Consider the following 57,671-nt stretch of genomic DNA (forward strand, 5'->3'; position numbering starts at 1 on the left):
GTTTTGTTCAAAAATAGGAGCCCACATAGCTGGTGAACTTTTTGCTAGACGTACGGTAGAGGCAAAACCACTTCCTGCCATGTCGAAAATATCACGTTCGTTTTTCTCCTTTTCGATGACTGTTTTTCCTAGCATAAAAGAACTTATATGTGATAAATGCGAAACATATGCAATGTGTTTATCATGAGATTTTGGATCCATATAACGAATGCGCATTCCTAGTTTAGAAAAAATAGCCAAGGCTTTTTCTTGTAGCTTAAAAGCTGTTTTTTCTACTTCACAAATAATATTTGTTTTTCCGTTAAATAAATTATGAAGTGCAGCAGAAGGTCCAGAAAACTCTGTTCCCGCAATAGGATGTGTTGCTAAAAAATTTCTTCTGTTTGGATGCTCTTTAATAATATCACAAATCTGTTCTTTCGTAGATCCAACATCTATAACTAAACAGTTATCTGATATTTCATCTAAAACTTTTGGTATGACTGTTAATGAAACATCTACAGGGATTGAAACAATTACAATATCAGCATTATTCAAATCAGAAAAAATAGCTTTTTCTTGAATGATTTCCGCTTCAATAGCTTCCTTAATGTGGTCTTCATTAATATCTATACCATATACAGTAGTGCCTTTATATTCTCGTTGAATATCTAAAGCCATACTCCCTCCAATTAATCCTAATCCAATTATAAATACATTCATTACACTCTACTAATTGCTTCTTTAATTTTTTCTTCAGATACACATAGTGAAAAACGAATATATCCTTCTCCTTGCGTTCCAAAAACGGTTCCTGGTGCTACAAAAAGATGTTTGTTGTATAATAAGTCGTTAATCATTTCTTCTGATTTTTTTTCATTTTGAAGTTTTGCCCAAACAAACATTCCTGAGGTATTTCTGTCGAAACTACATTCTAACCTTTCAGCTAGTTCAAAAACTAGTTGTTGACGTGCTTCGTAAATTTTGTTTTGAGTTTCAAACCAGTCATTTTCTAATTCTAACGCTTTTATGGCTCCTTTTTGAATTCCGTAAAACATTCCAGAATCCATTTGCGTTTTTACCTTGAGTACTTCATTTAAAAATGTTGGATTTCCAATGAGTTTACCAACTCTCCAACCCGCCATGTTAAATGACTTACTCAATGAGTTTAATTCTAAAGCAATGTCTTTAGCACCATCTACCTGTAAAATACTTTTAGGTTCATTGTTGAGGATAAAACTATATGGATTATCATTTACAATAATAATTTTATGTTTTTTACCAAAAGCTATTAATTGCTCATAGGTATCTTTTAAAGCTTTTGTACCAGTAGGCATATGTGGATAGTTTACCCACATTAATTTCACTTTACTTAAATCTCGTTGTGCTAATTCTTCAAAATTGGGTTGCCATTGATTTAATGCATCTAACTCATAGTATACCGATTTGGCTCCAATTAAATTGGTTACCGAACTATAGGTTGGATATCCAGGATTTGGAATTAATACTTCATCTCCTTCATTTAACAAGGCTAAAGAAATATGCATAATTCCTTCTTTACTTCCCATGAGAGGAAGTACTTCGTTTTCTGGATTTATCGAAACCTGATATTTTTCTTGGTAGAATTTAGATACAGCGTTTCTAAATTCAGGTAGTCCTTGGTAGCTTTGGTATTTGTGTGCTCCTTCTTCAAATAAACTATCTTGTATTGCCTTAATAACGGGTTGTGGAGGTTGTAAATCTGGACTTCCAATCCCTAAATTAATAATAGGTTTCCCTTCTGAAATTAATTGACGTACTTCTTTTAGTTTCTTTGAAAAATAGTACTCCTGTACTGTATTTAAACGGTTAGCAAACTGTATCATATTCTTCCGTTTTTGTATTCACCTAATACTTTAAAATCTTCTGCCATAATTTCAATAATAGATTTTGCTTTGGCATAATCTTCATATTTATTAAAAGTTACATCAACGAAAAAAGCGTACTTCCAAGGAGTTTCGATTTTCGGTAATGATTGAATTTTAGTGAGATTTAACTTACAATCGCTCATCATATTTAAAATTGCAGCTAAGCTTCCTCTTTTATGATCTAATTCAAATTTTAAAGAAGCTTTGTTAATCTCACTTTTTCCGTTTTTTGGAGGTTGTGTTTGTAAAATAACAAAGCGAGTAGCATTGTTTTTAATCGTTTGAATCTCGTCTTCAATTACTTCAAGATTAAAGATGTCTGCAGCCATTTTTGGTGCGATAGCTGCTACTCCTTTTAGATTGTTTTTGGCAATTCTCTCAGCAACAGCAGAGGTATCAACATCTTCAACTAATTTAATATGCTTGTGTTGTTTGAAAAACTCTTTACATTGTAACAATGCCATTGGGTGCGAACAAACTTCTTTTAAGTCTTCTATGGTTTGATTTGGTAATGCCATTAAGTGATGGTGAATAGGCAAATAATACTCTCCTGAAATATGAAGGTTGTTTTTGTCTATTAATGCATAATTCGGAATTATAGAACCGGCGATCGTATTTTCTATGGCCATAATTCCTTGTTCACTTTTATCTGAAAGTAAACTATCAACCAAACTATCAAAAGACAAGCATTCATCTATTTGAATGTTGCTGTCATAGTAGTTGTTTGCCACAATATGGTGGTTGCTTCCTTGTATTCCTTGAATGGCTATTTTTTTCATTTTGGCGTAAAAAAAAAGCCTCGATACTATCGAGACTTTATATTGTTTATATTTTTTATGCTATTTAAAAATATGGTATAAAGTCTCTCCTCTTACTAAAATAGTAAAAGTAAAAATAGAAACCTTGCCATACATTTTGTAACATAACTTATCTTCTTGTTTTTGTACGGAACAAATCTTAGAAATAATTTTTATTAAACCAAATTTTTATTCAAAAAAATAAAACTTCTTTTTAAAAGTAACATTAATTGATAAAACTTCGTAGTTGATTTGCAGCAATTTCTGCCGTGATATCCCGTTGTGGCATACCAAACATTTCATAGCCCACCATAAATTTTTTTACCGTTGCACTTCTTAATAATGGAGGGTAAAAACTCATGTGCCAGTGCCAATGTTCATTGTTTTTATCATTCACTGGAGCTTGATGAATACCGCTAGAGTAGGGGAATGAACAGTTAAAAATACAATCGTATGCTTTGGTTACTTTTGAAATAGTTTCTGCAAAAGATTGAGATTCCAATTCGTTAAGCTCAGAGATATTTTGCTGTCTTTTTTTTGGAATTATAATTGTTTCGTATGGCCATACTGCCCAAAAAGGAACTAGTGCAACGAAATGTTTATTTTCAAATAGGATACGTTCTTTTTTTAAAATTTCTTGTTGTACATAATCTTCCAATAAGGAGTTTTTATGTGAGAAAAAATACTCTTTTTGCTGTAAATCTTTCTTTAAAACTTCGTTTGGAATGCTAGATTGTGCCCAAATTTGTCCATGTGGATGGGGGTTGCTACAGCCCATTACCGCTCCCTTGTTTTCAAATATTTGAATGTAATTGATAAAATCATTTTGAGCTAATTCAGAGAACTCATGACACCATGTATGAACTACTTTAGTGATTTCTGAAATAGACATATCAGCTAAAGTTTTGGAATGATCTGCACTAAAACAAATCACCTTACAAATACCTTTTTCTGAGGTTGCTTTTAACAATCCTTCCTCAAAGGTAAAATCGGGACTGTTGTTTTGCAATGCAGCAAAATCATTTGTAAAGACAAAGGTGTCTTTATAATTTGGATTATTTTCTCCATTAGCTCTACTGTTTCCTGCACATAAATAGCAGTTTTCATCATAGCGATGTTTTTTTTTAACGACAACTGTTTCTTCTTGTCCTTGCCAGGGCCTTTTGGCTCTATGTGGTGATACTAGTACCCACTCTCCTGTGAGTATATTGTATCTTTTATGTGAATAATTACTAAGGTTAGTATTCATAGTTAACAAGAGGTATCAGCAATAATTTTCCATGTACCTTTAATTTTTTTAAAGATGATCATAAATACACCATTAGCATTTCCAACAGAACGGGTTAAATGATATTCTCCCATGACAAAATAGGCTCCTTCATTTATTTTGCTAATGTCATTAATTTTAAAGTTTAGGGTTCCGCTATGTTCTTTTGTTGGGTACCCTTTTTTATAATTGGCTAAAGTTTTATTCCAACCATATGTAATACCACTACTTCCGTAAAATTTTAAAGAGTCACTTTTCCAATATCCTTCCATAAAACCTTCCAAATCATGATTAGACCAAGCTTTTTCTTGTGCTTTCATAATAGCTAGAATTTCTTTTTTGTCGATTTCTTCAGATGATTGACTGATTGATTGTTGACATGAAAAGAAAAGTAAAACAGTTGCTATAAAAATGAATGTTCTCATATGTTATATAATTTGCGTTCCGTTGGCTGTTGTAACCTCATAAACAGAACATTGTTTGTTGAATTTTAATTTGTATTGTTGTTGAATAGTTTTTATAAAATCGTTTTTCTCCGAAGATCTTATAAGGTTGAGTGTACAACCTCCAAAACCACCACCCATCATTCTAGCTCCTATAACAGCTGAAGATTCTTTGGTTTTTTCAACTAAGAAATCTAGCTCTTTACAACTGACCTGGTATTGGTTAGATAGCCCTTGGTGTGTTTCATATAACAAATTCCCTAGTGTTTGAATGTCACCTGTTTCTAAAGCTTCGCTAGCTAATAGAACACGTTGGTTTTCTTCAATAACATATTGTGCTTTTTTGTAGTCTCCTGGAGAAACGTATTCTTTTATATTTTCTAATTGTTTCCAAGAAACTTCCCTTAAAGAGTTTACTTTGAGTAAAGAAGCAATATGTTCACAGGTGGAGCGTCTTTCGTTATAGGCACTTTCAGCTAGAGAATGTTTTACATTTGAATTGATAAGTACGATTTCTACATCGCTTAATTGAATTGGGAATTCTTTATAATTTAAATTTACGCAATCCAATAGAAGTGCTTTGTTTTCTTTACCAAACATGGAAGCAAATTGATCCATGATTCCGCATTGTACCCCAACAAAATTATGCTCCGCTTTTTGAGAAATATATATCATTTCTTTTTTGGTAAAGTTTAAATTAAACAATTCATTTAAACCAAAAGTAATAGCATTTTCTAGTGCTGCTGAAGAAGATAATCCTGCTCCACTTGGAATATCTCCACTAAAAATAATATTGAAATTGGAAAGCTGTTTGCCTGTTTTTTGGATTTCACCAACTACTCCTAAAACATAATTTTTCCAACTGCTTTCAAGTGTGGGAGAAACATTGTCTAATTGAATTTGAAAGCTTTCTCCAGCATCTAAGGCATAAACTGTTGATACATAATCGTTGGTTTTGGAAATAGCAGCATAGATTCCTTTGCTAATAGCAGCAGGAAACACAAAACCTTGATTGTAATCGGTATGTTCTCCGATTAAATTAATACGTCCAGGAGAGAATATTAATAATGGCTCATTTTTAAAATCAGCGATGAATTTATTCTTGATATGTTCCTTAATTGTTAGGTTCATTATTTATGAGAAATAGATGTATGAAAAAATTACGATGACACAAATAATAACTCCGGTTATTGTAACATATTTCCAAGGGGTAATGTTTACCTGTTTGGTGTAAGGTAAAGCAAATGCTTCTTTTCTTGGGTGTAACTTTCCTATTATTAACATAATCAAAGCGTTTAATACAAATAAAATAGCCATTACATGTAAGAAATGCGGATAGTTTTCTTCTCCAAAAACCAAAGGTTTTAAGATAAACTGACTAATAATATATAGTATAGATCCTGATATGATTCCGATTTTAGCAGCAATTGCAGGAACGTACTTGGTAAAATATCCAACAATAATAATGGTTAAAATTGGAATAGAATAAATTCCGTTAGCTTCTTGTAAATAGCTGAAAATACTACCTGCATACATTAGTAAAGGAGCGACAAACATGGCAAGTATCGCTAAGAATACTCCAAAGGTTTTACCTGCTTTTACCACTTGTTGTTCGCTTGCTTCTTTATTAAAATGTGATTTGTAAATGTCTAAACCAAATAAAGTAACTGAAGAGTTTAAAGCTGAATTAAAAGAAGATAATATGGCTCCAAATAACACAGCGGCAAAGAAACCTACAAGTTCTACTGGTAGTACTTTCTTCACCAATTCTGGATAGGCTTCATCTGGATTTTCCAAAGAGGTTCCAAAAAGATAGAAAGCAATAATTCCAGGTAATACCACAATTAGAGGACCTAATATTTTAATAAAGGCGGCATAAATCAATCCTTTTTGCCCTTCTTCTAGGTTTTTGGCTCCCAAAGCTCTTTGAATGATTGCTTGATTGGTTCCCCAATAAAACAACTGTACCAACATCATTCCTGTAAAAATAGTCCCGAACGGAATGGAAGACTGACTATCTCCAATAACATTGAATTTTTCAGGAGCTTTTTCCATTAAAGTAGAAATTCCTGTGGTTAAACTTCCATCACCAACCAATAATAATCCGAAAATAGGAATTAATAATCCACCTATTAATAAACCAATGGCATTAATAGTGTCAGAAATAGCGACAGCTTTTAATCCACCAAAAATTGCATAAATCGATCCAATAATTCCAATTCCCCAAACGGTAATCCATAGTGCAGTTGTTTTACTAACTCCTAATATAGTAGGGATATTAAACATACTGTTGAGAGCCAAAGCCCCTGTGTATAACACAATTGGTAACAATACAATTACGTAACCCGATAGGAATAAACCAGAAGTAATAGTTTTGGTCATTTTATCATATCTAGTTTCTAAAAATTGAGGCACGGTAGTAATTCCTTCTTTTAAATATTTGGGTAACAATACAACTGCTGTAACCACCATAGCAATAGCAGCTAAGGTTTCCCAAGCCATTACTAAGATTCCTTCTTTAAAAGCGGCTCCATTTAATCCGACAATTTGCTCTGTAGATAAATTGGTAAGGAGTAAAGAACCTGCAATAACCCATCCTGTTAAACTACGTCCTCCTAAGAAGTAACCATCAGAGGTTTTTTCATTGGTGTTTTTGCTTTTTACATAGGAAATAATGGCAACGAGTAGGGTAAAAGCTAAAAATGTAATAAACTGCATGATTATATTTTTTTAGGGTGAATTGTAAATGAATATGTATATCTTTTGTTAGCAGGAATGGTATACTCTGGATGTACTAAACGTCCCCAAGAAGTATCGCCACCAACGCCCATTTGTAGATAATCAATATTCCATTGTATGGTATTTCCAATTTTAATATCTGCACCATGTTTTTTAGTCACAGGAACTAATCCTGATGCTGATTTTCCAGCTTCATCACTCGTAAAGTCAAGTTCTTTCATATGAAATGGCCATGCACTACTATTCAATAATTGGTTTCCCGTAACTTTTAATTTTAATGTGTTAGAAGATAGTTCTGCCCAACGAATATTTGTTTTGTTTCCTGTTTCTTGTGGACGAGAATATCTATGAAATTGTTCTTGAATTTTGCCAGTGTAGATTCCTGTTTTTTGTCCGGTTTTTCTATCCCAATAAGACTCTTCAGGACCTTTTCCGTACCAAGACACTTCGCTGAAAGTATTTGGTAAGGTTAGGTACATTCCTAATCGAGGAATGTTAGGAAGTTTATCTTTTAATGTAGCGAAACCGTAGTCAATATGAAGTGTACCATCATGTCCAATGATATAAACTATTTTTATTCTTCCGATATTTTCCGGTAAATCGTATTCTACTCCATAAAAAACTCCTGAGTTGGTAACAACGGGGGTTTTTACTAGTTTAGGATCGTTGTTATAAGAAGCGTTTTGCCAAATTTTTGCCCATTTGTCCATTCCATTTCCTAAATCATTATCTGTAGGAGGACGCCAAAAATTAGGTTTAATAGGATGGTTTGTAACAACCTCTCCTTTATGTTTCCATGAAATGACTTCTCCAGTTATAGCATCAACATTAAGATCGGTTTTATTATTTTTTATTTGAAAGAATTTATCCGTTTTAGTAATTTTTAGTTTTTCTTTTGAAGATATGCTTGGAGTGTTTGATTGTCCTTTTTGAAGTATAAATTCATCCCAAGCAACTTCATGACCCTCTGGAAGTCCGTTTTTTTCTTCTTTTTGATGTAAACTGATTTGTAGCATATATTCTTTGGTAGGATCAAATTTTTGAGGCAATTTTTCTAATTGCCAAGTAAAACTTTGTTGAGGTGCCACATTAATTCGGATTCCTGAAGCTTTTATGGTGGGATTTCCATCTTCTAAAAGTTTCCAACTAATAGTTTTATCAGAGAAGTCAGTAAAAAAGTTCTTGTTGGTAAGTTTAATTTTACCATTGCCCAAATATTCAAAATGTGCAGGTTCGTATACTTTTTTTACTTCTGATAAATGTGGGTGTGGATTTCTATACGGGTCTACTAATCCGTTGTTTAAAAAATTACCATCTGTTGGTAAGTCTGGATGATAATCGTGCCCATAAGCTAAGTAAGGCTTTCCGTTTTCATCTTTGTACTCTAAACTTTGATCCACCCAATCCCAAATATAACCCCCTTGAAGGTTTGGGTACTTTTCTATGATATTCCAATAATCTTGTAGGTTTCCTACAGAATTTCCCATGGCATGGCAGTATTCAATCATTACCGAAGGTTTATCGGAATCAGATTTTCCATGGTTGATTAAATATTCAGGTTTTGGATACATCGGACAGTAAATGTCTGTGTAGTCTTCCTTTCCAGCGGGTTCATATTGAACAATGCGATTATCGTCTTGTTCTTTTAACCATTTATAAGTAGCTCTAAATACATTTCCTTCCCCGGCTTCATTTCCTAAAGACCAAGAGTAAATTGAAGGATGGTTACGATCTCTATAGTACATTCGTTTGGTACGCGCCATATGAGCAGGTAACCAACTCATTTCATTTCCTATTTGTGTTTCTTCTGAAATAGCTAAGGGATGACTTTCTATATTGGCTTCATCAATAACATATAAACCATAAGTGTCGCATAAATCTAACCAATAAGGATCGTTAGGGTAATGTGAAGAACGAACGGCGTTGATGTTATTTTGCTTCATTAGCAAAATATCTTTTAGCATCGATTCTTTCGAAACTACATGTCCTGTGTGTGGATCGGTTTCATGTCGGTCTACTCCTTTAAAATAAATGGCTTTTCCGTTGATAAGTACTTGTGCATTTTTAATTTCTACTCGTTTAAAACCGATATTCTTTTTAATAAATTGGTTGTTGTTTAAGGAAATGTTGAGTTGATACAAATTAGGAACTTCTGCTGACCATGCTTTTACATTCTCTATTGTTTTATTTGTATTGAATTCAATAGTTGTATTGGCTGGAATACGAATGTTTTCAGAAGCTATGGTTTCATTTTCTAAAGAAACATCAAGTTTTTGAGTAACCTCTTTTGACGTATCATTTGTAATTGATATCGTTCCGTTTAAAACTCCATTGGCATAAGAGTCATCCAACGTAGTTTTTGCATGATAATCTGAAATATAAACCTTAGGTCTACTATATAGATATACGTCTCTTTCAATACCACTCATGCGCAGCATATCTTGGCTTTCAACATAACTAGCATCCGACCAACGGAACATTTGTAGAGCGATAAGGTTTGATCCTTCTTTCAAATATGAGGTGATGTTAAATTCTGCAGGAGTTTTACTTCCTTGTGAATATCCAACATATTGCCCGTTGATATATACATACATCGCCGATTTGGCTCCAGCAAAATGCAAGACAATGTCTTGAGATAAGAACTCTTTTGTTATGGAGAATTGTTTTCGATAAGTGCCTACAGGATTGTAATCTTTCGGAGCTTCTGGCCATTGTGTAGTAAATGGATAGCGCTCGTCTAAATAAATAGGTTTTCCAAAACCTTCAACTTCCCAATTTGCAGGAACCGGAATGGTAGTCCATTGAGAGTCATCAAAATGTATGTTATGAAATGTAGTAGGACGTTGTTTAGGGTCTTTTACCCAATTAAATTTCCATTCTCCGTTTAAGTTTAAGAATCGATTGGAATTTTCTTTTTTTGAAATATCATCTGTTTCAAAAGCAAAAAAAGAAGTTCGTGGAGGAAGTTTGTTTTCTTCAAACACTTGATGGTTAAAGTGGTTTTTTTGCTCACTTACTTTTTCTAAAGGTTGATTTTGACAACTTAGAATAAGAAAGGATAGCAGTATATAGAGAGCCTTAGATTTCATAATTAAGCATATAGTCTTCGTTAAAAATATTGGTTAGATATTGTATTAATTCCTCTGCATTGGTTTTTGAGAATACGATTGGAGGTTTTATTTTTAAAACATTGTTGTCCTTTCCGTCTGTACTCATCAGAATTTTATGGTCTTTCATTCTGTTAGCTAAGTAAGAAGCTTGTTGTGTAAGTGGATTTTTGTTTTTGTCAACCAATTCAAATCCTAAGAAAAGTCCTTGACCACGTACATCTCCAATAATTGGAAACTTACTAGCTAATTGTTGAAGCTGGGTTTTTAGAAATTCTCCTACATGAAGTGCATTTTCTTGAAGTTTTTCTCTTTTTACGGTTTGTATTACTGCTGTACCAATAGCACAAGAAACAGGGTTGCCACCAAAGGTGTTAAAATACTCCATACCATTAGCAAAAGAGTTGGCAACTTCTTGAGTGCAGGCTACAGCTGCTAATGGGTGGCCATTTCCTAAAGGTTTTCCTATAGTTACAATATCAGGAATTACATTGTACAACTGAAATCCCCAGAAATGTTTACCTACACGTCCACAGCCCACTTGAACTTCATCAGAGATACAAACTCCACCGGCGTTTCGTATATGTTTGTATACTTTTGGCAAAAATCCTTCTGGTAGTTCTACCTGTCCACCACAAGAAATAATAGGTTCTAAAATCATTCCGCCAACATTTCTTCCTTTCTGTTGAATGTTTTCGATGAGTTTATGTACCTCGTCAGCGTATTTGTCTGCGGCATCTTCTTCCGTATATTTTCCTCTAAAGATGTCAGGAAGTGGAAAGATATGTGTGTGTTCTGGTGCTCCGGTACCTCCTTTACCGTCAAATTTATAAGAAGAAATATCAATACACATATTTGAGTTTCCGTGATAACCAACTTCAGAAGCTATTATATCACGTTGTTTGGTATGTGCTTTTACCATTCGAATAGCTAGTTCATTGGCTTCACTACCAGAGTTTACAAAGTGTAATACATTAAGTTCAGGAGGGAGGGTTTCTAATAGTTCTTTAGCAAGTTGATTGATGTTTTCGTGTAAATACCTTGAATTGGTATTTAACAAACTCATTTGTTGCTGACCTGCTTTTACTACAGTCGAATGTTCATGTCCTACATGTGCTACATTGTTTACAGTATCTAAATATTTGTTACCATATTGATCGATCAAATACACGCCCTCTCCTCGAACCATTTTGATTGGGATTTTGTATTGAAGACTTAGGCTTTTTCCTAAATGTTGTTTTCGGTAATCAATAAGTTCTGTGTTGTTGGAAGTGTTTGAAGTATTTAATCCATTCGTTTTGAAAAGTAGATTCGGATTCGGACATAAACTTTTCCAAACTTCTTTTTCTGAATAATAAGCTACTCCTGGAAAATCATTTTTAAAATTGAGCATAGAAAAATGCAGTTGAAAATGTAAATGAGAAGCCCAACTTCCATTCTCTTCTGGTGTTCCTAAATTTCCTATTTGAGTTCCCTTTGAAACAAAATCACCGACTTTTTTGTTTTCTAGACTTTCTAAAGTAAGGTGTCCGTATAAAGAATAGAACTCAAAATGAGTTGTTTGATGTTTTAATATAATTAGTCCCCCATATTCTTTGAATTTATTATTGTCAGTAACCACCGCAATTTCTCCATCCATAAAAGCATGAACAGGAGTATGTGCAGGTAGCCAAAAATCGACACCTAAATGAACCGTTCTGTTTTCTCTCCCTGAATTTCCAATACGATCATATTCTGATGAGATATATAACGGACGAATTTCATCATAACCGCCAGCAATAATTTTAGAAGGATGTTCTTTTTGAAGTTGGTTTATTTTGAATTGGAAAACATCAAGATTGTTGAAATCGGAAGAGTGTCCAAGCCATGAGCTTTCTACACTTAGATCGAGTGGAGTAACTTCTTTTTTCTGAATAGAGGGAAATAAATCCTCTAAAGTAAACGATTGATTAGATGCCCAAGTTTCAAAGTTTTTTTGTTGTGGATGAGGAGTGTATTTACAAGCTTTTCTAAATGAAAAATACGCAAAGTCCGCATCTATGGTATACCATTTTTTTAATACTTCCCACGCTGGTTTTTCAGAGATTAGAAGGTATTTGTTATCAGGTTCCTTTTGTTTGTTTATGGCAGATTTGGTCACAGAAATGACCAAGCGCATGGCAATAGAAATATATAAATATTGTAATTCCTCTTCTAGTAGAGGGAAGGTGGTGTGATATCCTTTTATAATTGGTAATGACGCTTCCAGAGGATTGTTATGATGCATAATAGCATAGGCACAAGTAATGGCAACGTCATTAATTATTTGAGTATGAATGGCGTCTCCATAATCTATAGCGGCTTCAACCTTAGGAGATAACAAATCATTAGAAACAATAACATTATTATCGTTAGCATCATTATGAACTACTGCTTTTCTCAGTGAAGTGTATTCTTTTTGAACACTTTTAAATTGTTGCTGAAAATATGCTAGAATATCTTTTTCTTCAGAAGAAAATAAGTGTAAATGTTCTGATGTCCATAAAGCTTGTGCGACATCCCATTCAAAAGTACGATGCGCTTCTTTGTGGTCAAATCCTTGCAGTGCTTGGGTTAATAATCCACATTGTGTTCCTAAACTAAAACGCAAATCGTCTAGCTGTGGATTCACACTGCTCCATACTCTTCCAGAAACCCAAGTTAACAAACGTACTTTTCGTTTGCGACCATGATTGTCTATAATTTCAGAGATACTATTTCCTTCAAGATCTTTAATAACCTTAGGACTCACCGATGTTTCGTTTTTCTGCTCAATAAACTGTAATAGTTTTTGCTGAAAATCTAAATACCCCTCGTTTTCTTCAGGTCGAGATACTTTTAAAATGTACTGGTAATTCCCTTCAACTTTAATTCTAAAATTAAAATCTAATTCTCCAGGTAGTTCTTTAGCAGCTCCTTTAATGTTGAATAATTTTAAAAGTATAGCTTCTGCTTGGGTAGTAGTTATTTTTATGGTGTTGTAGTTCATGAAAATAAGTCTATAGTAGTTTTTCAAAAGCCAATCTAGTGGCTCCATTTCTTACTTTGATAATACCGCAATAGGTATACTTAAGTTTTTTAAGAATGTGTTGCATTCCTAAATTATCAGGGTGGGTATCAATACGCATTGATTCTATGTTTTGCTGTTTTAATTGCTCTTCGCAATAACTAATTAAAGTTGTTCCCATTCCTTTTTGAGTACAGTTTTCTCCAACGGCTATACGGTGAATTACTCCATAAACAGCATCAGTACTTGTAATCCAATTTCCATTTATTTTATTATATGTTGGTTCATTGGAAGTGGTAAGCATATAAGTAGCAATAATTTCATCTTCATTGTTTTCTACCACGTAGCTTTCCTTATTTTGTATGTCATTAAGTATTTGTGCCTCATTTGGATAGCCATCTTGCCATTGATCGATGTTTAAAGATGCTAAAAATCGTTGGGCGTAATGAAATATCTCCATTAGCTTTTGTAAATCATTTGTGGTTGACTTTCTTATGTGCATAGTTCTACTAATTGTTTTGTAACATCATTATTATGTGTGCAGCGCTCCAACTAAAATTATGTGCGTGCAATCCTTTCCCTGTTAAAGGATGATAATTTTCTCTAATAGCAGGTCCTTTTTCTAAAACACCTTCAGCTCCTTTTAAAACCTGAATGGTAGCTTTGTCAGCTTCAGAATTAAAACCGTAATTACGTAATCCTTTAATACCAAAATATGCTTGATCTAACCAATTCGGACCTCTCCAATAACCTTTTAAAGGATCAAATTTTTTATGATCAGCACTCATAGTTTGAAAAGGTACTTTGGTAAAAAACTTAGAAGGATTCATCATGTTGTTTTTTACGGCTTCAGCTTGTTCAGAACTAGCCGCATTTGCCCAAAGAGCAGTCCATCCTTCACTACCTTCCCCTTTTATAAAATCCGTTCCTTCTATATTGGTGTCATAAAACCAACCATCATTTTCATCATAAAACTGTTTTTGAACTTTGTCTTTTAGTATTTGAGCTTCATTTTTATAGTGTTTTACATCCTCTGTTTTATTAAGAGTTTGCGCTAATGCTGCTAAAAAATGTTTTTCAGCATAGAGATATGCGTTGAGGTCTACGCTTTCTTGGTTTAAAGAATAGGCGCCCTCACTATTTTTTAAAATTTTAGAATTGTCAAATCGAATAGCATTATCCATACCACTTTCCCATTTGGCAGCAACCAAACTACCATCAGTAGAGCCATATTCACAGAGTCCATCTTGATCATGATCTCTTTTGGAATACCACCATTGATGGTACTTTTTCAACTTAGGATACATGTATTTTACAAATGCGGTGTCTTTGCTTTTTTCAAAGACTTTAACTACTGACCAAGCGGCAAGTGGTGGTTTAGTATCTCTATAATTATGTGCTTCAATAGAAGTATCTCTATATACACAATCAGCTACAAAACCATCTTCATTTTGAAAATCAAACATTAGTTTAATTTGCTTTTGAGCCAAATCTGTATTGTAATACGCTAAACCTACGCTGTGTTTCCAAGAGTCCCAAGACCAAAAGCCATTAAACCATACATAATGATAGCTAGGAAATAACCCTTCATGTTTTATTTCTCCAGCAGGAATACGCCAATTATTTTGTAAAGTAAGATGCGCTTTTGCTAGTACTTGAGCGTATATGGAATCGTTAAATAGAGGTTTTCTGTTGCCAATTAAATCAGCTAATTGAGATTCTTTTTCATTTTGTCTAAAAGTGATTAATTCTTCAAAGTTAGTATTAGTTATTTGTTGTAACTCTTCTTTCCATGAATATTCAGGGAAGATAAAAGTTTGAGAAATAGTGACAGTTTTAGATTCGTTTGGAGCTAAATTTATCTGTTTAGAATCTGTTTGGTAGAGATTATTGTTACAACTTATGATATTATTAGGAAATTTTAAATATCCAATCGCATTAGATTTTTTTGAAGTGATTTTTATCTCTTTTTCTGAAGAAGAAAGAGTTAAATCATCAGCTAAAAGAGGTTTGTTTTCCCAATAATAGTCAACAGAAACATCTTCTCTTGAAATGTTTTTGATTTCAGATTGGATAAATGCAGTATGTCCAGAACTGAATACAAGTTTTTGTGTGAGCTGTAGATTTTTAGAATTATATATTTGTTCTAAATGACTATTATAACTAGTAGTTGTGTGTTGTGTCCATTGCTGATCTTTTACTTTTAACATTGCTAAATTTTCACTGCTCCAAACTCCATTTTGCTGAGTCATTAAAAAAGGCCCTGAAAACCCAATGTTGTTAATGGAACTAGGAAAAGCATATGCGAACCAAGCACCTTGGTCAGAATACATTAATCCATTTTTGTCAAACTTTTTTTGAGGTGTAATTGTGTAATCAAGAAGATTGGTGTTCTTGAATAGATGTTTGTATGAAGCATTGTTTTTTACAGTTGATTTGCTTGTACATCCAATAATGAGGAGTATTGCCGATATGGTTGGTATAATTTTATTCATCTTGTAGTTGAATGGTCCATTGAATATTAAAAGTGTCTTTTGGAGATAGGATTTTTAATCCAACATTGTTATTAAAGCTATTCGATGGGCCAGTAATAGGTTCGATAGCAATATGGTTATCTATTTCAGGAGTGTATATTTGAATAAAGTTTTTGTCAAAAGAAGAACTTAACTTCATGGTGTAGTCTTCTGTTTTGTAAATTACATAATCGTCTTTTAGTAGATAACAGTTATCTAATTGTTGATTAGAAACTTGAAAACTTTTTGGAAGTTTACTGTCTTCCATTTTAACAGGAATCATTTTGTTGTTATGAATAATTTCTTTTTCAGTATTTAACTTTAAAATACTGGTACCTCTATTATTTGCATAAAAATATGGGTGCCATCCAATAGTAAAAGGGAAAGGATTTGCATCTATATTGGTAATAGTGACCTTTAAGCTCAATTCGTTTTCAAACAAAACATAGGTAAGGTTAACAGTAAATAAAAAAGGAAAGCCGTTCTCTTTTATGGTTTGCGTATATGATAAGGTAGTAGCAACATAGTTGGTGTTTTGAGTGCTTTCAAGAACTTCAAATGTTTTGTTGAATAGCAAACCGTGTATGGCATTATTTCCATGGGTATTTTGTTTTAATTGGTGTTTCTTATTTTGGAATTCATATTCACCATTTAAAATTCGATTTGCAAAAGGAAAAAGAATGGCAGAAGCATAAGAAAGGTGATAGTCTACCTTGTCAGAAAAATCCTTAATAATAATTTTATTGTTAAGAGTTAAATGTGATATACTTCCACCATTTTTTAGGGAAATTACAGCTTTAGAATTTCCTTTTTGCATATGGATTATGGGAGAATCTTTATGTATGTGTTTTATTGTTTGCAATTCTTTAAATGGAATTTCTAATTATTAATCTGTTTTCGTTTTCAATCTTTTCTTTTTCATTATTAAGAATCATACTAGCCAATTTTTTTCCCATAGCTTTAAAGTCAGTGGATATAGTAGTAATTCCATTTTCTACAATTTCTTTCAATAATGTATCGTTGTAGGAAATTATCCCAATATCCTTGGCAATTTGAAATCGAAGTTCTTTTACTTTCTTTATAATTCGTATTAGGTTACGATCATCTGGAATAATAAAAGCATCTCCTTTTTCAATAGTGAAACTATCCAAAGAATCAATGCTTATCCCATTGACACGGTTCATTTTGCAAAACTTAGCAAAACCTATTAATAACCCATCTGGCTGTTTGTCTTCTTGAAATAAGAAAATTAAACGATCGTATTTTTTTATTAAATCAATTCCACTGAGCAAACCATAGAAAATATCTTTTTCAAAGGGCTGGTATATAGCAGGGTACTTTTTCAATTCGTCATTAGTCTGGTCTAACAAGTATACTTTGTCATCTGGAAGGTTTTCAATGATGTGAGCAATACCCTTTAACTTGGCTGGCATAATTATATACGTATGATAATTGCCAATATTGTCAAAAATTAACTTTTTAAAAACATCATAATTGAAATGATGAAAGAAGATGTCTACCTCAATGTTTTCTCCTAAATTTTTAATAAATGATTTATATAAGTCTTCTTTAAAGGTGTTTAATTCATCAAAAAGTAAAAAAACCTTTTGAGTTATATGTACGCTCTCACTGTTTACATAGTACCCTTTTCCTGGAATTGACTGTATAATGCCTCTTGTTTTTAACTCATTATAGGCTAGTAACACAGTGTCTCTTGAAAGCTTGTGTTTGTTTTTAATGCTGTTTATAGATGGTAGCTTGTCTCCTTTTTTAACTCTCTTAAAAGTAATGGCATTTTCTATAGAAGAAACAATCTGTTTGTATTTCGGTATCCCTGCTTTTTCCTGTATCTGAATTATACTCATGAAACAAATATATAAATTCTATAAAATAAAACAAACTGGTAGGTACTAGTTTGTTTTATTTTGTTTGAATCTTAAATTAGCTGAGCGGTCTTATTGATTTTTAGGTGTTTATATGTCTTTAAATATAGTGTAGCCGTGAGGTTTTAGGTAAAAAACAAGGATTAATTAATTTAACATTTATGAAACAAAAACAACTAAAGAAAAATCAAATTTTATTAGTAAATAAGATTGAAACCCTACTAGTCTGTTTTTTATTAATGCTCTCTACAAGTCTTTTTTCTCAAGAGAAGAAAATTGTTGGAAAAGTAGTTGATAAAAATGGAGAAGGATTGATAGGGGCAACGATTGTAGTGAAAGGTACCGTAAAGGGTACGGAAACTAATTTTGATGGAGAGTACGAGATCGATGCAACACCAATATCGGTGTTGGTGTTTGAGTATATAGGATATAAAACTAAAGAGGTTTTAGTTGGAGAGCAAACAACTATCAATGTGACTTTAGAAGAAGACTCTGAGTCTTTAGAAGAAGTTGTTGTTGTGGGGTATGGAACTCAAAAGAAAAGTGATTTAACAGGTGCTATTGGGCAGGTGAAATCTGAGGAATTGACAAAAGTAACTACTACCACACCTGCTCAAGCTTTGCAAGGAAGAGTTGCTGGTGTTAGTGTAACTTCTTCTAGTGGGTCTCCAGGTGGAGCTCCTGGTATTTTAATTAGAGGGATAGCTTCTTTTGGAAACAATCAACCTTTATATATTGTTGATGGGGTAGAAGCTGATAGTTATTTTATTGATCCTAGAAATATTGATTCCATAGAGATATTAAAAGATGCTTCTTCTGCAGCAATATATGGTACAAGAGGAGCAAATGGAGTTGTTATTATTACAACCAAAAAAGGTAAAAGAGGTAGGGTAAATGTAGAAATAGAGCAGTCGTATAGTATTAATACACAGCGTAAGAAACTTAAGTTGTTAGATGCTGATGGATATGTAAGTGTTCATAGGCAGATGTATGAGAATGCGGGTAATGCTTTGCCAGCATATGTAACGAATCCACCAAATGTAAATACAAACTGGATTGATGAGACACATAGAGATGGGTATCTTAATTTGCTTAATGCTAGGGTTTCTGGAGCTTCAGAAAACTTAAATTATAGTTTTGGAGGTAATTATGCTGATGAACAAGGTTTGTTAATTGGTTCTTCTTTTCTGAAAAAAGGATTCTTTGTAAACGGGACTTTAAAGTCAGATAAACTTACGTTATCTGCAAATATTAACTATACAGAAACAAAAAGAAATCCATATAAATTTTCTTTAGGAGAAACTTTTAGAATCTCTCCTTTAATTCCAGTATATGATGATACAAAAGAGTCTGGATTTGGATATAGAGACGGGCAAATAGGAGATCACAGAAACCCTGTTGCTGACGACCATTTTAGACAACGCTACAGTAAGTTTAGATATCTCTTAACGAATTTTAGTGCACAGTACGAAATACTGAAAGGGTTGAATGTTAAGGCGAATTACTCTTTTTCTGATCGAACTAACTTTGATTTTAGCTTTAATCCTGCGTTTAGAGCAAGAGATAACGATACCAGTGAGAATAATATTTATTCGTTTATTTCTGAGAATGATGGTTTTTTAAGAAAAATCAACCAGTTATATACCGCTAATTATAATATAGATTTTGGGAAGCATGATTTTAAATTATTGGCTGGTTATCAGCGTATTTCGACACTTTCACAATTTAATTATGTACAGGCTCAAGGATATAAGGAGGTTAATGGTGTTAGGGAAGCTGTTGAGTTGTTAGATGATAACTTTAATACATTAAGTGCGTTTAGTTCAGCTCAGGCTACATTTTCAGGGTCTGGTTCAAACGGAAGGTATAATATTGTATCTCAATTTGGAAGATTTAATTATACATATGATAATAAATATTTGTTTCAGGCAAGTGTACGTAGAGATGGATCTTCTAAGTTTGGTAAAAATAGGAAATACGGGATTTTCCCTTCTTTCTCTGCAGGATGGAAGATTACAGAGGAGAAGTTTATGGAGAATCAAAATGTGTTTAGTTTCTTAAAACTTCGAGCAAGCTGGGGGCAGGCAGGTAATGATACTGCATTAGGTTACTATGGTCATCAGGTGTTAATTAGACAAGGCAGTAGTCAAGGTAATGGAGGGTATGTTTTTGGTGATCCTCAACTTTCTGCTTCAGGAAGTATTGTAACAGATTTAGAAAATTTAGATTTACAATGGGAGGAAAGTACCTCTACTAATATCGGTTTAGATTATGGTCTTTTAAATGGAGCGCTAAAAGGTGGAATCAACTACTATAAAACAATAAGTGATAAGGTGTTGTTAACACGAGAATTACCTGGTAATGCAGGGGTTGTAAATGACCCAATAGTGAATTTTGGAGAGTTTCAAAACAGTGGTTTCGAGTTTGATTTAGATTATCGTACTAAAATAAATGAGGTTAATTTTTCTGCTACAGCAACGTTTTCAACTTTAAACAGTGAGGTGACTAGATTGGGGAATGAGTCGCAAATTCTTAGAGGAGCTGGTCTTTTGTTTGGAGCAGATCATTTTGTAAATCAAACAAAATTAGGGTACGAGCCAGGGGCTTATTTCTTGCCGGTTGCAGATGGTATTTTTCAATCACAAGCAGAAATAGATGCGCATGACCCATCAGGAACACTTCAGCCAAATGCTGCTCCTGGAGACATTCGTTTTGTAGATCAAAATGGAGACGGGGTATTGGATAGTAAAGATGAAGTTTATCAAGGGAGTGCTTTACCAAGTTATGAATATAGTTTAAACTTAAATGCTGATTATAAAGGTATCGATTTTAATATTTTCTTTCAGGGTGTTGGAGGAAACAAGATATACAATGGAAATAGATTTCAATCTATAGGTATGGATAGTGGTCGAAACTTTGAAGCATTAACTTTAAATGCTTGGACGCCAACAAATACTAATACAAATATTCCTAGAGCTGTATTAGGAGATCCAAATGGGAATAATCGTGCGTCTACAAGGTTTTTAGAAAGTGGAAGTTATCTGAGAATAAAAACAATTCAACTAGGATATTCTTTTCCGCAAGAGATGTTAGAAAAGGTTCATATTAATAAGCTTCGTGTATATGTGACGGGGCAAAACTTATTTACGTTTACTGATTACAGTGGATTGGATCCAGAAGTAGGAGGGTCTGTTCTTTCTAGAGGTATTGATAGGTCGTTATACCCACAATTCAAGTCAGTTATTTTAGGGTTTCAATTACAATTATAAGACAAACAACATGAGAATTTTTAATAAAATTTTAGCAATAGCATTAATTACAGGTTTAATATCGTGTAATGATGATGAATTTTTAGATCAGAAATCACCAGATGAATTAACTTCAGCTTCCTTTTGGAGAAATGCTAAAGATGCAAAAGAAGGGTTAACGGCTGCGTATTCTGAATTAGAATCGAGAAGTAATTTTTGGGATGGTTGGCAAGAAGGAAGGCCTGTAGTTGAATATTTTAGGTCAGATTATTCTTTGCCAGGTCCAGATGCAGCTAACTACGCACATTGGATGTCTATTTTTAATTTTAATTATACAAATGGACATATTTTCATAAAGGTTTTATGGGATACTAATTATAGAGGAATAAACTTTGCAAATCAAGTGATTACGAAAGTAGGTCAGATGACTCCTGATCAGATTTCTGATGCGGAGAAAAAACAAATTATTGGCGAGGCTACATTTTTAAGAGGGTATTATCACTTTAAATTATTAACCTTATTTGATCAGATAATCATAAGGGAAGAATCTCCAACAGCAACTACCTTAGACAAGGCATTATCTACAAGGCCAGAGGCTTGGGCTCTTGTTATAAATGACTTTAAAAATGCTGCTACGATGATTTCTAATAAAGGAGAAACAGAAGTAGGAAGAGCTACTAGAGGAGCAGCGTTAGCATATTTGGGTAAGGTGTATCTTCATAAAGCTGGAGATGTGTCTTCAGCAGAACCGACTGACTATCAAAATGCAGTAGATGCATTAAAGCAGGTGGTAGATGGTAGTACAGGAAGTTATAGTTTAGAATTAGATTTCTTAAGTAATTTCAATGGAGAGAATGAGAATAATTCAGAGTCGGTTTTTGAATTGCAGTTTAAAACTGGAGATGCTACTTCGTGGAATGCTACTCGTTTACATGCATTTATTGGTGATTGGTCAATAGGTGGCTGGGGTGGTTTAGAAGCTACGAAAGCGTTAGAAACGGTTATGAAATCAGAGGGCCAAATTGCAACAAATGGTTTGTATGATAATAGATTGTATGGAACGCTTTATTTTAGAGATGATTATTATAATGATGCAGCTACTCCAAGAATGCAGGGGTATACATGGGATCAGTTGATGGATTGGCAATACAACAGTACAAATGCTGGCAAGGTGTATTATAGAAAATGGTTGCCTAATTATGTTTGGAATAATAGTTATATAGGGTTAAATGTTACGTTAATGCGCTATGCAGATGTAATGTTAATGTATGCAGAAGCTTTGAATGAAGTTGGTTCAACAGCGCAGGCAATTCCTTTAATCAACGAGATTAGAGAAAAGCATGGGGCAATGCCTCCGATTGCTGTTACCTCTAAAGATGATGTAAAGAACCAAATTATCCACGAAAGAACTATGGAGTTGACATTAGAATCTGTTAGGTTTTTTGACTTAAGAAGATGGGGGATGTTAGATCAGGCAATGCAGGCAGCGGGTAGAAACGGTTTTAGTGCTGCAAATCACGCATATTTACCGGTTCCATTATCAGAGATAAACAATAATAATGAAGTGAATTAAAATGTCCTTTTAAACATTTTTATTTTGTAGGGTTTGAATAAAGAAAATAGCATTGTCTGTAGTGGATAGTGCTATTTTTGATTTTTAGCTTATTAAACAGAAAAAAAGGATGTAAAGTAATAAAGTATATAAAAAGAAAAAGCTCTTCAAAATTTGAAGAGCTTTTTGCGGTCTGGACGGGACTCGAACCCGCGACCCCATGCGTGACAGGCATGTATTCTAACCAGCTGAACTACCAGACCGTTGCATTTAGCGAATGCAAATATAAAATTGATTTTCGTATTTGCAAATATTTTTTTAAGAACTTACTCTTTCGAGATTTTTGCGGTCTGGACGGGACTCGAACCCGCGACCCCATGCGTGACAGGCATGTATTCTAACCAGCTGAACTACCAGACCGTTGCGTTTAGCGGGTGCAAATATATAACTTTTTTATTGTTTAAAACAAGGAATTATGAAAAATTTTGTCGAGAAATTAAGTAGCTTGTAAGTACTTCGTTGAATCCCAGGTTGATGTCTAAAGGAACATAATCAATTTTATATTGTAAACATTTATTTTTTAATTCAGAAAAGTGTTCTTTAATAGCTTTTTGATATTGTTCTTGTACATTTTCTGTGTATAAATTGATTTCTTGTTGGGTTTCCACATCAATCAATTTTTTAGGAGAACTATCAAAATCAAAATTAAACTCTGTTTTACCATCGTAGGTATGAAACAATACAAGCTCGTGTTTGTTGTATTTTAAATGATGCAAAGCCTCAAATAACTCTTCTGATGCCACATTGGTTTGAAACATATCGGTAAATAAAAAGATCAATGACCTGCGATGTATTTTTTCGGCTATTTCATGCAAGTATTTATATGTTTCGGTAGAAGAAGATGTTTTAGAAGTTAAAAGTTGTTCTAATTGGTTTAAAAGCATTTTTCTATGCCTTTCACTTCCTTTTTCAGGAGCATAATACTCATACTCATTGGCATAAACGCTCAAGCCAACAGCATCGCGTTGTCGTTTTAATATTTCCATTAAAGAAGCCGCTGCAACACTTGCAAATCCTATTTTATTCAAACTATTAATTGTTTGCGTTTTCACAATAGGGTAGTGCATTGAAGCGGAGTTATCAATAATAATATGACACCTTAAATTAGTTTCTTCCTCATACTTTTTAGTATAGAGTTTTTCAGTTTTGGCAAAAAGCTTCCAATCAATATGGCGAGTACTTTCTCCTTTGTTATACAATTTATGTTCTGAGAATTCAACAGAAAACCCATGAAATGGACTTTTATGCATTCCGGTAATAAAACCTTCAACAACCTGCTTTGCTAGTAGGTCTAGGTTTTTTATTTCTGTAGAAATTGTACTTAAGTTCATCATATAGGTCGAAAATAAAAAAAGGTTTAGCATATGCCAAACCTTTTACAATGTTTTATTTGATAAACTACTATAAAGCAGCATCGATTTTATCAGTATAAGTCTTCTTCGGAGCTGCACCAACTTGCTTATCTACTACCTCACCATTTTTAAAGATTAAAACAGTTGGAATGTTTCTTACTCCATACTTAGCAGCAAACTCTTGGTTGTTATCTACATCAACTTTACCAACAACTGCTTTTCCTTCATACTCATTGCTAATTTCATCAACGATAGGAGCAACCATTCTACATGGTCCACACCAAGCCGCCCAAAAATCAACTAAAACTGGTTTATCTGATTTTAATACTACTTCTTCAAAAGATGCATCTGTAATTTCTAACGCCATTTTATAATATTTTAATTATTTAATTGTCTTAAGTTTTCTCACACAAAAGTAAACAAACTATTTTAGAATACAATTTTAAGAAAATTACTTTTTATTATAGGTAGATTGGATTAATTTATTGACTAGTATTATTTTATCATTTTTTTTAGAAAAACTAACTAAAAATAAAAATAGACTTGTTTCTATTAAAATAATTTATACATTTGGAGTAATGTTAGCCGAAAATAAAAATATAAATATCTCAATAACTGCAATTTCAGCGGTTGGTATTTTTATTGGCACAACAATTATTACTACAACGGGTACCCTTTAGGGGGTCTTTTATTTACATATAATCTTATTGGTATATCCATATTTTCGAAAGAATCGAAAAGAGATGGTGATTTTTCAAAAAACACATACATAATTTTTAGTTAAAATAAAATGAAAGTTTTAAAATTTGGCGGTACTTCGGTAGCCAATCAACAAAACATTAAGCAGGTTTTACAAATCGTAAAACAAGCTTCACAAGAGGAAAAAATATTCGTAGTTGTTTCTGCATTTGGAAAGACTACTAACAAATTATTGGCAATTGCTCAAGAGTCTTTGGAAGATGCAACAAAAATTGAAACATTAGTTTCTGAATTAAAAGAACACCATTATAGGGTAATTGAGAGTTTAATTTCAGAAAAGAATCAATTAGAGGTAAAGCAGCATGTTGATACACTTTTCTCTGAATTAATAGCGATATATCAAGGGGTTTCTTTGTTGAAAGAGTTGTCTCCAAATACATTAGCAAAAGTATCTAGTTTTGGAGAGCAGTTATCTTCATATATCATAGCCAATGCAGCAAAAGAAAGCTTAAATGCTGCTCATAAAAATAGTAGAGAATTAATAATTACCAATAGTAACTATTTAAATGCTCAGGTACTTTTTGAAGAAACCAATTCGAATATTGTACGTTTTTCAAAAGAAAACACAAGTGAAGTAGTTGTATTAGGTGGATTTATAGCTTCAAATAAAGATGGAGAAATTACCACGTTAGGAAGAGGAGGATCTGATTACTCTGCCGCTATATACGCAGCTGCATTGAAGGCAGATGAACTTCAAATTTGGACAGATGTAAGTGGTATGTTTACCGCGAATCCAAGAGTGGTAAAGCAAGCTTTTGCTATTTCAGAAATATCGTATGAAGAAGCAATGGAACTATCTCATTTTGGAGCTAAAGTTTTATATCCACCAACCATACAACCTGTATTAGAAAGGGAAATTCCAATTAGAATAAAAAATACTTTTGAACCTGAAAACCCTGGAACTTTAATTAAAAAAGTATCTGAAAACAAAAAAACAGTAAGGGGAATCTCCCATATTGAAAATATCAGTTTGCTTACTCTTGAAGGCAGTGGCATGGTTGGCGTTCCGGGAGTGTCAAAACGAATGTTTGAAACATTAGCCTTGCATCATATCAATGTAGTGTTAATTACACAAGCATCTTCCGAGCATTCTATTTGTATTGGAGTATTTGATGAAGATGCCGATACGGCAAAAGCATTATTAGATGAAACATTCCAATTAGAAATTCATCAGCATAAAGTAAATCAAGTGCTGGTAGAAAAAGGCTTGGCAATTATTGCTTTGGTGGGGGACCATATGAAAAATCATCAAGGTTTAAGCGGACAAATGTTTAGTGCTTTAGGAAAGAATAATGTAAATATTAGAGCAATTGCGCAAGGAGCTTCAGAAAGAAATATTTCTGCAGTAATAGAAAGTGTAGATGCTAAGAAAGCATTGAACACTTTACACGAACAGTTTTTTGAAGAAAAAATCAAGCAACTAAATCTATTTGTTACTGGGGTAGGAAACGTAGGAGAGAAGTTTTTAGAGCAAGTCAATCAACAAAAAGAATTTTTAAAGGAGAATTTAAAGCTAAACTTAAGAGTTATTGGTGTTTCAAATTCTAGAAAAATGGTATTTGACGAAGAAGGTTTAAATTTAGATAATTGGAAACAATTATTGGCGGAAGGTGAATCTAGTACTATTGAAAGCTTTTTTGAAAAAACAAAGAGTTTTAATCTAAGAAATTCAGTTTTCGTTGACAATACGGCTAATGCGAATGTCTCTGAAGTTTATGAACACTATTTAAGAAATAATGTAGCGGTAGTTACTTGTAATAAAATAGCCTGTGCATCTAACTTAGAAAACTATAAGAAATTAAAAAGGATTTCAAGAAAATACAATGCACCTTTCTTATTTGAAACCAATGTAGGAGCAGGACTACCAATTATAGATACCTTAAAGAATTTAATAGCTTCAGGAGATCGAGTGCACAAAATCCAAGCAGTATTATCTGGAACTTTAAATTTTGTATTTAATAATTTTAATGACTCCGTTACATTTCATAATGTAGTAGCCGATGCACAAGCACAAGGATATACTGAACCAGATCCGAAAATCGATTTAAGTGGAATTGATGTAGCTCGTAAAATATTGATTTTAGCGCGTGAAAGCGGATACGAATTAGAACTTTCTGATATTGTGAATAATTCATTTTTATCTGAAGAAAGTTTAAATACTACAGATAACGAAGCTTTTTATAAGAGTTTAAAAGTTTACGAGAACAATTTTCAGCAGTTGTATAAGGATGCGAATGATAAAAATTGTAGATTGAAATATGTAGCTGAATTTGAGAATGGAAAGGCAAATGTAGGATTACAACACATTCCATCGGATCATCCGTTTTACAATTTAGAAGGAAGCGATAATATTGTATTGTTCTTTACAGATAGATATCCTGTGAATCCATTACAAATAAAAGGAGCAGGGGCAGGGGCAGAAGTTACCGCTTCAGGAATCTTTGCCGATGTTATTCGTGTAGGAAATGAGTAAAAATCAGAAGTTTCAATAATAAGAAAACGATACACACAGCAAAAAAATGAACTATATAAAAATATTTGCACCGGCAACCGTAGCTAATGTTTCTTGCGGATTTGATTCTTTAGGATTTGCTATAGATAATGTAGGAGATACCATGACGTTCGAAAAAACAAAAGAAAAAGGCGTTAGGATAACTGCCATAACTGGAGCTGAGTTACCATTTGATGTAACGAAAAATGCAGCAGGTGTGGTAGCATTGGCAATGCTAAAAAAGCATCCGGTAGATTTTGGAATCACCATTAGCATTCATAAAGGCTATGCTCCTGGAAGTGGATTGGGAAGTAGTGCTGCCAGTGCTGGAGGAGCCGCGTTTGGTGTGAATGCATTGTTAGGAAATCCGTTTTCTAACCTAGCATTAACACAGTTTGCCATGTTAGGAGAAGAAGCAACTTGCGGAAGTCCAATAGCCGACAATGTTTCAGCAGCTATTTATGGTGGTTTTGTATTGGTAAGAAGTTATACACCATTAGATATAGTGAGTTTACCGGTTCCTTCTGAATTACGTTTGGTAGCAATTCATCCTCAGGTTGAGGTAAAAACAAAAGATGCAAGAGACGTACTTCCAAAAGAAATTCCTTTAAAAAGTGCAGTAACCCAATGGGCAAATGTTGGCGGACTTATAAGCGGATTGTATTCAGATAATTATGAATTAATAAGTAATTCGCTAACAGATATTATTGTAGAACCTGTACGTAAAAAATTAATACCGCATTTTGACTCTGTAAAAAAAGCAGCAATTGAAGCAGGTGCTTTAGGAGCTGGAATTTCAGGATCTGGCCCAACAATTTTTGCTTTATGTAGAGGAAATGAAGTAGCAAAAGAAGTATACAAAGCTATCAAGGAAACTTATCAAGAAACTGGAATTGATTTCCACATGATTCAATCAGAAATTAATACACAAGGAATTCAAATACTTGAACAAAACTAACAACACAATGAAATATTATAGTTTACATCATCAATCACCAAAAGTAAGCTTTGAAGAGGCGGTGGTCAATGGGTTAGCACCAGATAAAGGCTTGTATTTTCCCGAAGATATCAAACCTTTACCGAAAGAGTTTATAGAAAATATAGATACTTATTCGAATGAAGAAATTGCCTATAAAGCCATTGAGCAATTTGTAGGAGATGAAATACCAAAAGAAGTATTAGAAGGAATAATTAAAGAGACCATTAATTTTGATTTCCCGGTGGTATCCGTCAAAGAAAACATAGGGTCGTTGGAACTTTTTCATGGACCAACCATGGCATTTAAAGATGTAGGTGCTCGCTTTATGGCACGTTGCTTAGGGTATTTTAATAGAAATACAGAGAAGGAAGTAACGGTTTTAGTTGCTACTTCGGGAGATACTGGAGGAGCCGTTGCACATGGTTTTTTAGGAGTAAAAGGAGTAGAGGTTGTGATTTTGTATCCTAGCGGAAAAGTAAGTGATATTCAAGAAAAACAGTTGACTACTTTAGGACGAAACATTACGGCTTTAGAGGTAGATGGAGTTTTTGACGATTGTCAGGATATGGTAAAAACAGCATTTTTAGATGGTGATATCCAAAGAACCTTAACGTCTGCAAACTCAATCAATGTTGCCCGATGGTTACCACAAATGTTCTATTTTTTCTTTGCATATAAGCAAGTATATAAACAACATAAAGAAGTAGTGTTTTCAGTACCAAGCGGAAACTTTGGAAATATCTGTGCAGGGATTATGGCACAGAAATTAGGATTACCAATTAAACATTTTGTAGCAGCTACCAATGTGAATGATACCGTACCCAATTATTTAGAAAGCGGAAAATACGAACCGAAACCGTCTAAAGCAACCATTTCAAATGCCATGGATGTTGGAAATCCGAGTAATTTTATAAGAATACAAGAGCTGTTTGGGAAGGATATTGAAGAACTAAAAAAAGCTTTTTCATCGTATTCTTTTTCTGATGAACTAACAAAAGAAACCATGAAATTTATTTATAAAGAAAGTGGTTATATAGCAGATCCGCATGGTGCTGTTGGATATTTAGGATTAGAGAAATACGGATTAAAAGATAATGCAATAGGAATCTTTTTAGAAACTGCACATCCCGTAAAGTTTTTAGATGTAGTTGAGAGCACTTTAGCTATTGAAGTAGCCATTCCTGAACAAATCAAGGAGGTAATTGATAAAGAAAAAGAATCTATAAAGATTGGTACTTACAAAGAATTGAAAGCATTTTTAAATAGATAAAATCTTTTAAAACTTAGATAAGATAAAATATAAACTACCCCACTCCCACACGATTGTATCGTGTGGTTGAGTAAGAGTAAGCAACAAGAATAAGTTAATACTTAAAACAAGCAAAAAGATGGACTTAGGTTCATCTTTTTGATTTTATAAAAGTGTTATTTTAGATGTTTGAATTCTTTAAGCTATGAATGTTAGATCTTTCATAGATTATTTGAATTAGAATGTCACACGATACAATCGTGTGGGAGCGGGACATGATACGAATAATAGAAAAAGAATATTACCGCAAAATATATATTCAGGAATTCCAACTCATTTTTAAATTCTTTTAAATGAAAAAATATCTTATAATTTTAACATTTTTTTTTACTTCTTATTCTTTTTCACAGAACAATGATTTATATGAAAAGGACTCGGCTTATCATAAAAGTTTATTAAATAAATACATAGATGGAACTGATAAAGACGAAGTGTTTTATTTAACATTTTATGGGTTTGATAAAAACGAAACATATTTTTTCAAATTAAAAAATAAAAGAATTGAAGTATTTAGGTTAGAAAATAAAAAGTTTTCAACAAAAAGTAAATGCAAAAAACTGAAGTTGTCCGATATTGATAAAAATAATATTGAGGAGGCTTTAAAGATGGTAAAAAGCAAAAGTTTAGAATTAGATAAGAGCAGATGCTTTGGATATGATACAGTACATTATTATGACATAGAGGTTAATATTTTCAATAAAAGGCATATAGTAAGTTCAAAATGTCTAAGAGCCTTAATAGATAATAAATACTTGAGTTCGTTATTTAATGTTATAGATTTTTAACTTATGTTAGTTTTTGATTAATAAGGGTTTAAGTAATTGAAGCAAGCAAGAAGATGGATTTAGGTTCATCTTTTTATTCTTTATAAAAGCGTTATTTTTAGAGTTTTGAATTCAGTTAGCTATGGTGGTTTTACTTACAAATTATAAAAAGTTGTTTTTATTAGGAACAACTATTCTTATTACTACATGTTTAGTTGGTTGTATGGAATTTGATCAATTAGAATAAAGAAGATTGGTGAGGGACTGATTGTAATGGATATATTTCAAGAGTCTAATTATAAATTGATAAATAGATGAGAAAACAAAGAATAGTATTATTGGTATTAAGTACGGTGTTTATAAATTGTAATACTAATAAACTTGAAGGGGAATTGGAGATTTTAAAGAAGGAGAATAAAGAATTGAGAGATTCAATCAATAAATTGAATTATGCTAAAATATTGTCTTCTGAGATGATAATTTTACCATCTAAAGAAAAAGTTGGTGGACAAAAATTTGACGGACTATTATGCAATAGGCTAAATGAATTTAGTTTTGATCTTTATCAATTGGATACTTTACATTATACTAAAGGAGTGAAAAAAAGAGAAATATTTACAAATCATTCTTCTCCGCAATTTCAAATAGAGGTAGACAGGAGTTTAATAAAAAATAAAACGTTGTATTTATTAGCGGAGTATGACTTAGATAGTATTAAAATTCAGGTTCCTGGAATATTGTATTTAAATTAGTTGTTATGGGACTGATTAAATGTAAAATTCACGGTTATAGTAGTTTTATTCAAATGAGTAATGTCCTCTTTGAAAAATACTATTTAAATAAAAAGGAGAAGTATGTTGTTTTAAGAATTGTTTTTTCTATAAAGAAGTTAGATACTGAATTTGCACATTATGATTTAGAAGACAATAGAATAAGATATGAGTCAGTAAAATCTTTTGAAGATTTTGAACTAGTTTTTGAAGAAATTAGTGGAGATAAAGGAACTTGTGGGAAGTGTTTTAAGGAGTTTGTTGAGTCAAATAAAATTGAGTTAGATGAATTAGTATTGGTAATTGAAAATGACCAATAGGTAAATGTTAATTTACTCAAAATGAACAAGTAAGAAGATGAAACTAAACAAAAATAAAAGAGGTGTAATTTTTCTAATAATAATTACTGTATTTGGTTTTTATAAAATATTTGAGCAAAAAGTATCAAAAGATAATTCAAAACTAATGTTAGCTACAGTGACGGGAAAAAGTTGTAGTTCAGGTACATTTGGGCATAGTAGTTCTATATGGGTTAAATATGCTGGAAAAAGATATTTAGTTTATCTAAACTATTCAAAGTGTAAAAAATTAAAGATTGATGATGAATTAGAGCTACTTTATTCTGAGATAGATGATAAATTTTATGATAAAGATAAAAAAGTACTTTATTTTTTTTAGTGTAAAGAGGTATTTTAGAGTCTTGAATAGGCTATGTATTATAGAGTTCCATAAGTGTTATAAATAAGAATGAATTTGTGAGATAGAAGCACATAAAATAAATTTTGTATGAAGAGATTTGTAATAATATTATGTATTGGATTGTTTATTTCATGTAAAAATTCTATGATTTCAAAACAGGTACTTTTAGGAAATTGGAAAAGTGAAAAAATATCGTTGGAAATCACTGAAGATAGGGTTATGAGAATAGAAAATGGGAAAGAAATAGTTTATGATGGCTATTCTATATCCAATGATACCTTAAAACTTTTTCAAAAATCGAGTATAGAACTACATTTGATTTCTTTAAAAGATGAGAAATTAGTTTTTAACCCAATTGACACTTTTAAAAAAGACATTCAGTTAATTGACCAGACAGTATTTACTAAAACATTAAAAGAAAATAATGTTTATGAAAAAGCTTTTTTAGACACAAAACTATTGGAGGGAGTTTGGGCAGAAAGTACTGAAGGGAATGCTTTGTTTTTTATTGAAAATGATAACATTACCTATGTTGAAAATTTAGAAAGTTCTTATCCAGTAAAATTAAATAAGGACACTTTGTATATACGTTTTGATGATTTTATGTATAAAGGAAAAGTGTTTAAATTGAGTCAAGATAGTCTAGTTTATAAAAGGGATAATGAAATAATTAGATTGCTAAGACGAAAGGAATAAACAGATTCTTGAATTAGAATTATTTTGATTGAGAGTTAAACAATTGAAACAATTGGTATGAAAAAGTATTGTATAGTCTTAATATGTTTAATCACTTTTGCATGTAGCAATAAAGTAGATAATTTATTTGGGAAAAATAGAGAGAGTTTTTTGAACTTAGTAGAATTGTTAAAAACGAATAATCACTTTTTCTTTAATAAAAAGGAGGATGTTCATCGAGTTTATTTTACTTATGTTTTTAGCAAAGAGTATGAGGAATTACCTAAGTCAAGTGACTGGAATACTATTGATAAGGAACTTTATTCTCAGTTAAAAATTCTTTTTAATAAATTAGGAATAAACCAGTTTTATATTTCTAAGAAAGGAAACTTATTTTTCAAGTTAAAAGAAGAAGATTATTTTATAAAATCAAATAATTATTACTTGGGTTTTTCTGAAGAAAATAATATTAAAAGTGATATGACTAATTTCGGAGCTTGTAGGATTAATAGTTATTATAGAATCGAAAATAAGTGGTATGGTATAGTTTGTAGTTCTTCTCCTGCAAATTAATACTTAAACAAGTGAAAAGATGGTCTTAGGTTTATCTTTTTGATTTTATGAAAATTGGTATTTTAGAGATTAAAAAAATGTAATCATTTCAATGAAAAAGCTTTATATCTTGATAATTATTGGTGTTTCTATTTTTACTTATTTATGTTTTAATCCACTTATTGTTTTTATAAAAGAAGAAAGAAAATCATTCATAATTGAGAAAGAGTATCGAAAGGGAGATACAATTGAGGTATTAAATCGTCTAAATTTTAATGAAGGACATTGGGTAGCATATTTAGTAATTAATAAAGAAGATTCTGAAGATATTGACAACCGAATACCAACTGGAAAAATATTAAAAACCGAAAACGTAACCTTGCTTAAAGAAATGAAGAGGAACTGGGTTTTTAAATACACAGGGGGTGATTTAGCTACTGTTCAAAATCAAATTAAGATTTATAAGAACAAGGAACTTATGTTTTCTAGCGGGATTGTATTGGATAAAAATTTTGAAGCCCTACAAAATAGTGATGTAGGGTATGTTTACCCTTTGAAGAAGCATAATATGATAAAATATTGTATGCAATTTGAAAGGGTGTTCTATCCTTTTGTCATGCTTTAAGGTGTTGAAAAAAATTAAAAAGAAAGTAAATATGGGTAAGAGATTTTTATGGATTGTTTTATGTTTTACTTTTTTGTTTTCAGGTTATTCTCAACAGTGTAATGAAACTAAGGTATTGAATACTGTTATTTATATACTAAGTAATGAGGATGTTAAAAAAGAAATTAAAAATACGTTTGGGAGACGAGGGAAATTAAAAAACCTTTATTTTGAAATGGCAAAAAATGTAACTTGTTTAAGTATTGATGTTTTTGATGATTATTTTGAAAAAGAAGAAAATTTAAGTATTGAAAATTTCCATAAAGAGTACTATTTTGAACCAGAAAAAAATAAATTTACTTATTTGTTTCCTAAGAGCAAGAATAGTGTCAAAATTCATTTATCCAAACCATTTAGAAACTATTTGATAGCAGAGTTAAGTTTAAAGGATTATAGCGATTCATTGCTAATGTTAGGTATGTCAATAAAAATACTTTTTGTATTTAACGAAAAAAATCAAATACAAAAAACAATCATAGAACCCATGATAAATTTTTAAACAACCAAAGAAGTTAAAACACTTCTTTGGCTATAGCTTTGATATTACTTGATTTTCCCATAGAGTAATAATGTACTACAGGAACACCTGCTTCTATTAATTCTTTACTTTGTTGAATGGCCCATTCAATACCTATTTGTCTTACATCTTTGTTGGTTTTACAACCTTCAACGGCTTCTACTAATTCTTGTGGTAAGTCCAACCTAAAAATTTGTGGTAGTATTTGTAAATGACGTTGTACTGCTAAAGGCTTAATACCTGGGATAATTGGAACGGTGATCCCAATTTCTCTGGCTTTTTCAACAAACTTGAAATACTTTTTATTGTCAAAAAACATCTGAGTTACTACATAATCTGCTCCAGAATCTACCTTTTCCTTCAATCTCTTTAAATCACTTTCTAAACTTGGTGATTCTAAATGTTTTTCAGGATACCCAGCAACACCAATACAAAAATCTGCTTTATACGGTGTTTCTATAATCTCATGTAAGTACTTTCCTTTGTTTAAATCGGCTATTTGTTTTACCAAATCTGCGGCATATCTGTTTCCACCGTTAGACGCCTGAAAGTATTGTTCATCTTTACGAGCATCACCACGTAACGCCATGACATTGTCTAAACCTAAATAATGACAATCCACCAATACATATTCGGTTTCTTCTTTGGTAAATCCTCCGCATAAAACATGTGGAATCGCATCTACATTGTATTTATATTTTAAAGAGGCACAAATACCAACGGTTCCTGGGCGCATTCTAGTTATTTTCTTTTCTAGCAGTCCATTTTCTTTAGGAATATAAATATGCTCTTCTCTTGAGGTAGTTACATCAATAAAAGGAGGTTTAAATTCCATTAAGGGATCTATATTGTTATACAGGTCTTCAATATTTTGTCCTTTTTGAGGAGGAACAATTTCAAATGAGAATAAGGTTTTTCCTTTCGCTTTTTTTATGTGATCTGTTACTTTCATAAGAATTCTCTTTATACAGAGTGGTATGTGTTGTTGTGTTTTTTAATTATTTGCAATGTTTGGATGTAGCCATTTTCTAGCTTTGTCAAGTGGAATTCCTTTTCGCTCAGCATAATCTCGTACTTGATCATCGGTTATTTTTCCTAATCCAAAATATCGAGCTTCTTCATGAGCAAAGTAATATCCAGAAACAGCAGCTGCTGGCCACATGGCAAGACTTTCGGTAAGACTTACTCCAATGTTTTTTTCAACCTCTAACAATTCCCAAATAGTTTCTTTTTCCAAATGATCTGGACAAGCGGGATAACCAGGAGCTGGTCGGATGCCTTTATAAACTTCTTTGATCAGTTCATCATTAGATAAGTTTTCTTCGGAAGCATAGCCCCAGTGTTTGGTTCGTATACGGTGGTGTAAGTATTCGGCAAAAGCTTCTGCAAATCGGTCTGCGATGGCTTGTACCATGATGGCATTGTAATCATCATGAACGTTCTTATACTCCTGAGCAAGTTCATCGGCACCAAAAATAGCAGTACAAAAAGCTCCGATATAATCTGTTTGTTCGCTGTGCTCCGGAGCAATAAAATCTGCTAAGGCAAAACTTGGTTTTCCTTTTTGCTTTTTTAATTGTTGTCGAAGGGTTCTAAAAACAAAAGTTTCTCCTCCTTTTTTCGTAACCGTGATATCATCATCCTGTACAGTATTCGCTTCAAAGATTCCGAAGATAGCTTTGGGTTTTAGGGCTTGTTTTTCAATGATCAATGAAATCATTTTTTGAGCATCTTCATACAAACTAGTTGCTTGTTCACCTACCACTTCATCTTCTAAAATATTTGGAAATTTTCCGTGTAAATCCCAAGAACGAAAAAACGGACTCCAATCAAAGAACGGAACCAATTCTTTTAAACTGATCTGTTCAAACTTTTGAATTCCTAACTCTTTAGGTTTAGAAATTTGTGTGTTTTTCCAATCAATTTGATATTTATTCTCTCTGGCTTCTTCAATAGAGATATAATGTTTCTCTTTACCGCGTTTTAAAAACTTAGTTCTAAACTCTTCATAGTCCTTCTTAAGTTTGGCTACATACGCATTGCTGGTTCTTTTGTTTAATAAATCACCTACAACAGTTACTGCTCTAGAAGCATCGTTTACATGCACGACTGCATTTTTATACTCTGTATCTATTTTAACAGCAGTATGTGCTTTGGAAGTGGTTGCACCACCAATTAACAACGGAATATCAAAATTTTGACGCTCCATTTCTTTAGCTAAATACACCATTTCATCCAGTGATGGAGTAATCAATCCGCTTAAACCAATAGCATCTACATTTTCCTTTTTGGCGGTTTCAATAATTTTTTCAGGAGCCACCATAACTCCTAAATCAACAATTTCATAATTGTTACAACCTAAAACAACACTCACAATGTTTTTTCCGATATCATGAACATCACCTTTTACAGTAGCCATTAGAATTTTTCCTAAAGCTTGTTGTTCTTCACTTTTTTCAGCTTCTATATATGGATTTAAATAGGCAACTGCTTTTTTCATTACCCGAGCCGATTTTACTACTTGTGGTAAGAACATTTTCCCAGAACCAAACAAATCACCAACCACATTCATTCCCGTCATTAAATGACCTTCAATAACATGTAAAGGTCTTTCTACACTTAAGCGCGCTTCTTCTGCATCTTCAACTATAAAAGCATCAATTCCTTTTACTAAGGAATGTGTAATTCTATCTTGTAAAGGCAGATTTCTCCATTCTAAAACAGTAGTGTCATCTTCTTTCTTTTTGCCTTTTACAGTTTCAGCAAAATCTAATAAGCGTTCAGTAGCGTCATCTCTTCGATCTAAAATAACATCTTCTATATGCGCTAAAAGATCTGCTGGAATATCGTCATACACCTCTAACATCGTTGGGTTTACAATTCCCATATTCATACCTGCTTTGATAGCATAGTATAGGAATACCGAATGCATGGCTTCTCGTACTACGTTGTTTCCTCTAAATGAAAAGGAAACATTACTTACACCTCCGCTTACACTTACATGAGGTAAGTTTTCTCGTACCCAACGAGTAGCTTCAATAAAATCAATGGCGTTTTTACGATGCTCTTCCATTCCTGTAGCCACAGGGAAAATGTTTAAGTCGAAAATAATATCCTCAGGAGGGAAGTTGACTTTATCTACTAAAACACGATAGGAGCGCTCAGCGATTTCAATTCTTCTTTCATAATTATCTGCTTGCCCAACTTCATCAAAGGCCATGACAATTACTGCCGCACCATATCGTTTTATCTGAGTAGCTTCCCAAATAAATTTTTCTTCGCCTTCTTTTAAAGAAATTGAATTTACAACCGATTTTCCTTGTACTACTTGAAGTCCGGCTTCAATAATTTCCCATTTAGAACTATCAATCATTATAGGAACTCTGGCAATATCAGGTTCTGAAGCAATTAGGTTTAAAAAACGAACCATGGCTTCTTTGCCGTCAATCAAACCATCATCCATATTAATATCAATGATTTGTGCACCTCCATCTACTTGATGACGGGCAATGGCCAAAGCTTCATCAAATTTTTCTTCTTTGATTAATCGAAGAAATTTACGAGAACCTGCTACATTGGTACGTTCTCCTACATTGATAAAATTATTTTCAGGAGTTATAATTAAGGGCTCTAGTCCCGATAATTTCATATATCTTCTTTGTTCACTCATCTTCATGTACTCTTTTACAATGCTGAGCTAAGTTCAGCATGTGGACGAGGCTGATATCTTGCTGCAACATCTGCAATTGCTTTGATATGAGCAGGGGTAGTACCGCAACATCCTCCAATAATATTGATCAAATTTTTCTTTAAATATTCTTCTATTTGTGTAGCAGTTTCTTCAGGAGTTTCATCATACTCTCCAAAAGCATTTGGTAATCCTGCATTTGGATGTGCCGATATTGCCAAGGTTGTTTTGGAAGCAATGGCTTCTAAATGGGGTTGCAATAAATTTGCTCCTAAAGCGCAGTTAAAGCCCACAGATAGTAATGGGATATGAGAAATAGAAACTAAAAAGGCCTCTGCCGTTTGTCCAGAAAGTGTTCTCCCAGAGGCATCGGTAATGGTTCCTGAAACCATGGTTGGAATATCTATGTTTCGTTCATCTTTTACTTCTTCTATAGCAAATAATGCAGCTTTAGCATTTAAGGTGTCAAATACTGTCTCTACCAATAAAATATCAGCACCACCGTCTAATAAAGCTTCTATTTGTTGTTTATATGCGATTCGTAATTCATCAAAAGTAACAGCTCTATACCCTGGGTCATTTACATCTGGAGACATGCTAGCAGTTCTGTTGGTAGGACCAATCGAACCAGCAACAAATCGAGGTTTGTGTGGTTCTTTAGCATTGAATTCATCAGCTACCTCCTTAGCTATTTTTGCTGATTCATAGTTTAGCTCATAGACCAAATCTTCCATTTGATAATCGGCCATCGCAATAGTGGTTCCAGAGAAGGTATTGGTTTCTACAATATCTGCTCCAGCAGCAAAATATTTTCTATGTACTTCTTTTACAGCTTCGGGTTGAGTGATAGACAATAAATCGTTATTTCCTTTTAAAGGAGTAGGATACTCTTTAAAACGTTCTCCACGAAAATCTTCTTCAGTAAATTTATATTCCTGAAGCATGGTTCCCATAGCACCATCTAGTACTAAGATGCGTTTTTGTATTTCTTTAAAAATGTTTGACATTCCTGATAATTTAGTAATATGTTATCAGGAAAAGAGAAGTAAAATTCTTTTCGTTATCTCCCCATAAAATTATGGTAGAATTTAGCACCTTCTTTGTTTGCACAAAGGGTTGCTAAGGTTTCAAAGGGTCTATTCCCTCCACCTTTCTTGATAACATCATTAAGTTAATGAACTGTGGGCAAATTTATTAGATTATTTTTTAAATACCCAATAAAAAATGACTATTTGTATAAGTTAGATGATAAATATCGATCTCCTCGATCACATACAATAGCTACAACCACACCTTTCTCTATAGAATTCGCCACTTTAAGAGCAGTTGCAAAAGCACCTCCGCTGCTCATTCCAGCAAAAATACCTTCTTGATTAGCCAGTTTTAAGGTACCTTCTTCAGCTTCTTGTTGGGTAACTTGTAATATGGTATCTATTTTTTGAGGTTTAAAAATTGCAGGTAAATACTCTTCAGACCATTTTCGTATTCCTGGAATTTTTGCTCCTTCTTTGGGTTGCACTCCAATAATTCTAATAGCATCATTTTGTTGCTTCAAATAATCTGAAACTCCAGTAATAGTACCTGTTGTTCCCATAGCTGATACAAAGTGCGTAACTTGCCCTTCAGTATCTCGCCAAATTTCAGGTCCAGTAGTGGTAAAATGAGCCTTTGGATTATCGAAATTATCAAATTGATTTAATCTAAAGTATCCCTTTTTATATTTTAATTTTAGCGCATGGTCTATAGCGCCTTCCATACCTAATTCAGTAGGGGTTAAGATGACTTCAGCACCATAAGCTCTCATGGTTTTTACACGCTCAATAGTAGCGTGTTCAGGCATGGTTAATACCATATTTACTCCTAAAACTTTTGCCATTAAAGCCAAAGCAATTCCAGTATTACCACTGGTAGCTTCTACTAAAGTGTCTCCTTTCTTAATATTTTTCTTTTTAAGAGCTTCAGAAATCATAAAATAAGCAGCTCTATCCTTAACACTTCCACCAGGATTATTTCCTTCTAGCTTTAATAGTAGTTTTACATTTGGGTTATTAAATGAATTGGTAACTTCTACTAAAGGGGTGTTTCCTACGAAATCAATTATACTTTTTGTTTTCATCAATGGTTGTTTTTTAAGTAAAGTCATTTTACATACGATTTTCTAGTGGTAATTTTATTTTCTGATTCATAAGTTACTATGGAAGCTTTCGGAATGGATGAGGTTACACATACATTCGCTCCAATAATACTATTTTCTCCTATGGTCACATCTCCGCCTAATATGGTTGCATTGGCATAGATGGTTACATTATTTTCTATCGTTGGATGTCTTTTCGTTGCGGCCAGCTCTTTTTTTACTTGAATTCCGCCTAAAGTAACTCCTTGATATATTTTTACGTTGTTTTTAATAATGGTGGTTTCTCCAATAACAATTCCAGTTGCATGATCTATAAAGAAAGACTCCCCAATGGTAGCTCCAGGATGAATGTCTACACCCGTAATACTATGTGCATATTCACTCATCATTCTTGAAAAAGTGAATTGATCAAGTTTATACAACTCATGACTCAATCGGTAAATAGCTATCGCATGAAAACCAGGATATGCTAAATAGACCTCTTCTAGACTTTTACAAGCGGGGTCTGTTTGTTCAAAAGCAAGCGCATCTAAATCTAATTTATGCCTGATACTTAAGAAGAGGTTTTCATAAGTATACCATAGATCAGTAGCATTTTCTATATGAAGTTTGTTGCTTATGACTAAAAAAAGCTTTGCTATTTTTTCTTGGTTTTCTGTTTTATGATTTTCATCAAAAAGAGCATAGAGGAGATGTTTGGTAAACACTTCCACGGTTTCTTTTAAACAGATGTGATAATTTTTTACTGTATTGGTCACTATGGTCATTTTATTCTTCTGGGGCTAATTTTATTTCTAAACCTTCTAATTCGTTTGTTATTTGAATTTGACACCCTAAACGGCTGTTGTCCTTTACATTAAATGCTTCTGCTAGCATTGCGTCTTCATCATCTGTCATTTCCGGTAAATCATGATCTGAATTTACATAACACTGACACGAAGCGCACATTGCCATTCCACCACAAACTCCAATAGTTCCTTCAGGAGCTAGTTCGTATGATCTTACTAGCTCCATTAAATTCATTGCCATATCAGTCGGTGCAAGTACCTCATGGATTACACCCTCTCTATCGGTTATTTTTATGGTTACGTCTTGTTCCATTATTGAATTGCTTTTACCACTGCTTTTGGTGCTTCTTTTTTGGTTCCATCAAACCCTTGTACACCACCAACAGTTGTATATTTCATTACATATTTTTTATCTGGGTGAATTCTTTGATAAGCACTCTGACACATTAAGGTAGCCTCATGGAATCCACATAAGATTAATTTTAGCTTTCCTGGGTAGGTGTTTACATCACCAATAGCATAAATACCAGGAACGTTGGTTTGATAGTCTAAAGAGTTATTTACTTTAATAGCATTCTTTTCAATTTCTAGTCCCCAATTAGCAATAGGTCCTAATTTTGGAGCTAATCCAAATAATGGGATAAAATGATCGGTATCTAAAATAAATGGCTCTTTTCCTTTTTGTTCTACCACAACTCCTGTAACATGTTCTTTACCTAAAACACCTTTTACTTCAGCAGGAGTAATTAAATTGATTTTACCAAGATTTTTTAATTCTTGCACTTTTTCTACAGAATCTAAGGCTCCTCTAAACTCATTTCTTCTGTGAATCAATGTTACCGATTTTGCTACATCAGTTAAGAAGATAGACCAATCTAAAGCAGAGTCTCCACCTCCAGCAATCACCACATCCTTATCTCGATATAGTTCTGGTTCCTTAATCATGTATTCCACACCATTATCTTCATATTGCTGAATGTTTTCTATTTGAGGTTTTCTTGGCTCAAAACTTCCTAATCCACCTGCAATGGCTACTACAGGAGCTTGGTGTTTAGTTCCTTTATTGGTGGTAACAATAAAAGTTCCGTCTTCTTGCTTCTCAATAGTATCCGCACGTTCTCCCAAAGTAAATCCAGGTTCAAATTGCTTAATTTGTTCCATTAGATTTTTGGTTAAGTCACCTGCTAAAATTTCAGGATATGCTGGAATATCATAAATTGGTTTTTTAGGATAGATCTCAGAACACTGTCCACCTGGTTGTGGTAAAGCGTCTATTAAATGACAGCGTAACTTTAATAATCCTGCTTCAAATACTGTAAACAATCCAGTAGGTCCGGCTCCAATAATTAATATATCTGTTTGTATCATTTCTCTTTTAATTTGGTCATTACATTGGTAAAAAGCACAGTAATCTGATGTTTAAGATTGCTTGACTTTGTATATAATGACGTTAGCGTATTAGGTTTTCGGTTAACTTATTTAGTGTTTGTACTTTTTCTTCAAAGTTTCCTTTGATTGTTTTTCTATAATCGTTTAAATTTTGAACGAGTTGGTTGATGTCTTCAGGTATTACTTCTTCGAAAAACTGTCGTAATCGTTTTGCTGTTGTTGGCGATTTTCCATTGGTAGAAATAGCCACTTTTACATTTCCTTTGGTAACAATTCCTCCCATATAAAAATCGCAATATGGTGGATTGTCAGCTACATTGACCAACTTATGCTGTGCTCTACAATCATGGTATACTTGCATGTTTACTTCAGGATTATCGGTAGTGGCAATAACGATGTGTTTTCCTTCTAAATAATCCTTATCATAAATACCATTTAGCATGGTAGTATTTCCAGTTTTTGCAATGGAAATGGTTTCTTCTCGGTAAAAAGGAGCTACCATCGTAACTTTAGCATCCGGACTCGATTTTAAAAGAAAAGATAACTTTTCTTCCGCCACATAGCCACCACCAACAATAAGTACTTCCAATTCTTTTGTCTTTAAGAAAATAGGATACAGGTTGTTTCTTTCTTCCATTTATACTACTTCTTTAAAGGCTATTTCTTGTTGAATTTGTAAAAGTTGTTGTCTGTGATTTACAACATCTCCTAAAATGATAATAGCTGGGTTACTCAATTGATTGGTTTGTACAACTTCTTCTATAGAATTTACTGTTCCAATTCCAATTTTCTCATGCTTGGTAGTTCCGTTTTGAATAATGGCTACAGGTAAATCTCCTTTTTCTTCTTGTTTGAATAAAGAAACAATCTCTGGAAGTTTTCCCATTCCCATTAGAATAACTACGGTTGCATTAGATTTGGCAGCCAATGCTACATCATTTGACAATTGATGTTGTTTGGTAGTTCCTGTAATTACCCAAAAACTCTCAGCGCTCCCTCTTTTTGTTAAAGGAATGTTTTGATAAGCAGGTACAGCCAATGATGATGATATTCCTGGAACAACTGCGACTTCTATTCCCTGTTTCGCAGCGTATTCCATTTCTTCAGCCCCTCTACCAAAAATAAATGGATCTCCTCCTTTTAAACGTACTACATGACCATGAGAGTGTGCTTTAGCAACAATCAATTCATTGATTTGTTCTTGTTGATAGCGATAGCAACCTCTTCGTTTTCCAACAAAGATTAATTCTGTCATTGGATGTACGTAACTTAATAGTTCAGAATTTACTAATGCATCGTATAGTACTACAGATGCAGACTCTAAGGCTTTGATCGCTTTTAAGGTGATTAAATCGGCATCGCCAGGACCAGCTCCTACTACTGTTAATTTTGGTTGCGTATTCATTGTGCTCTCTTTTAACTTTCGACTACAAGTTTTCTATATGCATCTACTGTTTTGTAAAAAGACTTTGCTTCTTGCAAGTACTTTTTAGCAAATGCTGCTGTAGGTTCATTTTTGTTTATTTGATAGATTAAATCTGAAAATGTACTTGGAAGTGCTACTTTATTTGTGCTTACAAATACATCATCAAAGTTTTGTATAATCCCTGCTTGGGTATTGGTTTTTTGCCCTTCTGAGGTTAATAATGCTTTCGCAGTATTTACAAAAGCTGCGTATGAATGGTAAATACTATCTGCCCATTGTTTCTCATTAAAAGCTTCTTCAGAGTTGTCTAATTTTTCTTCACTTTCAAACAAAAGCGTAGCTACTAAATCAATTACAACCCCAGCACATTCTCCAACACCAATAGCTTTTACATAATTTTTATCATGGCCCCAATCGATAAAGTCATCTTCGGTTAAATTGCTAGTGTCTGAAAGCTCTTTTAATAGTTCATAGAAATAGGTTTTCCCATTTCTGTCATAATAAGCCAAGAAGTCTTCATTTTCCTCTTTTCTAGACTCAAAATCATTTAATAAAAGTCTTAAAGCTTGTGGTCCTCTTTTACTTGGAATTTTTACCAGCTTATCTGAAAAACGTCCTTGTCCATCACCTACAATACCACCGCCAATTAAAACCTGTAGGGCAGGGGCTAATAAGTTTCCAACTTTAACAGACATTCCTTGAAAACCAATATGTGCCATATTGTGTTGTCCACATGCATTCATACAACCACTAATTTTAATAGTGATTTCTTTATTAGTAATGTATTGTGGGTATTCTGTTTTAAAAACACGCTCTAATTCTGCTGCAATACCTGTACTGCTTGAAATACCTAAATTACAAGTGTCTGTACCAGGACATGCAGTAATATCTGTAGTGCTATCATATCCAGCTTCTACAAAACCTAATTTTTCAAGTTCCGTATAAAAGAATGGTAATAGTTCTTCTCGTACATGGCGTATAAGTATATTTTGACGTAAGGTAAAACGCAATTCATTGGCTGCATATTTTTTAATTAAATCAGCTAACAATCGTGCTTTGTCTGTATAAAAATCACCTAAGTGCACTTTAATACCTATAGCAAAAAGTCCTTTTTGTTTCTGCGGAATTACATTGGTGTGTTTCCATGTTTCATATGCCTCTTTATCTGTAATTTCTATAGCAGGAACTTCATTAGTTTCAAAGGTAATTGGTTGTTCAAACGCTGCTGTTTCAATAGGGTATGTTTGATACGCTAATGCTTTTTTCTCTTCTTCTACTAAGGTTAAAAAAGCATCTAAACCTATACTTTTAACTAAGAATTTTAAACGAGCTTTGGCTCTTTTTGTTCGTTCTCCATGACGATCAAATACACGTAAAACACCTTCAATAGTTGGAATTAACAAGTCTTCTTCTAAAAACTCATACATCACATCAGCCTGACGAGGTTGTGAACCTAATCCACCTGCTAACATTACTTTAAAACCTTTTATTTCAGTACCATTGATGTTTTTGGTTTTTGCAATAAAACCTAAATCATGCATAAAGCTTAAAGCAGTATCTTTTTCTGTAGAAGAGAAAGACATCTTAAATTTTCTTCCCATTTCTTGACAAACCGGGTTTCTCAAGAAAAACTGAAAAGTAGCATGTGCATATGGGGTTACGTCAAAAGGTTCATTCGGATCAATTCCTGCAGTTTCTGAAGCCGTAACATTACGTACCGCATTTCCACAGGCTTCTCTTAGCGTAATATCATCCTTCTCTAATTGCGCCCAAAGCTCTGGAGTTCTATCTAAACTTACATAATGTATTTGAATATCTTGTCGTGTTGTGATATGTAATCTACCACGAGAATATTCATCCGATACATCTGCAATTCTGTGCAATTGCTCACTACTTACTTTTCCATAAGGTAACTTGATACGTATCATTTGAACTCCTAGTTGACGTTGGCCATAAACTCCTCTAGCCAAACGTAGACTTCTGAATCGTTCTTCATCGATTCTTCCTTCTTTAAACAATCGAATTTTACGTTCTAATTCGATAATGTCTTTTTCTACAACCGGATTTTCTATTTCTGTTCTAAAACTTTGCATGGTTTCTAGTAATTCGCTTTGTAAAGCTTTTTATTCGTTGTGTAAAAATTGTTGCTTTTGAAGCAATTCTTCTTCTGTTTCAACATGGTCTTCATCTGGAACACAGCAATCAACCGGACATACGGCAGCACACTGTGGTTCTTCGTGAAAACCTTTACATTCTGTACATTTATCTGGTACTATAAAGTAGTATTCATCAGATATAGGTTCTTGGTCTAAATCAGCATCGGCTTCGTTACCATTAGGTAATGTTATACTTCCCTCTAAGGCAGTACCTTCACTATATTTCCATTCTATTGCCCCTTCATAAATGGCTGTGTTAGGGCATTCTGGTTCGCATGCACCACAATTGATGCATTCATCGGTTATAATTATTGCCATTGTCTAAATAGTTTAGGAATTAATTGATAAAACCAACACCAGAAGTATTATTTGTTCTTGGATTGATGAGTATAAATGTTCCATTAGATTTGTTGTCTTTGTAACTATCTACAAATAACTGTTTACTCACCTTTAACGATACTTGACCAATTTCATTTAAACTTAACTGAGAAGGAGCTGTTTCTTCACCAGAAAAATCAGTTTTAACTAAGGACGTTATATTGGTAATCTTTGCTTGCGCATCGTTTATTCCGTGTTTTATATAATATTTTTCTGAAGCCTGTAAAGGAGTTTTGTCCATCCAACAAATCGTAGCTTCGAGTTGTTTAACAGCTTTAGGTTCTTCTCCAGATTTTACAATCATATCTCCTCGGCTAATGTTAACATCATCTTCTAAGGTTAAATTGATAGAACTTCCTTTTTGAGCTTCTTGATATTCTTGATTAAAAAAGTGAATACTTTTTACTTTAGATTTTGTAGCAGATGGTAATATGGTAACTTCATCTCCAACAGCAATACTATCTCCATATAGTTTACCCGCATAGCCTCTAAAGTCATGATATTCTTCCGTTTTTGGTCGTACGACTGTTTGTACTGGAAAACGTGCCTTTGCATCTTTCTCTATAGTTTGCGTATCTAAATCTTCTAAGTGATCTAATATACTATGTCCGTTATACCAATCAATTCTTGCAGATTTAGAAACTACATTATCTCCGTGTAAAGCAGAAATAGGAATAAAGGTGATCTTTTGATCTTGGTATTCGCTTTTAGAAGCTAAATATTCTATTTCTCCTTTAATTTCATTGAATTTTTGCTCAGAAAAATCAACCAAATCCATTTTATTTACTGCTACAATTACATCTTTTACTCTCAGTAAATTATTGATAAAAAAGTGACGATAGGTTTGTTCTACAACGCCATTTCTAGCATCTACTAAAATGATAGACGCTTGAGAATTGGAAGCACCGGTCACCATATTACGAGTATATTCAATATGTCCGGGAGTATCAGCTATAATAAAGCTGGTTTTTGGTGTAGAAAAGTAAATATGAGCTACATCAATGGTAATTCCTTGTTCACGTTCTGCTACTAAACCATCGGTTGCCAATGAGAAATCTAAATAGTCAAAACCTCTCTGTTTACTTTTCTCTTCTATAGCTTGTAATTTATCATCGGTAAGCGATTTTGTATCATACAAAATTCTACCTATAAGTGTACTTTTACCATCATCTACACTTCCTGCTGTTGCTATTTTTAGTACATTCATTTGTTTCGTTCTTTAGTGTTGTTTTAGAAATACCCTTGTTGTTTGCGTTTTTCCATGGCTGCTTCCGACCGTTTGTCATCTATTCTAGCGCCTCTCTCTGATATGGTTGATTCTCTAATTTCATCAACAATCGTATCAATATCAATTGCCGTTGATAATACCGCTGCTGTACAACTCATATCACCTACAGTCCTAAAACGCACCATTCGCTCTTGTATCTCTTCATCTTCATCTCTATAAACAACTTCATCGTTAACAGACCATATGAGTCCGTCTCTAACAAAAGTTGCTCTTTTGTGTGCAAAGTAGATGGAAGGGATTTCTATATTTTCTTGTTGAATGTATGACCAAACATCTAATTCTGTCCAGTTAGATATTGGAAATACACGTACGTTTTGACCTAAATCAATACGCCCGTTTAGCATATCGAATAACTCTGGACGTTGATTTTTTTCATCCCATTGACCAAAATCATCGCGTACCGAGAAAATACGCTCTTTAGCTCTTGCTTTTTCCTCATCTCTGCGCGCTCCGCCGATACATGCGTCAAAACCAAACTCTTCTATGGCATCTAATAACGTTTCAGTTTGTAACATGTTTCGGCTCGCGTACTTCCCTGTTTCTTCTTTTACCTTACCAGCATCAATGTTATCTTGTACGTTGCGCACAATGAGTTCAACTCCTAATTCTTCAACTAGTTTATCTCTAAAAGCAATAGTTTCTGGAAAATTGTGTCCTGTATCTATATGCATTAAAGGAAAAGGAATTTTGGCTGGGTAAAATGCTTTTTGAGCAAGTCGCACCAGTGTTATGCTATCTTTTCCCCCAGAAAACAACAACACTGGCTTTTCAAATTGTGCGACAACTTCTCTTAAAATATATATGGCTTCACTTTCTAAAGCTCCAACTCTAATGATATTCGTATTCATAATGCTATTTTTTAAATATGTAAACCACATTCTCTATTGCTTTCAACTTTGGTTGGGTCGAAATATTTAAACTCATTTGGCAATTGATGTTCCTCTAAATAGGTATCTAAATCTGCGTCTGACCAGTGGTAAAATGGACTTACTTTTAAAATACCGTCTTTGCTATAAGAAAGAATTCCAATATTATCTCTAAAAGCAGTTTGTCCTTTTCTAAGATTGGTAAACCAAACTTCTGGTTGATGTTCTTCCATGGCTCTTTTAAAAGGCTCTAGCTTTACTTGCTCAGTAAAAATTGAATGCTTAGGATCATCAATTGTTGGAAGTCCTAAGGTTTGATTTCTATGTGCAACTGTTTGCTTTGGAACATATAGTTGTACATTTAAATCAAGTTTTTCAATTACTTCTTCTGCATGTTTATAGGTTTGCGGAGTATTATATCCGGTATCGCACCAAACAACTTTTGTCGCAGAGTTTACTTGTGTTACTGCATGTAAAATAACTGCTTCATAGGGTCTGAAATTGGTTGTAAGAATTGTTCTTTGTTGCAAATCAAATGCCCATTCCACTATTTCCTTCGGAGCTAGCTTTTCCAGTCCTTTATTTAATTCTTCAATATTTAATTGCTTTTCTAATCTCATTTTTTGCCCCATTTTATTGTGTTCCAAAGTCTTTCGTGAAAAAAGTAAAGTATCATTTTTGTTCCTAATTCAATGCCTCCTATAGAGAGTGCTGTAGTTACTTTTCCTGTGATAATCCAAGAAATAAGGATAGTATCGACAGTTCCTACAACTCTCCAGCTAATAGATTTAGCGATGCTTCTGATAGGTTTTTCAGACTCTTTATCACGCTTAAAATTTTTATTGTTATCAATTACTTGTTCTAAAATCATTTTTAAAATTCTATTACCCTATAGGATTAATAGGTTTTTAAGTTTGCAAATGTAAGCTTACATTTTAATTGACCAAATCTTTTTTAAAAAATTAACAATTGCTTAATGATTGTTAAATACAGGAAAGGGCAGAAGAGAGGTCTTTGATAACATCTTCTACATTTTCTAATCCAATTGAACATCGCACCAAACCGTCAGTAATACCAACTTCTAACCTGTCTTGTTCACTAAGTTTACTGTGTGTTGTAGAGGCAGGATGCGTAACAATGGTACGGGTGTCTCCTAAGTTAGCAGAGAGCGAACACATTGTAATATTGTTTAAAAATGTTCTCCCTGCTTCGATACCTCCTTGAATTTCAAAAGCAACAATGTTACCTCCCAGTCTCATTTGTTTTTTCGCTACTTCATATTGCGGATGAGATTTTAAAAATGGATATTTTACCAAGTTTACCTTTGGGTGTTCTTCTAAAAATTGCGCTACTTTTAAAGCATTTTCACAATGTTTCTCCACGCGTAATGAAAGTGTTTCTAAACTTTTAGAGAGTACCCAAGCATTGAAAGGAGACATTGCAGGTCCCGTATTTCTTGAGAATAAATATATTTCTCTAATTAAATCTGCTTTTCCAACAGTTACTCCTCCTAAAACTCTTCCTTGTCCGTCAATTAATTTGGTAGCAGAATGAATCACCAAATCAGCTCCAAATTTAATAGGGTTTTGAAGATAAGGAGTAGCAAAACAGTTATCTATTACTAACAATAGATTATGTTTTTTAGCAATCTTACCTAATAGCTCTAAATCCAAAATATCCACTGCAGGATTGGTTGGCGTTTCAGCATATAAAATTTTGGTATTTGGTTGTATCAAATCTTCTATTTTATCCGCTTCATTTACTTTAAAATAGCTCGTTTCAATATTCCATTTTGGAAAATATTTAGTAAACAAACTGTGTGTTGAACCAAATACAGATCTTGAAGAAACAATGTGATCTCCTGCATTTAGTAGAGCACCAAAAGTAGAAAACACAGCAGCCATACCTGTAGCAAAAGCATAGCCAGCTTCCGCACCTTCCATAGCTACAATTTTATTTGTAAACTCGGTTGTATTCGGATTTGAAAAACGGCTATAGAGATTCTTTTCTTTTTCTTCTGCGAAAGAAGCTCTCATGTCTTCAGCATCATCAAATACAAAACTAGATGTTAGATACAATGGCGTAGAATGTTCTGAAAATTGTGAACGTTCTGTTTGCGTTCTGATGGCTTGTGTTTCGAAATTTGTACTCATTTTTGTTTGTTAGGTTTGTTACCTGATTGTTTTATAATTAGTTGTTTGTTTTTGCTAGTCGTAAGATGTCTCCAAAGACACCTCTTGCAGTTACTTCTGCACCTGCACCTGCTCCTTGAATCACGATAGGTTGCTCTCCATAAGATTCGGTGTAGATTTCAAATATGGCATCCGATCCTTTTAAACTTCCTAATGGTGAGTTTTCAGGAACAGATACTAATTTTACGTCCAATTCACCTTTTGATTGTTGAAGATCACCGTGTAAATCACCTATATATCGCAATACATGACCTTCTTCTTGTTTGTCTTTTTTCTCTTGGAAATACGTATTGAGATTTACAAGACTTTGTAAGAATGCTGAAGCCGAAATTTTTCTAAGACTTTGCGGAATTAAATTTTTAATATTAATGTCTTCAAATTCATTTTCTAAATCCAGTTCACGTGCTAGAATCAATAATTTTCTAGCCACATCATTACCACATAAATCTTCTCTAGGATCTGGTTCAGTATACCCTTTGTCAATGGCTTCTTGTAAGATTGTTGAGAAAGGTACATCTTGAGTAGAGTAATGATTAAAGATATAGCTTAAAGATCCAGAAAAGACCCCTCTAATTCGTACAATATTCTCTCCAGAATCATGCAATAATTTAATAGTGTCTATTAAAGGCAACCCAGCACCTACATTGGTTTCATAGAGGTAGTTCTTTTTATTTTTTTCTAAGGTGTTTCTTAACTTTTTATAGAATTCATAAGAAACTGTATTGGCAATTTTATTGGAAGAAACTAAATCAAAACCAGCTTCTACCAAAGAGATATAATTTTGAGTAAATCCTTCGCTTGCGGTATTGTCTACTGCAATCAAGTTTTCTAAATGATGTTCTTTAGCGTATGCAATTACCTGCTGAATTAGATTGTCTTTATTTTCTGTATTCGCTAAATCTTCTTGCCAGTTTTTAGAAACTCCATTTTTATTTAATAATACAGTTTTAGAGTTGGCAATCGCAAAAATGTTTAAATGAATTTTACGCTTTTCTAATATATTATTGGCACTATCTAATATTTGGTTAATTAAAGTTCCGCCTACTAAACCTTTACCAAAAACAGCAATATTTACCTTTTTAGCTACCCCAAATACTTGTCCGTGAATAACGTTTAAAGCTTTGTGTAAATGTTCTTTTTTTACCACCAAACTCACATTTTTTCCAGAAATGGTATTGTTGAATAAAAGAGGAACAATTTGGTTTTTGATGAGTGCATTAAAAGGTTGATGAAATTCACTAAGGTTTTGTCCGATGATCGAGATAACAGAAACATCATCAAGAATGGAAATTTTGTTTACATCTTTGGTGTAAAAATCATTTTCAAATTCATTTTCTAAAGCTTTCACAGCTATTTCAGCTTTGTCCTTATCAACGACAAGTCCAATACCTCTTTCTGAAGAACCTTGTGAAATAATACTAACGCTTACTCCTTGAAGACTTAGTGCTTTAAAAATTCGTGCGTCGACACCTACTTTACCTAACAAGCCTCTTCCTTCAAAGTTAATCAGAGCAACATTGTCTAATACAGATAAAGACTTGATACCTTCTGAATTTGATTTTGCGGTAATCAGTGTTCCTTTATCGTTAGGTTTAAAGGTGTTTAATATTCTAAGATTGATATTTTTTTCTAATAAAGGAACAATAGTTTTGGCATGTAAAATATTGGCTCCAAAATTGGCAAGTTCATTGGCTTCTGAAAAAGACAACTCTTCTATTTTTTTTGCATCTTGAACTAAATCAGGATTGGCGGTAAAAATGCCATCTACATGTGTGTAATTTTGCAATTCTTCTGCATCTAAATAGTTTGCTAGTAAAGAAGCGGTATAATTACTTCCGTTTCGCCCTAAAGTAGTTGTTTCGTTTTTGACGGTTGAAGCAATAAAACCAGTTATAATATTTACGGTGTTACCATTGTGTTTTTGAAAATGCGCGTTTACATTTTCTTTAGAAAGCCCAATAATGGGTTGCGCATTTCCGTAGTTTTCATCAGTTTTAAGTAAAATTCTTGCGTCGGTTGGATTTGCATTAATCCCTTTTTGTTCTAATAACTCAGCAACAGTTTTTATAGATAATAATTCACCTTGTGCTAAAACTTCGTCTTTAATTTTATTGCTATAATCACCTAATAAACTTACTCCTTCAAAAAGCTTTTCTAATCGCTCAAATTCCTTGGTGAAATCTACCAAAGGAGTTAGTAATGATTGTTCTCGTTTAAAAGCTTCTAGTTGATCAATATAGGTTTGGTTTTTAGAAGCTTTTTCCAAAATGCTTTCTAAAATATCTGTAGCTTTTCCTCTAGCAGATACTACGACTGCAATTCGTTCTCCGTCATTAATTTTATCCTCTATGATTGAAATAACCTTATGAATTCCATCATTTGATAAAGATTTTCCTCCAAATTTTAAAACTTTCATTTTTTTAGTTGTGCTATTTTTATTGAAGATTGGTTCTATAATCTTCTTAAGTTGTTCGTATTCTATTAAAAAAGCATCATGCCCATGTACCGAATGTATTTCGTTGTAGGTAACATTAGGGTGAACGCTAGCTAATTCCTTTTGAGTTTCCCTATTTTCTTCTGCGGTAAAAAACAAATCAGAGTCTACACCTACAATATGGATGTCTGCCTCTATTTTTTCTAATACATTTAATTCTTCTCTGTCTTTGGTTACATCAATCGTTTTCAATAATTGATTCATCAGTTTATATGAAGCTAGTTGATATCTTTCCTGAAGTTTTTTTCCGTGATGTAACAACCAACTTTCTACATTAAAGATTTGAAGTGTTTCATTTTTTGAACGTTGAAATCGATCTTTGAATGATTTAGGAGTTCGATAACATAGCATGGCATGCATGCGAGCATCATGAACAGGATTGTTAGAATTGGTTAAAAACAATTCTTGTATTTGACAATTTGCAATAAGCCAATCAGTCGATTTCCAATCGGTTGCAACAGGAATTAAATGTTGTGTGATTTTTGGATTAAGAACAACCATCTCCCAAGCAATTCCTCCACCCAAAGAACCTCCAATTAAAGCAAAAAGCTTTTTAATATTTAAGGCTTTTAATCCTAATAAAAAGATATTAGCAATATCTCTTGCAATAAAACTTTTATAATCTTCAATTAAAAAATTATCATAACCATTACCAGGAATATTGAAGCAAAGTATGGTATAGGTATTGGTGTCAATAACTTTATTGTTCCCAATAAGGTCGCCCCACCAACCATCTTTACCTGCAACGTTACTATTTCCAGTTAAAGCATGATTAATTAATATTACAGGTGCAGTACCCAGTTTTTTACCGAACAACTGGTAACTTAAAGGGAGATTTTGATACTGGGTACCACGCTCTGTAACATAGCTGTCAATAATTAATTGACGTAAAGTTTTAGATGTACTCATTTTTTACTTTTTGAGAATAGGTAATTACACTAAAACTTCTTGAGCTACTTTGGCAAAAGCTTCTTTTAAATCTGATTTCAAATCCTCAATATTTTCAAGACCCACCGACAATCTGATTAAATCTTGTGAAACACCAGTGCTTTGCTGTTGTTCTTCCGATAATTGTTGATGTGTGGTACTTGCTGGGTGAATGATAAGAGATTTGGTGTCTCCAATGTTCGCTAGTAAAGAAAATAATTGAGTGTTATCAGCAATAATTTTGGCAGCATCATATCCACCTTTCGCACCAAAGGTTACAATTCCACTTTGTCCTTTTGGTAAATATTCATCTGCTAAGTTTTTATAAGAACTATTTTCTAGTCCTGGGTAATTAACCCAAGCTACTTCGTCTTGTTGTTCTAGCCATTTGGCTAACTCCAATGCGTTTTTACTATGTTGTTGAATTCTTACTTCTAAAGTTTCCAGTCCTTGAATAATTTGAAAGGCATTGGTTGGACTTAAGGCACCTCCGAAATCTCGTAGTCCTTCAAGAATCAATTTAAAAGTGTAAGAAGCTGCTCCTAAGGTTTCGTAATATTTTAAACCGTGATATCCTTTTGAAGGTTCTGTAAATTCAGGAAACTTTCCGTTTGCCCAATCAAAATTTCCTGCATCTACGATAACACCACCTAAAGAATTTCCTTGTCCGCCAATATATTTTGTTAAGGAATGTATTACAATATTAGCTCCATGCTCTATTGGGTTTAAAAGGGCAGGAGTAGCTACGGTGTTATCAACAATAAAAGGAACTTGTGCTTTTTTAGCATATCTAGAAATAGCTTTTAGGTCTAAGACGTCCAATTTTGGATTCCCTAATGATTCTACAAAGAAAGCTCTGGTGTTTTCTTGTACTGCATTTTCAAAGTTTTCAGGATTAGAAGCATCAACAAAAGTGGTGGTAATTCCTAGTCTTGGTAAGGTAACGTTTAACAAATTGTATGTTCCTCCGTACAAGCTACTAGAAGCCACAATATGATCACCAGCTTTTAGTAAGGTTAATAATCCTGTTGAAATAGCGGCAGTTCCAGAAGCAAAAACAACGGCTCCGATTCCACCTTCAAGAGCAGCTAAGCGTTCTTGTAAAATTTGGTTGGTAGGATTATTTAATCTGGTGTAAATAAATCCTAATTCTTGTAATGAAAACAGATTAGCAGCATGATCCGAGTTGTTAAACACGTATGAAGTGGTTTGATAAATCGGAACAGCCCTAGTGCCTCCTGTTTGTGTTACATCATGTCCTGCATGTAATGCATTTGTTGCAAATTTTTGCGTACTCATTTTTCTTGTTTTTGAGTTAATAAAAAATTAAACCAAAAGCCAACAACACATCTTTTTTAAGATGTTGCTTACTAGAAAAATGTTATTAAGAAATCATAAAGAAGTTTTGTAGTTTTATAAAAAAACTTCTTTTGGTTATCTATCCACGAGTAATATACTCTGGTAGAATTTAGCACCTTCTCTGCTTGCGCAAAGGGTTGCTAAGGTTTCATAGGGTCTAATCCCTCCACCTTTCTTGATAACATCGTCAATAAGTGTTTGAACTTTTACGAGTACAAATATTCAGTAAGAAAAAAATAATATCCAAATTTTTTATGTTATTTTTTTTCGGTTAATGATTTATATACTACGTATATAGAAAATCAATTTTAATTCTTTTTTAACAAAAAGCTTTTTGAAATATGAATTTAATCGATAAATTTGCACCTGATTTAGAGGAAAAATTTGTTCTGATTGCAACCTCAATAAAAAATGCTAAAGCAGTAATTTTCTACTCCTTTAGGTAGTCGTGCAATCCTAATTTTTTTTTTCTTTTACCTAACTAAAAAAAGAAGTTTATGTCATATTTATTTACTTCAGAAAGTGTTTCTGAAGGACACCCAGATAAAGTAGCAGATCAAATTTCTGATGCTTTAATAGATAATTTTTTGGCTTTTGACCCTGAATCTAAAGTTGCTTGTGAAACGCTAGTAACTACTGGTCAAGTTGTATTAGCTGGAGAAGTAAAATCAAGTACATATTTAGATGTTCAAAAAATTGCTCGTGAGGTAATTAACAAAATTGGTTATACCAAAGGAGAATATATGTTTGATGGAAATTCTTGTGGAGTATTATCTGCAATCCATGAACAATCAGATGATATTAACCGTGGTGTAGATAGAGCTTCAAAAGAGGAGCAAGGAGCAGGAGATCAAGGAATGATGTTTGGATATGCTACCAATGAAACGGATAACTATATGCCTTTGGCTTTAGATTTATCGCACTTAATTTTAAAAGAATTAGCAGAATTACGTAGAGAAAATAAAGAGATTACTTATTTACGTCCAGATGCTAAAAGTCAGGTAACTATTGAGTATTCTGATGATAATGTACCACAGCGTATCGAAGCAATTGTAGTGTCTACACAACACGATGATTTTGATGAGGATGACGTAATGTTAGCGAAGATTAGAAAGGATATCGTTGAGATTTTAATTCCTAGAGTAAAAGCAAAATTATCTGCTGAAAATCAAGGTTTATTTAACGATGATATCAAGTATCATATCAATCCTACTGGAAAGTTTGTAATTGGTGGACCACATGGAGATACTGGTTTAACAGGTCGTAAGATTATTGTAGATACCTATGGTGGTAAAGGAGCACACGGAGGTGGAGCATTTTCAGGAAAAGATCCATCAAAAGTAGATAGAAGTGCTGCGTATGCAACACGTCATATTGCTAAAAATTTAGTTGCTGCTGGAGTTGCTGATGAAGTATTAGTACAAGTTTCTTATGCTATTGGAGTAGTAGAGCCAATGGGTATTTTTGTTGATACGTACGGAACTGCAAAAGTAGATTTAACAGATGGAGAGATTGCTGCGAAAGTTTCTGAAATTTTCGATATGCGTCCACATGCAATTGAAAGCCGTTTGAAATTAAGAACACCGATGTATAGTGAAACAGCTGCTTACGGTCATATGGGGCGTGTAAATGAAGTTGTTTCTAAAACATTTACACAACCAAATGGTGAAAAGAAAACCATGGATGTTGAATTATTTACATGGGAAAAGTTAGATTACGTAGCGAAAGTGAAAGAAAGCTTTACGTTGTAATTCTAAATAAAATACAATTCAAAACACCTCTTTAATTTTTAAAGAGGTGTTTTTTTTATGACATACTTTTAAAAGTGATATGTGTAGTTAAGTTGTTTACAATCAGTTTTTAAGTTTTAGTTTCCGATACTGGAAACTAATTTGTATATTTGTCATAAATTTTTTAAATTGAACACTGCAGATCGTAAAGAAATATTAGAATTATATGCTGCTGCATTTAAAGTAGATAATTATCCTCCCACAGCTGGTAAGATTTTAGGTTTGTTGTATACCTCAAATCAACGTTACTTTTCCTTTGAAGACTTAATTGATGCTGTTGATGTAACGAAAAGTGCCATAAGTAAAGCCTTAAAATTTTTAGAAACAACTGGTGAAGTCAGTTATATATATGATGAAAAGAATAAGAGAAAACGTCTTTTTTATTTAGATATAGTTTCTGTAAAAGAACAGTTGTATAAAAATTTACAAGCCTATCATACTCAAATTAAATTGATGGAGGCATCATTGAAATTGAGAAATGAAGAAAACAAAGATTTAAATTCTTTTATAAAAACTTCTATTGAGTTTTATACAGAGGTTTTAAATTATTATGAAGAAAGACTTAAAAATCACTTTTAAAAACTAATCTAACTATTATATATGAAAAAACACATCTTAAGTTTATTACTTCTGTGTTTAGCTCTAACACTAAATGCTCAGAAAAAGACCTACGCTGTTGGTTTTTTATTTGATGAAGTAAATATAGAAGCAAAACCGCTTTTAGAGCAGTTAAAAAAGGAAATAA

At 33.1% G+C, this 57,671-nt stretch carries 49 protein-coding genes, 2 tRNA genes and 2 riboswitches (2 of these 53 only partly in view); of the genes, 16 read left to right on the forward strand and 35 right to left on the reverse strand.

What is annotated here, in order from left to right; genetic code table 11:
- The 13 genes from ABNT22_RS04455 to ABNT22_RS04515 form a co-directional block, all read right to left on the reverse strand.
- Window positions 1-702, reverse strand: partial view of a prephenate dehydrogenase gene (locus ABNT22_RS04455; protein ID WP_348714478.1) — the 5' portion only. It extends 162 nt beyond the left edge of the window; the window shows 702 of its 864 coding nt (coding positions 1-702); its start codon is at window positions 700-702; its stop codon lies beyond the left edge, outside the window.
- Complete coding sequence (locus tag ABNT22_RS04460) at window positions 702-1,844, reverse strand: pyridoxal phosphate-dependent aminotransferase (protein ID WP_348714481.1); 1,143 nt, start codon at window positions 1,842-1,844, stop codon at window positions 702-704. The genes ABNT22_RS04455 and ABNT22_RS04460 overlap by 1 nt, the downstream gene beginning before the upstream one ends.
- A complete protein-coding gene (locus tag ABNT22_RS04465) occupies window positions 1,841-2,665 on the reverse strand; it encodes a prephenate dehydratase (protein WP_348714484.1) in 825 nt (274 codons plus the stop codon). The genes ABNT22_RS04460 and ABNT22_RS04465 overlap by 4 nt, the downstream gene beginning before the upstream one ends.
- 244 nt (window positions 2,666-2,909) lie before the next feature.
- The gene (locus ABNT22_RS04470) at window positions 2,910-3,932 is read right to left on the reverse strand and encodes a UDP-glucose--hexose-1-phosphate uridylyltransferase (protein WP_348714486.1); all 1,023 of its coding nucleotides are present in this window, start codon (window positions 3,930-3,932) and stop codon (window positions 2,910-2,912) included.
- A gap of 2 nt (window positions 3,933-3,934) precedes the next feature.
- Window positions 3,935-4,375, reverse strand: a complete 441-nt coding sequence (locus ABNT22_RS04475) for a nuclear transport factor 2 family protein (protein ID WP_348714488.1) — start codon at window positions 4,373-4,375, stop codon at window positions 3,935-3,937.
- 3 nt (window positions 4,376-4,378) lie between these two features.
- Entirely contained in the window at window positions 4,379-5,524 is a 1,146-nt protein-coding gene (locus tag ABNT22_RS04480; protein WP_348714490.1) for a galactokinase, read from the reverse strand.
- A 3-nt stretch (window positions 5,525-5,527) separates the two neighbouring features.
- On the reverse strand, window positions 5,528-7,111 hold the full coding sequence (locus ABNT22_RS04485; protein WP_348714491.1) for a solute:sodium symporter family transporter: 1,584 nt from the start codon (window positions 7,109-7,111) through the stop codon (window positions 5,528-5,530).
- A 2-nt stretch (window positions 7,112-7,113) separates the two neighbouring features.
- Window positions 7,114-10,221: a glycoside hydrolase family 2 TIM barrel-domain containing protein gene (locus ABNT22_RS04490; protein WP_348714494.1), complete on the reverse strand. Its 3,108-nt coding sequence runs from the start codon at window positions 10,219-10,221 to the stop codon at window positions 7,114-7,116.
- Window positions 10,211-13,294, reverse strand: coding sequence for an aminotransferase class III-fold pyridoxal phosphate-dependent enzyme (locus ABNT22_RS04495; protein ID WP_348714496.1), 3,084 nt, complete (start codon window positions 13,292-13,294; stop codon window positions 10,211-10,213). Before ABNT22_RS04495 ends, ABNT22_RS04490 begins: the two co-directional genes overlap by 11 nt.
- Complete coding sequence (locus ABNT22_RS04500; RefSeq protein ID WP_348727226.1) at window positions 13,257-13,724, reverse strand: GNAT family N-acetyltransferase; 468 nt, start codon at window positions 13,722-13,724, stop codon at window positions 13,257-13,259. Before ABNT22_RS04500 ends, ABNT22_RS04495 begins: the two co-directional genes overlap by 38 nt.
- 49 nt (window positions 13,725-13,773) lie before the next feature.
- Window positions 13,774-15,759: an MGH1-like glycoside hydrolase domain-containing protein gene (locus tag ABNT22_RS04505; RefSeq protein WP_348714501.1), complete on the reverse strand. Its 1,986-nt coding sequence runs from the start codon at window positions 15,757-15,759 to the stop codon at window positions 13,774-13,776.
- The gene (locus ABNT22_RS04510) at window positions 15,752-16,594 is read right to left on the reverse strand and encodes an aldose 1-epimerase (protein WP_348714503.1); all 843 of its coding nucleotides are present in this window, start codon (window positions 16,592-16,594) and stop codon (window positions 15,752-15,754) included. Before ABNT22_RS04510 ends, ABNT22_RS04505 begins: the two co-directional genes overlap by 8 nt.
- 49 nt (window positions 16,595-16,643) lie before the next feature.
- Window positions 16,644-17,642 carry a GntR family transcriptional regulator gene (locus ABNT22_RS04515; RefSeq protein ID WP_348714506.1) on the reverse strand — a complete coding sequence of 333 codons (999 nt, stop codon included), beginning with the start codon at window positions 17,640-17,642 and terminating at the stop codon, window positions 16,644-16,646.
- A gap of 179 nt (window positions 17,643-17,821) precedes the next feature.
- On the opposite strand from ABNT22_RS04515, the gene ABNT22_RS04520 reads away from it, so the two are divergent.
- Window positions 17,822-20,929, forward strand: a complete 3,108-nt coding sequence (locus tag ABNT22_RS04520; protein ID WP_348714509.1) for a TonB-dependent receptor — start codon at window positions 17,822-17,824, stop codon at window positions 20,927-20,929.
- Window positions 20,930-20,939: 10 nt separating this feature from the next.
- Window positions 20,940-22,481 carry a RagB/SusD family nutrient uptake outer membrane protein gene (locus ABNT22_RS04525; protein ID WP_348714511.1) on the forward strand — a complete coding sequence of 514 codons (1,542 nt, stop codon included), beginning with the start codon at window positions 20,940-20,942 and terminating at the stop codon, window positions 22,479-22,481.
- A 168-nt stretch (window positions 22,482-22,649) separates the two neighbouring features.
- Here the strand turns inward: ABNT22_RS04525 and ABNT22_RS04530 are convergent.
- The 4 genes from ABNT22_RS04530 to trxA all read right to left on the reverse strand — a co-directional run bounded on the left by ABNT22_RS04530 (window position 22,650) and on the right by trxA (window position 24,239).
- Window positions 22,650-22,723, reverse strand: a tRNA-Asp gene (locus ABNT22_RS04530).
- An 83-nt stretch (window positions 22,724-22,806) separates the two neighbouring features.
- Window positions 22,807-22,880 (reverse strand) — tRNA-Asp (locus ABNT22_RS04535).
- Between the two features lie 53 nt (window positions 22,881-22,933).
- The gene (locus tag ABNT22_RS04540) at window positions 22,934-23,854 is read right to left on the reverse strand and encodes a DUF58 domain-containing protein (RefSeq protein WP_412766887.1); all 921 of its coding nucleotides are present in this window, start codon (window positions 23,852-23,854) and stop codon (window positions 22,934-22,936) included.
- A gap of 67 nt (window positions 23,855-23,921) precedes the next feature.
- Window positions 23,922-24,239, reverse strand: coding sequence for a thioredoxin (gene trxA / locus ABNT22_RS04545; RefSeq protein ID WP_348714514.1), 318 nt, complete (start codon window positions 24,237-24,239; stop codon window positions 23,922-23,924).
- A gap of 423 nt (window positions 24,240-24,662) precedes the next feature.
- Here trxA and thrA (ABNT22_RS04550) point away from each other — a divergent pair, with 423 nt between their 5' ends.
- From thrA (ABNT22_RS04550) to ABNT22_RS04600, 11 genes are all read left to right on the forward strand, one after another.
- A complete protein-coding gene (thrA, locus tag ABNT22_RS04550) occupies window positions 24,663-27,104 on the forward strand; it encodes a bifunctional aspartate kinase/homoserine dehydrogenase I (protein ID WP_348714517.1) in 2,442 nt (813 codons plus the stop codon).
- 46 nt (window positions 27,105-27,150) lie between these two features.
- Complete coding sequence (locus ABNT22_RS04555) at window positions 27,151-28,080, forward strand: homoserine kinase (RefSeq protein WP_348714519.1); 930 nt, start codon at window positions 27,151-27,153, stop codon at window positions 28,078-28,080.
- A 7-nt stretch (window positions 28,081-28,087) separates the two neighbouring features.
- Entirely contained in the window at window positions 28,088-29,371 is a 1,284-nt protein-coding gene (gene thrC, locus ABNT22_RS04560) for a threonine synthase (protein ID WP_348714521.1), read from the forward strand.
- A gap of 332 nt (window positions 29,372-29,703) precedes the next feature.
- Window positions 29,704-30,195 (forward strand): hypothetical protein, encoded by a 492-nt coding sequence (locus tag ABNT22_RS04565; RefSeq protein ID WP_348714524.1) that lies wholly within the window; start codon window positions 29,704-29,706, stop codon window positions 30,193-30,195.
- A gap of 293 nt (window positions 30,196-30,488) precedes the next feature.
- Window positions 30,489-30,926 carry a hypothetical protein gene (locus ABNT22_RS04570; protein ID WP_348714526.1) on the forward strand — a complete coding sequence of 146 codons (438 nt, stop codon included), beginning with the start codon at window positions 30,489-30,491 and terminating at the stop codon, window positions 30,924-30,926.
- 5 nt (window positions 30,927-30,931) lie between these two features.
- Window positions 30,932-31,264, forward strand: a complete 333-nt coding sequence (locus ABNT22_RS04575) for a hypothetical protein (protein WP_348714529.1) — start codon at window positions 30,932-30,934, stop codon at window positions 31,262-31,264.
- 37 nt (window positions 31,265-31,301) lie between these two features.
- Window positions 31,302-31,622, forward strand: a complete 321-nt coding sequence (locus ABNT22_RS04580) for a hypothetical protein (protein ID WP_348714531.1) — start codon at window positions 31,302-31,304, stop codon at window positions 31,620-31,622.
- Window positions 31,623-31,730: 108 nt separating this feature from the next.
- Complete coding sequence (locus ABNT22_RS04585; protein ID WP_348714534.1) at window positions 31,731-32,339, forward strand: hypothetical protein; 609 nt, start codon at window positions 31,731-31,733, stop codon at window positions 32,337-32,339.
- A 57-nt stretch (window positions 32,340-32,396) separates the two neighbouring features.
- Window positions 32,397-32,891 (forward strand): hypothetical protein, encoded by a 495-nt coding sequence (locus ABNT22_RS04590; protein ID WP_348714536.1) that lies wholly within the window; start codon window positions 32,397-32,399, stop codon window positions 32,889-32,891.
- 91 nt (window positions 32,892-32,982) lie between these two features.
- The gene (locus tag ABNT22_RS04595; protein WP_348714538.1) at window positions 32,983-33,495 is read left to right on the forward strand and encodes a hypothetical protein; all 513 of its coding nucleotides are present in this window, start codon (window positions 32,983-32,985) and stop codon (window positions 33,493-33,495) included.
- Window positions 33,496-33,499: 4 nt separating this feature from the next.
- Window positions 33,500-34,033, forward strand: a complete 534-nt coding sequence (locus ABNT22_RS04600) for a hypothetical protein (RefSeq protein WP_348714541.1) — start codon at window positions 33,500-33,502, stop codon at window positions 34,031-34,033.
- A gap of 13 nt (window positions 34,034-34,046) precedes the next feature.
- Here the strand turns inward: ABNT22_RS04600 and metF are convergent, their stop codons facing one another.
- The 18 genes from metF to ABNT22_RS04690 form a co-directional block, all read right to left on the reverse strand.
- Window positions 34,047-35,003, reverse strand: coding sequence for a methylenetetrahydrofolate reductase [NAD(P)H] (gene metF / locus ABNT22_RS04605; RefSeq protein WP_348714543.1), 957 nt, complete (start codon window positions 35,001-35,003; stop codon window positions 34,047-34,049).
- Window positions 35,004-35,045: 42 nt separating this feature from the next.
- Window positions 35,046-37,721: a methionine synthase gene (gene metH / locus ABNT22_RS04610; RefSeq protein ID WP_412766885.1), complete on the reverse strand. Its 2,676-nt coding sequence runs from the start codon at window positions 37,719-37,721 to the stop codon at window positions 35,046-35,048.
- A 14-nt stretch (window positions 37,722-37,735) separates the two neighbouring features.
- Complete coding sequence (locus ABNT22_RS04615) at window positions 37,736-38,746, reverse strand: homocysteine S-methyltransferase family protein (RefSeq protein ID WP_348714549.1); 1,011 nt, start codon at window positions 38,744-38,746, stop codon at window positions 37,736-37,738.
- Between the two features lie 50 nt (window positions 38,747-38,796).
- Window positions 38,797-38,903: riboswitch (SAM riboswitch) on the reverse strand.
- A gap of 64 nt (window positions 38,904-38,967) precedes the next feature.
- Window positions 38,968-39,855 (reverse strand): cysteine synthase CysM, encoded by an 888-nt coding sequence (gene cysM / locus ABNT22_RS04620; RefSeq protein ID WP_348714552.1) that lies wholly within the window; start codon window positions 39,853-39,855, stop codon window positions 38,968-38,970.
- Between the two features lie 23 nt (window positions 39,856-39,878).
- Window positions 39,879-40,640 (reverse strand): serine O-acetyltransferase EpsC, encoded by a 762-nt coding sequence (epsC, locus tag ABNT22_RS04625; RefSeq protein ID WP_348714555.1) that lies wholly within the window; start codon window positions 40,638-40,640, stop codon window positions 39,879-39,881.
- Between the two features lies 1 nt (window position 40,641).
- Entirely contained in the window at window positions 40,642-40,974 is a 333-nt protein-coding gene (locus tag ABNT22_RS04630; RefSeq protein ID WP_348714556.1) for a ferredoxin, read from the reverse strand.
- Window positions 40,974-42,029, reverse strand: coding sequence for an NAD(P)/FAD-dependent oxidoreductase (locus ABNT22_RS04635; RefSeq protein ID WP_299108929.1), 1,056 nt, complete (start codon window positions 42,027-42,029; stop codon window positions 40,974-40,976). Before ABNT22_RS04635 ends, ABNT22_RS04630 begins: the two co-directional genes overlap by 1 nt.
- Before the next feature lie 82 nt (window positions 42,030-42,111).
- Window positions 42,112-42,687 (reverse strand): bifunctional precorrin-2 dehydrogenase/sirohydrochlorin ferrochelatase, encoded by a 576-nt coding sequence (locus ABNT22_RS04640; protein ID WP_348714558.1) that lies wholly within the window; start codon window positions 42,685-42,687, stop codon window positions 42,112-42,114.
- Window positions 42,688-43,455, reverse strand: a complete 768-nt coding sequence (gene cobA / locus ABNT22_RS04645; RefSeq protein WP_348714561.1) for a uroporphyrinogen-III C-methyltransferase — start codon at window positions 43,453-43,455, stop codon at window positions 42,688-42,690.
- A gap of 11 nt (window positions 43,456-43,466) precedes the next feature.
- Window positions 43,467-45,569: a nitrite/sulfite reductase gene (locus ABNT22_RS04650; protein WP_348714563.1), complete on the reverse strand. Its 2,103-nt coding sequence runs from the start codon at window positions 45,567-45,569 to the stop codon at window positions 43,467-43,469.
- A gap of 30 nt (window positions 45,570-45,599) precedes the next feature.
- Window positions 45,600-45,950, reverse strand: a complete 351-nt coding sequence (locus ABNT22_RS04655) for a 4Fe-4S dicluster domain-containing protein (RefSeq protein ID WP_348714566.1) — start codon at window positions 45,948-45,950, stop codon at window positions 45,600-45,602.
- Window positions 45,951-45,969: 19 nt separating this feature from the next.
- On the reverse strand, window positions 45,970-47,217 hold the full coding sequence (locus ABNT22_RS04660) for a sulfate adenylyltransferase subunit 1 (protein ID WP_348714569.1): 1,248 nt from the start codon (window positions 47,215-47,217) through the stop codon (window positions 45,970-45,972).
- Window positions 47,218-47,240: 23 nt separating this feature from the next.
- Window positions 47,241-48,146, reverse strand: a complete 906-nt coding sequence (gene cysD / locus ABNT22_RS04665; RefSeq protein ID WP_348714570.1) for a sulfate adenylyltransferase subunit CysD — start codon at window positions 48,144-48,146, stop codon at window positions 47,241-47,243.
- 11 nt (window positions 48,147-48,157) lie between these two features.
- Window positions 48,158-48,784 carry a phosphoadenosine phosphosulfate reductase family protein gene (locus ABNT22_RS04670; RefSeq protein ID WP_348714573.1) on the reverse strand — a complete coding sequence of 209 codons (627 nt, stop codon included), beginning with the start codon at window positions 48,782-48,784 and terminating at the stop codon, window positions 48,158-48,160.
- The gene (locus ABNT22_RS04675) at window positions 48,781-49,035 is read right to left on the reverse strand and encodes a DUF2061 domain-containing protein (protein WP_348714576.1); all 255 of its coding nucleotides are present in this window, start codon (window positions 49,033-49,035) and stop codon (window positions 48,781-48,783) included. The genes ABNT22_RS04670 and ABNT22_RS04675 overlap by 4 nt, the downstream gene beginning before the upstream one ends.
- A 112-nt stretch (window positions 49,036-49,147) precedes the next feature.
- On the reverse strand, window positions 49,148-50,317 hold the full coding sequence (locus ABNT22_RS04680) for an O-succinylhomoserine sulfhydrylase (protein ID WP_348714578.1): 1,170 nt from the start codon (window positions 50,315-50,317) through the stop codon (window positions 49,148-49,150).
- A gap of 37 nt (window positions 50,318-50,354) precedes the next feature.
- Entirely contained in the window at window positions 50,355-53,759 is a 3,405-nt protein-coding gene (gene thrA / locus ABNT22_RS04685) for a bifunctional aspartate kinase/homoserine dehydrogenase I (RefSeq protein WP_348714579.1), read from the reverse strand.
- A 24-nt stretch (window positions 53,760-53,783) separates the two neighbouring features.
- On the reverse strand, window positions 53,784-55,076 hold the full coding sequence (locus ABNT22_RS04690; protein ID WP_348714581.1) for an O-acetylhomoserine aminocarboxypropyltransferase/cysteine synthase family protein: 1,293 nt from the start codon (window positions 55,074-55,076) through the stop codon (window positions 53,784-53,786).
- A gap of 132 nt (window positions 55,077-55,208) precedes the next feature.
- A riboswitch (SAM riboswitch) is annotated at window positions 55,209-55,321 on the reverse strand.
- Window positions 55,322-55,633: 312 nt separating this feature from the next.
- On the opposite strand from ABNT22_RS04690, the gene metK reads away from it, so the two are divergent.
- The 3 genes from metK to ABNT22_RS04705 form a co-directional block, all read left to right on the forward strand.
- Window positions 55,634-56,887 carry a methionine adenosyltransferase gene (metK, locus tag ABNT22_RS04695; protein ID WP_348714583.1) on the forward strand — a complete coding sequence of 418 codons (1,254 nt, stop codon included), beginning with the start codon at window positions 55,634-55,636 and terminating at the stop codon, window positions 56,885-56,887.
- 168 nt (window positions 56,888-57,055) lie between these two features.
- Window positions 57,056-57,505 (forward strand): hypothetical protein, encoded by a 450-nt coding sequence (locus ABNT22_RS04700; RefSeq protein ID WP_348714586.1) that lies wholly within the window; start codon window positions 57,056-57,058, stop codon window positions 57,503-57,505.
- A gap of 21 nt (window positions 57,506-57,526) precedes the next feature.
- Window positions 57,527-57,671 carry the 5' portion of a TolC family protein gene (locus ABNT22_RS04705; protein ID WP_348714587.1) on the forward strand. It continues 2,198 nt past the right edge of the window, so the window shows 145 of its 2,343 coding nt (coding positions 1-145); it begins with the start codon at window positions 57,527-57,529; its stop codon lies off the right edge, out of view.

Origin of the sequence: Tenacibaculum sp. 190130A14a (assembly GCF_964048965.1) — a bacterium.
Classification (GTDB): domain Bacteria; phylum Bacteroidota; class Bacteroidia; order Flavobacteriales; family Flavobacteriaceae; genus Polaribacter; species Polaribacter polynesiense.

Coding starts and splice junctions, on each gene's coding strand:
- ABNT22_RS04460 (WP_348714481.1), bottom strand. CDS start 1,844: ATGATACAGTTTGCTAACCGTTTAAATACAGTACAGGAGTACTATTTT.
- ABNT22_RS04465 (WP_348714484.1), bottom strand. CDS start 2,665: ATGAAAAAAATAGCCATTCAAGGAATACAAGGAAGCAACCACCATATT.
- ABNT22_RS04470 (WP_348714486.1), bottom strand. CDS start 3,932: ATGAATACTAACCTTAGTAATTATTCACATAAAAGATACAATATACTC.
- ABNT22_RS04475 (WP_348714488.1), bottom strand. CDS start 4,375: ATGAGAACATTCATTTTTATAGCAACTGTTTTACTTTTCTTTTCATGT.
- ABNT22_RS04480 (WP_348714490.1), bottom strand. CDS start 5,524: ATGAACCTAACAATTAAGGAACATATCAAGAATAAATTCATCGCTGAT.
- ABNT22_RS04485 (WP_348714491.1), bottom strand. CDS start 7,111: ATGCAGTTTATTACATTTTTAGCTTTTACCCTACTCGTTGCCATTATT.
- ABNT22_RS04490 (WP_348714494.1), bottom strand. CDS start 10,221: ATGAAATCTAAGGCTCTCTATATACTGCTATCCTTTCTTATTCTAAGT.
- ABNT22_RS04495 (WP_348714496.1), bottom strand. CDS start 13,294: ATGGAGCCACTAGATTGGCTTTTGAAAAACTACTATAGACTTATTTTC.
- ABNT22_RS04500 (WP_348727226.1), bottom strand. CDS start 13,724: ATGGAGATATTTCATTACGCCCAACGATTTTTAGCATCTTTAAACATC.
- ABNT22_RS04505 (WP_348714501.1), bottom strand. CDS start 15,759: ATGAATAAAATTATACCAACCATATCGGCAATACTCCTCATTATTGGA.
- ABNT22_RS04510 (WP_348714503.1), bottom strand. CDS start 16,594: ATGCAAAAAGGAAATTCTAAAGCTGTAATTTCCCTAAAAAATGGTGGA.
- ABNT22_RS04515 (WP_348714506.1), bottom strand. CDS start 17,642: ATGAGTATAATTCAGATACAGGAAAAAGCAGGGATACCGAAATACAAA.
- ABNT22_RS04520 (WP_348714509.1), top strand. CDS start 17,822: ATGAAACAAAAACAACTAAAGAAAAATCAAATTTTATTAGTAAATAAG.
- ABNT22_RS04525 (WP_348714511.1), top strand. CDS start 20,940: ATGAGAATTTTTAATAAAATTTTAGCAATAGCATTAATTACAGGTTTA.
- ABNT22_RS04540 (WP_412766887.1), bottom strand. CDS start 23,854: ATGATGAACTTAAGTACAATTTCTACAGAAATAAAAAACCTAGACCTA.
- trxA (WP_348714514.1), bottom strand. CDS start 24,239: ATGGCGTTAGAAATTACAGATGCATCTTTTGAAGAAGTAGTATTAAAA.
- thrA (WP_348714517.1), top strand. CDS start 24,663: ATGAAAGTTTTAAAATTTGGCGGTACTTCGGTAGCCAATCAACAAAAC.
- ABNT22_RS04555 (WP_348714519.1), top strand. CDS start 27,151: ATGAACTATATAAAAATATTTGCACCGGCAACCGTAGCTAATGTTTCT.
- thrC (WP_348714521.1), top strand. CDS start 28,088: ATGAAATATTATAGTTTACATCATCAATCACCAAAAGTAAGCTTTGAA.
- ABNT22_RS04565 (WP_348714524.1), top strand. CDS start 29,704: ATGAAAAAATATCTTATAATTTTAACATTTTTTTTTACTTCTTATTCT.
- ABNT22_RS04570 (WP_348714526.1), top strand. CDS start 30,489: ATGAGAAAACAAAGAATAGTATTATTGGTATTAAGTACGGTGTTTATA.
- ABNT22_RS04575 (WP_348714529.1), top strand. CDS start 30,932: ATGGGACTGATTAAATGTAAAATTCACGGTTATAGTAGTTTTATTCAA.
- ABNT22_RS04580 (WP_348714531.1), top strand. CDS start 31,302: ATGAAACTAAACAAAAATAAAAGAGGTGTAATTTTTCTAATAATAATT.
- ABNT22_RS04585 (WP_348714534.1), top strand. CDS start 31,731: ATGAAGAGATTTGTAATAATATTATGTATTGGATTGTTTATTTCATGT.
- ABNT22_RS04590 (WP_348714536.1), top strand. CDS start 32,397: ATGAAAAAGTATTGTATAGTCTTAATATGTTTAATCACTTTTGCATGT.
- ABNT22_RS04595 (WP_348714538.1), top strand. CDS start 32,983: ATGAAAAAGCTTTATATCTTGATAATTATTGGTGTTTCTATTTTTACT.
- metF (WP_348714543.1), bottom strand. CDS start 35,003: ATGAAAGTAACAGATCACATAAAAAAAGCGAAAGGAAAAACCTTATTC.
- metH (WP_412766885.1), bottom strand. CDS start 37,721: ATGAGTGAACAAAGAAGATATATGAAATTATCGGGACTAGAGCCCTTA.
- ABNT22_RS04615 (WP_348714549.1), bottom strand. CDS start 38,746: ATGTCAAACATTTTTAAAGAAATACAAAAACGCATCTTAGTACTAGAT.
- cysM (WP_348714552.1), bottom strand. CDS start 39,855: ATGAAAACAAAAAGTATAATTGATTTCGTAGGAAACACCCCTTTAGTA.
- epsC (WP_348714555.1), bottom strand. CDS start 40,640: ATGACCATAGTGACCAATACAGTAAAAAATTATCACATCTGTTTAAAA.
- ABNT22_RS04630 (WP_348714556.1), bottom strand. CDS start 40,974: ATGGAACAAGACGTAACCATAAAAATAACCGATAGAGAGGGTGTAATC.
- ABNT22_RS04635 (WP_299108929.1), bottom strand. CDS start 42,029: ATGATACAAACAGATATATTAATTATTGGAGCCGGACCTACTGGATTG.
- ABNT22_RS04640 (WP_348714558.1), bottom strand. CDS start 42,687: ATGGAAGAAAGAAACAACCTGTATCCTATTTTCTTAAAGACAAAAGAA.
- cobA (WP_348714561.1), bottom strand. CDS start 43,455: ATGAATACGCAACCAAAATTAACAGTAGTAGGAGCTGGTCCTGGCGAT.
- ABNT22_RS04650 (WP_348714563.1), bottom strand. CDS start 45,569: ATGCAAAGTTTTAGAACAGAAATAGAAAATCCGGTTGTAGAAAAAGAC.
- ABNT22_RS04655 (WP_348714566.1), bottom strand. CDS start 45,950: ATGGCAATAATTATAACCGATGAATGCATCAATTGTGGTGCATGCGAA.
- ABNT22_RS04660 (WP_348714569.1), bottom strand. CDS start 47,217: ATGAATGTACTAAAAATAGCAACAGCAGGAAGTGTAGATGATGGTAAA.
- cysD (WP_348714570.1), bottom strand. CDS start 48,146: ATGAATACGAATATCATTAGAGTTGGAGCTTTAGAAAGTGAAGCCATA.
- ABNT22_RS04670 (WP_348714573.1), bottom strand. CDS start 48,784: ATGAGATTAGAAAAGCAATTAAATATTGAAGAATTAAATAAAGGACTG.
- ABNT22_RS04675 (WP_348714576.1), bottom strand. CDS start 49,035: ATGATTTTAGAACAAGTAATTGATAACAATAAAAATTTTAAGCGTGAT.
- ABNT22_RS04680 (WP_348714578.1), bottom strand. CDS start 50,317: ATGAGTACAAATTTCGAAACACAAGCCATCAGAACGCAAACAGAACGT.
- thrA (WP_348714579.1), bottom strand. CDS start 53,759: ATGAGTACATCTAAAACTTTACGTCAATTAATTATTGACAGCTATGTT.
- ABNT22_RS04690 (WP_348714581.1), bottom strand. CDS start 55,076: ATGAGTACGCAAAAATTTGCAACAAATGCATTACATGCAGGACATGAT.
- metK (WP_348714583.1), top strand. CDS start 55,634: ATGTCATATTTATTTACTTCAGAAAGTGTTTCTGAAGGACACCCAGAT.